49 protein-coding genes and 1 pseudogene (1 of these 50 running past the window's edge) are annotated in these 57,671 nt (G+C 66.0%); 24 read left to right on the top strand and 26 right to left on the bottom strand.

Going from position 1 to position 57,671, the window contains the following annotated elements; translation table 11 throughout:
* The 8 genes from AC1DO7_RS03205 to AC1DO7_RS03170 all read right to left on the bottom strand — a co-directional run.
* Positions 1-666, bottom strand: partial view of an ABC transporter substrate-binding protein gene (locus AC1DO7_RS03205; protein ID WP_477115779.1) — the 5' portion only. 504 nt of this gene lie to the left of the window's left edge; only the first 666 of its 1,170 coding nucleotides appear in the window; the start codon lies at positions 664-666; its stop codon lies off the left edge, out of view.
* Between the two features lie 41 nt (positions 667-707).
* Positions 708-2,987: a 3-hydroxyacyl-CoA dehydrogenase NAD-binding domain-containing protein gene (locus tag AC1DO7_RS03200; protein WP_441615399.1), complete on the bottom strand. Its 2,280-nt coding sequence runs from the start codon at positions 2,985-2,987 to the stop codon at positions 708-710.
* Positions 2,988-3,020: 33 nt separating this feature from the next.
* Entirely contained in the window at positions 3,021-4,874 is a 1,854-nt protein-coding gene (locus AC1DO7_RS03195; RefSeq protein WP_441615397.1) for an AMP-dependent synthetase/ligase, read from the bottom strand.
* A gap of 176 nt (positions 4,875-5,050) precedes the next feature.
* A complete protein-coding gene (locus AC1DO7_RS03190) occupies positions 5,051-5,872 on the bottom strand; it encodes an ABC transporter ATP-binding protein (protein WP_441615395.1) in 822 nt (273 codons plus the stop codon).
* Positions 5,869-6,678, bottom strand: a complete 810-nt coding sequence (locus tag AC1DO7_RS03185) for an ABC transporter ATP-binding protein (RefSeq protein ID WP_441615393.1) — start codon at positions 6,676-6,678, stop codon at positions 5,869-5,871. The genes AC1DO7_RS03190 and AC1DO7_RS03185 overlap by 4 nt, the downstream gene beginning before the upstream one ends.
* A 12-nt stretch (positions 6,679-6,690) precedes the next feature.
* A complete protein-coding gene (locus AC1DO7_RS03180; protein WP_441615391.1) occupies positions 6,691-7,767 on the bottom strand; it encodes a branched-chain amino acid ABC transporter permease in 1,077 nt (358 codons plus the stop codon).
* Between the two features lie 7 nt (positions 7,768-7,774).
* A complete protein-coding gene (locus tag AC1DO7_RS03175) occupies positions 7,775-8,647 on the bottom strand; it encodes a branched-chain amino acid ABC transporter permease (protein ID WP_441615389.1) in 873 nt (290 codons plus the stop codon).
* Between the two features lie 282 nt (positions 8,648-8,929).
* A complete protein-coding gene (locus AC1DO7_RS03170) occupies positions 8,930-9,235 on the bottom strand; it encodes a DUF1484 family protein (protein WP_441615387.1) in 306 nt (101 codons plus the stop codon).
* A 794-nt stretch (positions 9,236-10,029) separates the two neighbouring features.
* Between AC1DO7_RS03170 and AC1DO7_RS03165 the strand changes: the two genes are divergently transcribed.
* Positions 10,030-11,187, top strand: coding sequence for a zinc-binding metallopeptidase family protein (locus AC1DO7_RS03165; RefSeq protein WP_441615385.1), 1,158 nt, complete (start codon positions 10,030-10,032; stop codon positions 11,185-11,187).
* Between the two features lie 19 nt (positions 11,188-11,206).
* On the top strand, positions 11,207-13,852 hold the full coding sequence (gene pepN, locus AC1DO7_RS03160) for an aminopeptidase N (RefSeq protein ID WP_477115778.1): 2,646 nt from the start codon (positions 11,207-11,209) through the stop codon (positions 13,850-13,852).
* Between the two features lie 149 nt (positions 13,853-14,001).
* On the opposite strand, the gene AC1DO7_RS03155 is transcribed toward pepN, so the two are convergent.
* Both AC1DO7_RS03155 and AC1DO7_RS03150 read right to left on the bottom strand, forming a co-directional pair.
* Positions 14,002-15,120, bottom strand: a complete 1,119-nt coding sequence (locus AC1DO7_RS03155) for an extracellular catalytic domain type 1 short-chain-length polyhydroxyalkanoate depolymerase (protein WP_441615381.1) — start codon at positions 15,118-15,120, stop codon at positions 14,002-14,004.
* 51 nt (positions 15,121-15,171) lie between these two features.
* Positions 15,172-15,600 (bottom strand): CopG family transcriptional regulator, encoded by a 429-nt coding sequence (locus tag AC1DO7_RS03150; protein ID WP_441615440.1) that lies wholly within the window; start codon positions 15,598-15,600, stop codon positions 15,172-15,174.
* A gap of 791 nt (positions 15,601-16,391) precedes the next feature.
* Between AC1DO7_RS03150 and AC1DO7_RS03145 the strand changes: the two genes are divergently transcribed.
* The 8 genes from AC1DO7_RS03145 to AC1DO7_RS03110 all read left to right on the top strand — a co-directional run bounded on the left by AC1DO7_RS03145 (position 16,392) and on the right by AC1DO7_RS03110 (position 24,862).
* Entirely contained in the window at positions 16,392-17,276 is an 885-nt protein-coding gene (locus AC1DO7_RS03145; protein ID WP_441615379.1) for a LysR family transcriptional regulator, read from the top strand.
* 276 nt (positions 17,277-17,552) lie between these two features.
* Positions 17,553-18,566 carry a PDR/VanB family oxidoreductase gene (locus AC1DO7_RS03140; protein WP_441615378.1) on the top strand — a complete coding sequence of 338 codons (1,014 nt, stop codon included), beginning with the start codon at positions 17,553-17,555 and terminating at the stop codon, positions 18,564-18,566.
* Between the two features lie 57 nt (positions 18,567-18,623).
* The gene (locus tag AC1DO7_RS03135) at positions 18,624-19,736 is read left to right on the top strand and encodes a Rieske 2Fe-2S domain-containing protein (RefSeq protein WP_441615376.1); all 1,113 of its coding nucleotides are present in this window, start codon (positions 18,624-18,626) and stop codon (positions 19,734-19,736) included.
* 64 nt (positions 19,737-19,800) lie between these two features.
* Positions 19,801-21,204: a TIGR00366 family protein gene (locus AC1DO7_RS03130; RefSeq protein ID WP_477115777.1), complete on the top strand. Its 1,404-nt coding sequence runs from the start codon at positions 19,801-19,803 to the stop codon at positions 21,202-21,204.
* A 68-nt stretch (positions 21,205-21,272) separates the two neighbouring features.
* Positions 21,273-22,454, top strand: a complete 1,182-nt coding sequence (locus AC1DO7_RS03125) for a CaiB/BaiF CoA transferase family protein (protein ID WP_441615438.1) — start codon at positions 21,273-21,275, stop codon at positions 22,452-22,454.
* Positions 22,451-23,170, top strand: coding sequence for an enoyl-CoA hydratase/isomerase family protein (locus tag AC1DO7_RS03120; protein ID WP_441615372.1), 720 nt, complete (start codon positions 22,451-22,453; stop codon positions 23,168-23,170). Before AC1DO7_RS03125 ends, AC1DO7_RS03120 begins: the two co-directional genes overlap by 4 nt.
* A 37-nt stretch (positions 23,171-23,207) precedes the next feature.
* Entirely contained in the window at positions 23,208-24,314 is a 1,107-nt protein-coding gene (locus AC1DO7_RS03115) for an S-(hydroxymethyl)glutathione dehydrogenase/class III alcohol dehydrogenase (RefSeq protein ID WP_477115776.1), read from the top strand.
* 167 nt (positions 24,315-24,481) lie between these two features.
* Positions 24,482-24,862 (top strand): VOC family protein, encoded by a 381-nt coding sequence (locus AC1DO7_RS03110; protein WP_441615368.1) that lies wholly within the window; start codon positions 24,482-24,484, stop codon positions 24,860-24,862.
* A 159-nt stretch (positions 24,863-25,021) separates the two neighbouring features.
* Here AC1DO7_RS03110 and AC1DO7_RS03105 read toward each other — a convergent pair whose 3' ends face one another.
* Positions 25,022-25,633, bottom strand: a complete 612-nt coding sequence (locus AC1DO7_RS03105) for a methyltransferase domain-containing protein (protein ID WP_441615366.1) — start codon at positions 25,631-25,633, stop codon at positions 25,022-25,024.
* Positions 25,634-25,728: 95 nt separating this feature from the next.
* The gene (panE, locus tag AC1DO7_RS03100; protein ID WP_441615364.1) at positions 25,729-26,652 is read right to left on the bottom strand and encodes a 2-dehydropantoate 2-reductase; all 924 of its coding nucleotides are present in this window, start codon (positions 26,650-26,652) and stop codon (positions 25,729-25,731) included.
* A gap of 212 nt (positions 26,653-26,864) precedes the next feature.
* Here panE and AC1DO7_RS03095 point away from each other — a divergent pair, with 212 nt between their 5' ends.
* The gene (locus AC1DO7_RS03095; RefSeq protein ID WP_441615362.1) at positions 26,865-27,287 is read left to right on the top strand and encodes an NINE protein; all 423 of its coding nucleotides are present in this window, start codon (positions 26,865-26,867) and stop codon (positions 27,285-27,287) included.
* A gap of 7 nt (positions 27,288-27,294) precedes the next feature.
* On the opposite strand, the gene AC1DO7_RS03090 is transcribed toward AC1DO7_RS03095, so the two are convergent.
* Positions 27,295-28,380: a mechanosensitive ion channel family protein gene (locus AC1DO7_RS03090; RefSeq protein WP_441615360.1), complete on the bottom strand. Its 1,086-nt coding sequence runs from the start codon at positions 28,378-28,380 to the stop codon at positions 27,295-27,297.
* On the opposite strand from AC1DO7_RS03090, the gene AC1DO7_RS03085 reads away from it, so the two are divergent.
* The 3 genes from AC1DO7_RS03085 (at position 28,373) to AC1DO7_RS03075 (ending at position 30,107) form a co-directional block, all read left to right on the top strand.
* Positions 28,373-28,555, top strand: coding sequence for a hypothetical protein (locus AC1DO7_RS03085; RefSeq protein WP_441615442.1), 183 nt, complete (start codon positions 28,373-28,375; stop codon positions 28,553-28,555). The two genes, AC1DO7_RS03090 and AC1DO7_RS03085, sit on opposite strands and share 8 nt — an antisense overlap.
* 48 nt (positions 28,556-28,603) lie before the next feature.
* Entirely contained in the window at positions 28,604-29,020 is a 417-nt protein-coding gene (locus AC1DO7_RS03080; protein WP_441615358.1) for a DUF1801 domain-containing protein, read from the top strand.
* 145 nt (positions 29,021-29,165) lie between these two features.
* Positions 29,166-30,107, top strand: coding sequence for a LysR family transcriptional regulator (locus AC1DO7_RS03075; RefSeq protein ID WP_441615357.1), 942 nt, complete (start codon positions 29,166-29,168; stop codon positions 30,105-30,107).
* Between the two features lie 44 nt (positions 30,108-30,151).
* Here AC1DO7_RS03075 and AC1DO7_RS03070 read toward each other — a convergent pair whose 3' ends face one another.
* Both AC1DO7_RS03070 and AC1DO7_RS03065 read right to left on the bottom strand, forming a co-directional pair.
* The gene (locus tag AC1DO7_RS03070) at positions 30,152-31,738 is read right to left on the bottom strand and encodes an aldehyde dehydrogenase (NADP(+)) (RefSeq protein WP_477115775.1); all 1,587 of its coding nucleotides are present in this window, start codon (positions 31,736-31,738) and stop codon (positions 30,152-30,154) included.
* A 79-nt stretch (positions 31,739-31,817) separates the two neighbouring features.
* Entirely contained in the window at positions 31,818-32,741 is a 924-nt protein-coding gene (locus tag AC1DO7_RS03065; RefSeq protein ID WP_441615354.1) for a dihydrodipicolinate synthase family protein, read from the bottom strand.
* A 215-nt stretch (positions 32,742-32,956) separates the two neighbouring features.
* Between AC1DO7_RS03065 and AC1DO7_RS03060 the strand changes: the two genes are divergently transcribed.
* The 4 genes from AC1DO7_RS03060 to AC1DO7_RS03045 all read left to right on the top strand — a co-directional run bounded on the left by AC1DO7_RS03060 (position 32,957) and on the right by AC1DO7_RS03045 (position 37,442).
* Positions 32,957-33,931, top strand: coding sequence for a LysR family transcriptional regulator (locus AC1DO7_RS03060; RefSeq protein WP_441615352.1), 975 nt, complete (start codon positions 32,957-32,959; stop codon positions 33,929-33,931).
* A 97-nt stretch (positions 33,932-34,028) separates the two neighbouring features.
* Positions 34,029-34,997, top strand: coding sequence for a Bug family tripartite tricarboxylate transporter substrate binding protein (locus AC1DO7_RS03055; RefSeq protein WP_477115774.1), 969 nt, complete (start codon positions 34,029-34,031; stop codon positions 34,995-34,997).
* Between the two features lie 31 nt (positions 34,998-35,028).
* Complete coding sequence (locus AC1DO7_RS03050; protein ID WP_441615348.1) at positions 35,029-36,051, top strand: 4-hydroxythreonine-4-phosphate dehydrogenase PdxA; 1,023 nt, start codon at positions 35,029-35,031, stop codon at positions 36,049-36,051.
* A gap of 215 nt (positions 36,052-36,266) precedes the next feature.
* Complete coding sequence (locus AC1DO7_RS03045; RefSeq protein WP_441615346.1) at positions 36,267-37,442, top strand: L-rhamnonate dehydratase; 1,176 nt, start codon at positions 36,267-36,269, stop codon at positions 37,440-37,442.
* A 49-nt stretch (positions 37,443-37,491) separates the two neighbouring features.
* Here AC1DO7_RS03045 and AC1DO7_RS03040 read toward each other — a convergent pair whose 3' ends face one another.
* Complete coding sequence (locus AC1DO7_RS03040) at positions 37,492-38,538, bottom strand: GntR family transcriptional regulator (RefSeq protein WP_441615344.1); 1,047 nt, start codon at positions 38,536-38,538, stop codon at positions 37,492-37,494.
* A gap of 315 nt (positions 38,539-38,853) precedes the next feature.
* On the opposite strand from AC1DO7_RS03040, the gene AC1DO7_RS03035 reads away from it, so the two are divergent.
* The 5 genes from AC1DO7_RS03035 to AC1DO7_RS03015 all read left to right on the top strand — a co-directional run bounded on the left by AC1DO7_RS03035 (position 38,854) and on the right by AC1DO7_RS03015 (position 43,487).
* The gene (locus tag AC1DO7_RS03035; protein ID WP_441615343.1) at positions 38,854-39,537 is read left to right on the top strand and encodes an amino acid ABC transporter permease; all 684 of its coding nucleotides are present in this window, start codon (positions 38,854-38,856) and stop codon (positions 39,535-39,537) included.
* Positions 39,538-39,600: 63 nt separating this feature from the next.
* Positions 39,601-40,245 (top strand): amino acid ABC transporter permease, encoded by a 645-nt coding sequence (locus AC1DO7_RS03030; protein WP_441615341.1) that lies wholly within the window; start codon positions 39,601-39,603, stop codon positions 40,243-40,245.
* A gap of 34 nt (positions 40,246-40,279) precedes the next feature.
* The gene (locus tag AC1DO7_RS03025; RefSeq protein WP_441615340.1) at positions 40,280-41,008 is read left to right on the top strand and encodes an amino acid ABC transporter ATP-binding protein; all 729 of its coding nucleotides are present in this window, start codon (positions 40,280-40,282) and stop codon (positions 41,006-41,008) included.
* Positions 41,009-41,061: 53 nt separating this feature from the next.
* Positions 41,062-41,859, top strand: coding sequence for a transporter substrate-binding domain-containing protein (locus AC1DO7_RS03020; RefSeq protein WP_441615338.1), 798 nt, complete (start codon positions 41,062-41,064; stop codon positions 41,857-41,859).
* 59 nt (positions 41,860-41,918) lie between these two features.
* The gene (locus AC1DO7_RS03015) at positions 41,919-43,487 is read left to right on the top strand and encodes a UxaA family hydrolase (RefSeq protein WP_477115773.1); all 1,569 of its coding nucleotides are present in this window, start codon (positions 41,919-41,921) and stop codon (positions 43,485-43,487) included.
* Between the two features lie 143 nt (positions 43,488-43,630).
* Here AC1DO7_RS03015 and AC1DO7_RS03010 read toward each other — a convergent pair whose 3' ends face one another.
* From AC1DO7_RS03010 to AC1DO7_RS02980, 7 genes are all read right to left on the bottom strand, one after another.
* The gene (locus AC1DO7_RS03010) at positions 43,631-45,241 is read right to left on the bottom strand and encodes an acyl-CoA synthetase (RefSeq protein ID WP_441615334.1); all 1,611 of its coding nucleotides are present in this window, start codon (positions 45,239-45,241) and stop codon (positions 43,631-43,633) included.
* Positions 45,242-45,286: 45 nt separating this feature from the next.
* A complete protein-coding gene (locus AC1DO7_RS03005) occupies positions 45,287-46,072 on the bottom strand; it encodes an enoyl-CoA hydratase/isomerase family protein (protein WP_441615332.1) in 786 nt (261 codons plus the stop codon).
* A gap of 26 nt (positions 46,073-46,098) precedes the next feature.
* On the bottom strand, positions 46,099-48,090 hold the full coding sequence (locus tag AC1DO7_RS03000) for an acetyl/propionyl/methylcrotonyl-CoA carboxylase subunit alpha (protein WP_477115772.1): 1,992 nt from the start codon (positions 48,088-48,090) through the stop codon (positions 46,099-46,101).
* 47 nt (positions 48,091-48,137) lie between these two features.
* Positions 48,138-49,292, bottom strand: coding sequence for an acyl-CoA dehydrogenase family protein (locus tag AC1DO7_RS02995; protein ID WP_441615329.1), 1,155 nt, complete (start codon positions 49,290-49,292; stop codon positions 48,138-48,140).
* A gap of 53 nt (positions 49,293-49,345) precedes the next feature.
* Positions 49,346-50,962, bottom strand: a complete 1,617-nt coding sequence (locus tag AC1DO7_RS02990; protein WP_441615327.1) for an acyl-CoA carboxylase subunit beta — start codon at positions 50,960-50,962, stop codon at positions 49,346-49,348.
* Between the two features lie 117 nt (positions 50,963-51,079).
* Positions 51,080-51,982, bottom strand: coding sequence for a phosphatidylglycerol lysyltransferase domain-containing protein (locus AC1DO7_RS02985; protein WP_441615325.1), 903 nt, complete (start codon positions 51,980-51,982; stop codon positions 51,080-51,082).
* A complete protein-coding gene (locus AC1DO7_RS02980; protein ID WP_441615323.1) occupies positions 51,979-52,791 on the bottom strand; it encodes a TIGR03084 family metal-binding protein in 813 nt (270 codons plus the stop codon). Before AC1DO7_RS02980 ends, AC1DO7_RS02985 begins: the two co-directional genes overlap by 4 nt.
* Before the next feature lie 269 nt (positions 52,792-53,060).
* Here AC1DO7_RS02980 and AC1DO7_RS02975 point away from each other — a divergent pair, with 269 nt between their 5' ends.
* Positions 53,061-54,644, top strand: coding sequence for a fatty acid--CoA ligase (locus AC1DO7_RS02975; RefSeq protein WP_441615322.1), 1,584 nt, complete (start codon positions 53,061-53,063; stop codon positions 54,642-54,644).
* A 151-nt stretch (positions 54,645-54,795) separates the two neighbouring features.
* On the opposite strand, the pseudogene AC1DO7_RS02970 reads toward AC1DO7_RS02975, so the two are convergent.
* The 3 genes and pseudogenes from AC1DO7_RS02970 to AC1DO7_RS02960 all read right to left on the bottom strand — a co-directional run.
* Positions 54,796-54,903: pseudogene (locus AC1DO7_RS02970) on the bottom strand (IS5/IS1182 family transposase); the annotation flags it as partial.
* 42 nt (positions 54,904-54,945) lie between these two features.
* Positions 54,946-55,554 carry an NUDIX hydrolase gene (locus AC1DO7_RS02965; protein ID WP_441615320.1) on the bottom strand — a complete coding sequence of 203 codons (609 nt, stop codon included), beginning with the start codon at positions 55,552-55,554 and terminating at the stop codon, positions 54,946-54,948.
* An 858-nt stretch (positions 55,555-56,412) separates the two neighbouring features.
* On the bottom strand, positions 56,413-57,384 hold the full coding sequence (locus AC1DO7_RS02960; protein ID WP_441615319.1) for a DNA-binding protein: 972 nt from the start codon (positions 57,382-57,384) through the stop codon (positions 56,413-56,415).
* Positions 57,385-57,671 lie beyond the last annotated feature (287 nt).

The raw sequence follows: 57,671 nt of genomic DNA, 5'->3' as shown, positions 1-57,671 counted from the left end.
GCAGTTGGCCGCCTTCAGCCGTGCCATCTGCGAAGAAAAATCCGTCGCGCCGCGCTTGTACGAGACTTTTTCCACCAGCGTCATGCCCTTGGCCTTGAGGTAGGCCGCCACGCCTTCCACCGATTCGCGCCCGTAGTCGTCGTCCTGATACAGCGCGCCGATGCGCTGGTAAGGCTTCTGCTTCATGAAGTAGTCCATGATCGTCATCGACATCAGGTAGTTCGACGGCCCCAGTGCGATCTTGTACGGGCTGGCTGGCTCGTACATATCGCGCGCCGCGCTCTGCGGCATGAAATTGAAGACCTTGCTCTGCAGCAGGAACGGCAGCGTGGCCATATTGGGCGCCGTGCCAAGATGGCCGACGACGGCGAACACGCCGTCCTGCGTGACCAGCTTCTGCGCCGCCAGCACGGCGCGCTTGGGCTCGTAGCCGTTGTCCTCCACCACCACACGGATCTTGCGGCCCTGCACGCCGCCGCGCGCATTGATTTCCTCCACGGCCATGGTCATGCCGTTGCGCGACTCCTTGCCGTAGTTGACGATCGGCCCCGACATGTCGGTGATCAGGCCGAGCACGATTTCCTTGTCGTTCACGCCGCGCGTCTCGGCGCCGGCCCCGGCGCTGAGCGCCAGCGCCACGGCGGCGATGGTGGTTTTCCAGATCATGGTGGTCTCCTTGTGTTGTCGTTGGCTTGCGCTTCTTCGCTTCAATGCACGCTCTGCGGCGGCTTGGGTCCCGGATGGATGGCGGCTGGCACGGCGAACTGCCCCACCCCGGCCGGCAAGGGCGGCGGCGCGGACGATGGCGGCAGCCAGCCCGACAGGCCCGGGCCGCCCTGCCCGCCCCCGGCCAGCCTGGCCAGCCTGGCCAGCAATGGCGAAATGTCCCAGTAGTCATAGGGGTTGCCGCGCTCCCGGGCATAGCGCTCCATCCCCGCCGCGATGCGCGCCAGGCCGATGCGGTCGGCCAGCCAGACCGGCCCGCCCAGGTAATCCGGGAAGCCGTAGCCGGCCGTCCATACCATGTCGATGTCGCCGGGCCGGCAAGCCACGCCCTCTTCCAGCAGCTTGGCCGCTTCGTTGACAAGCGGATAGATCAGGCGCTCGACGATCTCCTCGTCGGCAATCTCGGTGCGGCGCGGCGCGATGCCGTGCGCGCGGCCCAGCGCGGCGCAGATGCGCGCGGCCTCCGGGTCCGGCACGAGCGTGCCGGCCGGGTAGCGGTAGAAGCCCGCGCCGCTCTTGCAGCCAAGCCGGCCCAGCCTGTAGAGCGTGCGCACCACCGCGCGGTAAGCGGGATCGGGCGGCAGGCCGCCGGCCTTGCCATACTCCAGCACGATGCGCGCGGCCACGTCGATGCCGGCCAGGTCCAGCATGCGGCATGGCCCCATCGCCATGCCGTAGGCCTGCATCACCGCATCCAGCCGCGCCGGGCTGACGCCTTCCATCAGCAGGAACTCGCTCTCGCGCAGGTAGGCCTCGGCCATGCGGTTGCCGATAAAGCCGAAACACACGCCGGACACCACCGCAACCTTGCCCAGCCGGCGCGCCAGCTGCATGGCGGTCGCCAGCACATCGGGCGCCGTGGCCGCGGTACGTACCACCTCGATCAGCCGCCCGCCGTTGGACGGGTTGCGGAAATGCAGCCCCACGAAATCCGCCGGCCGCCCGCTGGCCTCGGCCAATACCTCCACATCCAGCGTGGAGGTATTGGTGGCGATGATGGCGCCGGGCTGGCAGATGCGCCCAAGCCCCGCATGGACCTGCTGCTTGAGCGCCATGTCCTCCACCACCGCCTCGATCACCAGCTCGCAGCCGGCCAGCGCGCCGTGGTCCAGCGTGCCGGCGATCAGGCCCATGCGGCTGGCCACCTGATCGGGCCGCAGCCGCCCGGCGGCGACAGCCACGTCATACTGCGCGCGCACCGATGCCAGGCCACGCGCCAGCGCAGCGTCGCTGGCCTCCACCAGCGTCACCGGCAGGCCGGCATCGGCCAGGCTCATGGCAATGCGGCTGCCCATGGTGCCGGCGCCCACCACGCCGGCGGTATGCAGGGCGCGCGGCGCCATGCCAGCCGGCAAGCCCGGCACGCGCGCGGCCTGCCGCTCGGCGAAGAACAGGTGGCGCAGCGCCTGCGACTGCGGCGATGCCACGCAGGCGGCCAGCAGGCGCGCCTCAACCGCCTCGCCCTCGGCAAACGGCAGGTTCACGGCGGCGTCCACCGCCTGCACGATGGCTGCGGCGGCCGGATAGCGCCCGTGCTCCTCGCGCGCCCGCCGCATGGCCTGTGCGAAGAAATCGTCCGGCAAGCCCGCCGCACTGGCGCGCCGCGCGGACAGCCGCCGGGCGGGAGCCCGCCTCTCCAGCAAGGCCTCCAGGTAGTTCAGCCCGACCGCCAGCGGCTCGCCGGCCACCACGGCATCGACGATGCCGGCGGCCATTGCCGCTTCGGCATCCAGCATGCGCCCGCTCAACATCAGGTCCAGCGCCAGCGCCGCCCCGCAGGCACGCGGCAGCCGCTGCGAACCCAGCGAGCCCGGCAGCAGGCCCAGTTTGATCTCCGGCAGCCCCACGCACGCACCCGGCAGTGCCACGCGGTAGTGGCAGGCCAGCGCCAGTTCCAGCCCGCCGCCCAGCGCGGTGCCGTGCAGCGCCGCCACTACCAGCCGCGGGCTGGCCTCGATGCGGGCCAGGATGCGGTTATACGGCCCGGCATCGAAATCCGGCGCGTCGAACTGCGCGATATCCCCGCCGGCAACGAAGGTCCGGCCGGCGCACCAGACCAGCAGGCCGTCCAGCCCGGCGTCCGCTTCAAAGGCAGCCACGCACGCATCCAGCCCCGCCACGGTGGCCACCGAGAGCGCGTTCACCGGCGGATGGCTGATGCACATCAGGCCGATGCGGCCATGCCGGACCAGGCTGACGGGGCCGTGCCTGACGGCCTGGCCCGCGATGCCGGTGTTTCCCATGCTGCCTGCCTTGCTCATCGCGCCTCCTGTGAGGGCTAGTGCTTCAGCGCTTCAAGCCACCTTGGCCGGATACATCGACTCGATCAGTTCGCTGTACTTGTCATTGACCAGCTTGCGCTTGAGCTTCATGGTCGGGGTCAGTTCCTCGTCCTCGGCACCCAGGCGCGTCTCCAGCAGGCGGAACGCCTTGATCTGCTCCACGCGCGCGAACTGCTGGTTCACGCGGTCGATCTCCTGCCCCACCAGTGCGATCACCTCCTTGCTGCGGCACAGCGAGCCGTAGTCGGAGAAATGCACGTCATGCTCCTGCGCCCACTGCTCCACGTTGTCCTGGTCGATCATCACCAGGCAGCTCAGGAAAGGCCGGCGGTCGCCGATCACCACCGCGTCCGTCACGTAGGGGCTGAACTTGAGCTGGTTCTCCCATTCGGAAGGCGTCACGTTCTTGCCGCCGGCCGTGATGATCAGGTCCTTCATGCGGTCGGTGATATAGAAATAGCCATCCGCGTCCACGCGGCCCACGTCGCCGGTGCGCAGCCAGCCGTCCACCATCGTCTCGGCCGTCTTGGCGGGCAGGTTCAGGTAGCCCATGAAGACCTGCGGCCCGCGCACCAGCAGCTCGCCCTCGTGCGAGATCTTTACCTCGGTATGCGGCAAGGCAATGCCGATGCTGCCCGGGCGCATGCGGCCCGGCGGGTTGCAGGTGGCCGCGCCGGTGATCTCGGTCATGCCCCACAGCTCATGCAGCTCGATGCCCAGCGCCATATACCAGCGGATCAGGTCCGGCGAGATCGGCGCGGCGCCGGTCACCGCCAGTTGCACGCGATTCAGGCCCATCATGCGGCGCACATTGCCCAGCACCAGCGTGTCGGCCAGCCACAGCTTGAGGCGCGCGCCTAGGGACAGCCGCCGCGCCTGCCCGGGCCCATGTACGCGTGCCCTGCCGGCCGCCAGCCCCCAGGCGTAGGCGCGGCGCTGCAGGCCGGTAGCCTCGCGCACGGCGATGGTCACGCTGGAATACAGCTTCTCCCACACGCGCGGCACCGCCAGGAAGGCATCCGGCTGGATCTCGCGGATATTGTCGAAAATCGTGTCCGGGTTCTCCACGAAGTTCGCCACCGCACCGCACAGGATCGCGTAATACTCGCCGAAGATCCGTTCCGACACATGGCACAGCGGCAGGAAGGCCATGCGCTCGCCGATGGTAGTGGCCGGCATGAACTCGCGCAGCGTCAGGCAACTGCGCAGCACATTGCGGTGCGACAGCATCGCCCCCTTGGGCCGCCCCGTGGTGCCGGACGTGTACACCAGCACCGCCAGCGCGTCGGCGCTGCCCTCGGCCCGCATGGCCGGCAGCCAGCCCGGCTGCCGCGCGCGCGCCTGCCGGCCCAGTGCCAGCAGCGCGTCAAGGCTCATCACGGCGGCATCATCGAAGCCGGACAGCCCCTCCATGTCGAACACCACCACGCGGCGCAGGCCCGGCAGGCGCTCGCGCACCTCCAGGTATTTGTCGAGCTGCTCCTCGTTCTCCACGAACAGCACCACGGAGCCCGAGTCCTGGCACAGGTATTCCACCTGCGACGGCGCATCGGTGGGGTAGATCCCGTTCACCACCGCGCCGGCCGTGAGCGCGCCCAGGTCGGTCCAGACCCATTCGCGGTTGGTGTTGGACAGCACCGAGACCACCTCGCCCCGCTGCAGGCCCAGCTCCGCCAGCCCCGCGGCCACGTCCGCCACGATCTCGCCCACCTCGCGCCAGCCATAGCTGCGCCAGATGCCAAGATCCTTCTGCCGCATCATCACGGCATCGCCGCGCACCTCCACCGCATGCCAGAACATCTGCGGCACGGTCTGGAACGCGGCTTCGGACAAGGGCTGCATGGTGTGCGCGGCTGGTTTTGCCATGGGCGGTTCTCCGAACGTCCTTAGAGGTTGTTTCAAAATGAAGCGAAGCGGTGCTGGCCAGGGCGGAGCATGAAATCCGGATCGCACTGCACACCGCCTGCCGGGCGCGGCCGCGGACAGTACAAAGCGGTACGGCAAGGCCGCGCAATGACGCCAGGATCTTGTTGAAACAACCGCTAGCGCCAGGTCTTGCGTTTCTTCCAGCGCCGCTCCCCGCGCACGCCGCTATCCTTCATGCCGAGATAGAACTCCTTGATATCGTCCTTTTCGCGCAGCGCCGCGCAGGTATCCTCGGCCACGATGCGGCCGTTCTCCAGCACATAGCCGTAGTCCGCCGCGTTCAGCGCCATATTGGCGTTCTGCTCCACCAGCAGGATGGTGGTGCCGCGCTCGCGGTTGATGCGCACCACGATCTCGAAGATATCCTTGGTCAGCTTGGGCGACAGCCCCAGGCTCGGCTCGTCCAGCAGGATCAGCTCCGGCGCGGCCATCAGCGCGCGCGAGATCGCCAGCATCTGCTGCTGCCCGCCCGACAGCAGCCCGGCATCCTGCGCCGCGCGCTCGCGCAGCACGGGGAAATAGCCGTACACCGCCTCCATGTCGCGCGCCACGCCGTCGCGGTCGCGCCGCGTGTAGGCGCCCATCAGCAGGTTGTCGCGCACGGACAGCAGCGGGAACACCTCCCTGCCCTCCGGCACATGGCTCAGGCCACGCCGCACGATCTGCGCCGGGTCCAGCCCGGCAATGCTCTCGCCCTTGAAGGCGATGCTGCCGCGCGTGGGATCCAGTACACCGGATATGGTCTTCAATATGGTGGTCTTGCCCGCCCCGTTGGCGCCCAGCACGGTGGCGATGCTGCCCGGCGCCACCGCCAGGCTCACCCCGCGGATCGCCTTGACCGGCCCGTAGGCGCTCTCCACATTGGCCAGCGCCAGCACGGGCGCCGCCAGCATGCCGCGCAGCGCGGCGGCGTCGTTGTCGGTAGCGGCCAGCTTCATGCCGCCCTCCGCAGCGAAGCCACATCGTCCACCGTGCCCAGGTAAGCCTCGATCACGCCCGGGTGCGCCTGCACCTCGGCAGGCGTGCCCTGCGCCAGCACCTGGCCCTGGTTCATCGCCAGCACGCGGTCAGACACGCGCGACACCAGGCTCATGTCGTGCTCCACCATCAGCACGGTGATGCCCAGCTCGCTGCGGATATCGCGGATCCACCAGGCCATGTCCTCGGTTTCCTCCACATTCAGCCCGGACGAAGGCTCGTCCAGCAGCAACAGGCGCGGCCCGCTGCACAGCGCGCGCGCCAGCTCCACCACCTTGCGCACGCCGTAAGGCAGCCCCGCCACCAACGCATCGCGGTGCGCCTGCAGGTCCAGCAGCTCGATCATCTCCTCGGCCTTGCGGCGCGCCGCCAGCTCCGAGCGGCGCGCCGCCGACGTGAACAGCAGGTCTGCCCAGAAGCCAGCGGCGCGGTGCGTGTGGTGGCCGATCAGCAGGTTCTGCAGCACCGTGGCGTGCTCGAACAACTCGATGTTCTGGAACGTGCGCGCAATGCCCTGCGCCGCAATCGCGTGCGGCGGCATGCGCGTGAGTGGCTGGCCCTGCCACAGGATTTCCCCGCCGGTGGGCGGATAGATGCGGCTGATCAGGTTGAACACCGTGGTCTTGCCCGCCCCGTTCGGCCCGATCAGCGTAAACACCTCGCCCGCGCGCACGTCGAAGCTCACGCCGTTGAGCGCCAGCACGCCGCCAAAGCGCACGGTCAGGTCGCGCACGCTCAGCAAGGGTTCGGAATGGCTATGCGACATGACGCACCCTCCTTATTTCAGGCGCTCGGAGCGCTGGAACGCCTTCTGCCGCCGGAACATGCCCTGGCGGTAGAACGGAAACAGCTCCAGGTAAGTGCGGATCTTGCACCAGCGCCCGTACAGCCCCATCGGCTCGAACAACACAAAACCCATCAGCACCAGCCCGTACACCAGCGCCTGCAAGCCGCTCGCCTGCGCCACCGCAGGCGGCAGCCAGTCCTTGGCCAGCACGATCAGCTGCGGCATCACGATCAGGAACGCCGCCCCCAGGAACGCGCCGTGCACCGAACCCAGCCCGCCCACCACGACCAGCAACAACAGATCGATGGACTGCCCGATGCCGAACTGCTCCGGCGAGATAAAGCGCAGCTTGTGCGCATACAACGCCCCGGCCAGCCCCACCAGCCCCGCCGACAACGCGAACGACAAGGTCTTGTAGCGCGCCAGGTGAATCCCCATGCTCTGCGCCGAGATCTCCGAATCCCGGATGGCGATGAAGGCCCGCCCGGTCGCGCCGCGCAGCAGGTTCAGCACCCCCAGCGTCGCCAGCAGGCACACCGCCAGCGACAAGTAATAGAACGCCACCGGGCTATCCAGCGTATAACCGGCCACCTCCGGCGCCGCCACCGGCAGCCCCGCGTTGCCCCCGGTCACCCCCTCCCAGCGCGCCATCACCTCCTCCATGATGAAACCGAAGGCCAGCGTGGCAATCGCCAGATAGATGCCCTTCACCCGCAGCGCCGGCAGTCCCACCACCACACCCGTCGCCGCGGACAACACAGCCGACGCCACCAGGGCCGGCACGAACGGCACGCCATGCCCGGTCAGCCACGCCTGCGCATACGCCCCCACGCCCAGGAACGCCGCATGCCCGATCGACAGCAGCCCGGTATAGCCGGCCAGCACCATCAGCCCCAGCCCCGCAATCGCATAGATCAGCACAAAGCCCAGCTGCGCAATCCAGTAACTGCCGGCCCAGGCCGGCGCCACCAGCAAACACGCCAGCAGCAGCACGTACCACAAGGCCTGCCCGGGCTTTCCGGCCAGGCGCAGGTCCTGGCGATAATCGGTCTTGAAGAGGAATCGCATCGCGTCTCTACACCTTCTTGCGCAGGTTCTCGCCAAACAACCCGTTAGGCCTGACCGCCAGCACGATCAGCACCACCACATACGCCGCCACATCCTTGAAGCCCTCCGGCAGGTAAAACCCCGCCAGCGACTCCACCACCCCGATCACCAGCCCGCCCACGATGGCCCCCGGCAGGCTGCCAAAGCCCCCCACCACCGCCGCCGGAAACGCCTTCAGCCCCAGCAAGCCCATGCTGGCATGCACAAACGTGATCGGCGCCAGCAACAACCCCGCCAGCGCCGCCACCGCCGCCGACAAGCCCCACACCAGCCCGTTCAGCCGCCGCACCGGAATGCCCATGTAATAGGCGGCAAGCTGGTTCTGCGAACTCGCCTGCATCGCCACCCCGATCCGGCTATAGCGGAACACCCCGTACAACAACACGCACAAGCCCGCCGTCGCCCCGATCACCGCCACCTGCTCCACGCTCAGCACCAGCGCGCCCGCGCGCCACACCATGCCCTGGTAAGGCACCGGCAACGTATGCGTACCCGCCCCGATGCCCGGCACCATGGTGATTACGCCGCGCATCACATACCCCATGCCAATGGTCAGCATCACCACCGTGAACTGCGGCTGCCCCAGGATCGGCCGGATCGCCAGCCGCTCCACCAGCATCCCGAACCCCGCCATGCCCGCGACCGTCAACGGCACCGCCAGCCACAGCGGCAACCCCATCATGGTCAGCACCACCCCGGCAAACGCGCCCAGCATCATGAACTCGCCCTGGGCAAAGTTCACGGTCTCGGTCGCCTTGTAGATCAGCACGAAACCCAGCGCGATCAGGGCGTAGATACAGCCCAGGGCAATGCCTGAGATGGTCAGTTGCAGGATCTCCAACGTTGTCTCCTGGCTTAGGGGGGGATGCCTCGCGGGCGAAGTGCCGCGCTTTCGCTGGCTGTGCCACCGTAACAAAACTAGTGGGGCGGCTCTTGTGCGGACTGGCTATGCGGAGGTGGGGATTACCCACGGGTGGGCGGTGCTGCGGTGCGGGGGGTGAGCGGTTTTGCTCGCCGGGGTTCGGAAATTTCGGCGGCGGACTTCTGTTGCTTCCGCAAGTTGGCTTACGCAATGGCCGGTACGAGACCCGTCGAGGCGGGTCTCGGGTGGGTTTTGCTGGCGTCAGTACAGGGCCTGTACCCGGTCCACTGCCTGGTCCAGTTGTCGCTTCAGCGGAGACAGCAGCGCATGCAGGCCGCTATTGGCGGCCTGCTCCCCGGCCTGCAACTCCAGCAGGGTCAGGACGGATTCCAGGCCGGCGCTCACGCGCAGGAGGTCGTCGCAGCTTTGCTGGATGGTTTCCTGGGGCCATTGGGCGGTGGGCGTGGGCTGGATTTCCGGCAGCAAGGGGTCGGCTACTAGCCGGGCTTCCCTGGCGGCTTTTCTGGCTTCGGCGGCGGTGCGTGGGCGGCGTTGGCGGGCGGTCATGTCGTGGCTCCATTTTCGAGTGCGCTGATGACTTGTGATGCTGGCACTGGGGAAATGATTGGTCCACGGACGGTCTTACCCATTGCTTGGTGCTTCCGCTTGAGTGGGAACACCGAACATATTGCGCAGGTGTTCTGTGAACGGGAAAGCAAGACGTCGGGGTCGGCCACGTGGCAGCCCTCGCTTGAGAAGCGGTCGTTCCAGAGACGGCCGTGGTTTCGCGGCGGCTATCGGACCGAGACGGCCATGAAGCGCCTTTGGCACTCACGCTCAATCGGTCATTCGGATGGCGGCTTCAGCCAGGCTAACGGACGTCGTCTCCAGCGGCGACGAGTAGTCTCATCGGCCTACCCGCATCCGTCTAGAATGCCCGCGAAAAGACCGTCCGCGCATCTCGGTACTCCTGTAGAAACATTTCCTCCATCCGAATCGCATCAGCGGTGTTTTTTGCTCTGGAAGCTGAACGGCTGACTCATAGGCAGTCTTTCACCTGCTGCTCTGGCTTGAGGGTCGTGAAACGCAGACCCGCCTCGTGCCGATACTCAACCCATGCCCCCGGTCATCGCGGGCAAGAAGCTCCTACGTCAGGCAGGCCGGCGACCCCTCCAAATCGGCATCCATTGGTAACCGTGGACCCAAAGGGCTCTGCATGTCGCTTGTGGCGCCCGCGCCCATGCTGTTCAGGCGTTGCCGGGCACGAACTGGATGACTCAAGTCAACGGGAATCTTAATCTTGCAGCTCCCCGCCTGTTGCCTATTCTTGTCTCACCGTGCTCCATCATTTGGGGGGAGACATGCACAATCTGCTGGCGTCGCTCAGCCAAGAGGTGGACACGCAGTGGAAGAGGCATGACGTGCGCGTCGAGCGCCACTCGCGTGCCTACAAGTGCCGTTGCGGCAACCACGTCTTCTTCCGCAACACGCTATGTCTGGCATGCAACTCGCCCCTGGGCTTCCTGCCGGACGAAGGCCGGCTTGGCGCACTTGAACCGGGCCCCGAACCCGGTACCTGGCGCGAGGAAGGCCGCAAGGAGTTGCTGAAGTTCTGCGCGAACCGTGACTCCCCTGCCGCGTGCAACTGGATGATATATGCGCACAATCCCCAGCCACACTGCATCGCCTGCCGGCTCAACCGCACCATCCCCGACCTCGACGACGCTGACAACGTACTCTACTGGACGAAAATCGAGGTCGCCAAGCGCCGGCTGGTTTCGCAATTGCTCGCGCTGGGCCTGCCAGTGCGATCCAAGGTGGAGGAAGATCCCGAGCACGGCCTGATGTTCGATTTCCTGCGCTCGCCGCCCGGAGGCCCGTGCGTCATGACCGGGCATGCCAGCGGCCTGATCACGCTCAACGTCGAGGAGGCCGATGATGCCAAGCGCGAGCACATCAGGCATGGCCTGCGGGAGCCCTACCGTACGCTGCTGGGGCACTTCCGCCACGAGGTGGGCCACTACTACTGGGACCGGCTGGTCTGGAACACCGGGTGGCTAGAGCCATTCCGGCTGCTCTTTGGCGATGAGCGCGCCAGCTATGCCGAGGCGCTCAAGCGCAACTACGAGCAAGGACCTCCCCCCGATTGGGCCAACGCTTACATCAGCTCATACGCGACGATGCACCCTTGGGAGGACTGGGCCGAAACGTGGGCTCACTACCTGCACGTGGTCGACAGCCTAGGCACGGCGCTAGGCTTCGGCCTGGATGCCGAGGATCTCGATGGAGACATCCAGCCGTTCACGCGAGATGCGCTGTACGCACCCGAAGACCCCGGTGCCGAGCGCTTTCTATCCCTCCTCAACGCGTGGCTCGAGGTAACCATGGTCCTCAACGAGATGGCGCGCAGCATGGGCGAACCGGATTTCTACCCCTTCGTGATGTCCAAGCCGGTCGTGGCCAAGCTGCAGTTCATCAGCATGATCGTCGTCGAAGCCTGCACCAAGCCCGATCTCTGACGCGATAGGGAGCCACAGCATGGACGTCCCAGCAGCCGCAACGGTCTATCTGAAGGATTACGCGCCGCCCAGTTTCCTGATCCCCGAGGTCGAGCTCGACGTAGACTTCGCCGCCGAGGACAATGCGCGTGTACTCGCCCGGATCACGGTCCGCCGCAACCCCAAGGCAGTCGAACCCGAGGCGCCGCTGCGGCTCGATCTTGACGAGCTTGTGGTGGAGTCGGTGGCCCTCGACGGCATCCCGCTCGGCCCGGACCGCTACATGCTCGACGAGCGCCACCTGACCCTGCGGAACGCCCCCGACGCCTTCAGGCTGACGACCGTCAGCCACCTCAACCCCAGCCAGAACACCAAGCTGATGGGGATCTATACCTCCAGCACCGGCTTCTTCAGTCTTTGCGAGGCGGAGGGCTTCCGGCGCATCACACCTTTTCTCGACCGGCCGGACGTGATGGCCCGCTATTCGGTCACGCTGCATGCCGACAAGGCCCGGTATCCCGTGCTGCTGGCCAACGGCAACCTCACCGGCCAAGGCGACGAGGCTGGCGGCCGTCACTGGGCCCGCTGGGAAGACCCCTTTCCCAAGCCCTCTTACCTCTTCGCCGTCGTGGCTGCACGGCTCGACGGCCGCGAGGACAGCTTCACGACCCGCTCAGGCCGCACGGTGCCGCTGCGCTTTTTCGTTGAGCCCGGCAAGCTGGATCAGTGCGAGTTCGCGCTGCAGTCGCTCAAGCACGCGATGAAGTGGGAGGAGGACACCTACGGCCTGGAGATCGATCTTGACCAGTACAACGTCRTCGCGGTGGGGGACTTCAACGCCGGCGCGATGGAGAACAAAGGCCTGAACATTTTCAACACCAAGCTGGTGCTTGCCCGGGCGGACATCTCCACCGACTGGGACTTCAGCTTCATCGATCGCACGGTTGCCCATGAGTACTTCCACAACTGGACCGGCAACCGCGTCACCTGCCGGGACTGGTTCCAGCTTGCGCTCAAGGAGGGGCTGACGGTCTTCCGCGAGCAGCAGTACGCTGGCGACCGATACTCGCGCGCAGTGTCGCGCATCCAGGCTGTGCGCAATCTGCGCGCGGGCCAGTTCCCGGAGGACGCCGGCCCGATGGCGCACCCGGTGAGACCGCGCTCCTACCAGCAGATCAGCAATTTCTATACTGCCACGGTCTACAGCAAGGGGGCAGAGCTGGTGCGCATGATGCGCACGCTGGTTGGCGCGTTAGCCTTCAGCAAAGGCATCGAACTCTACTTCGAACGTCATGATGGGCAAGCGGTCACGACCGATGATCTGGTGAGCGCGATCCAGGATGCAAGCGGTGTGGATCTCGCCCAGTTCAAGCTATGGTACGAGCAGGCCGGTACTCCGCGCCTGTCCATCCGCGACCGCCATGACGCGGCCACGCGTACCTACGAGCTGACCGTGACACAACACTGCCCGCCCACCCCGGGGCAGCCGGTCAAGCAGCCAATGCACATCCCGCTGGCAGTCGGTCTGATCGACGCCGATGGCCAGGAGATGCCACTGCGCCTCGAAGGTGAGGAGACGGCCCAATGCACGAGCCGAGTGCTGTCGCTACGCCAGGAGACGGCGGCATTCCGCTTCCTGGATGTGCCGGCCCGTCCCGTGCCGTCGCTGCTCCGCGACTTTTCCGCGCCTGTGGTTATCGACTACGACTACAGCGATGAGGCGCTACAACATCTTCTGAGCTACGACAGCGATCCGTTCAACCGCTGGGAAGCGGGGCAGCATCTCGCGATGAACTTGCTGCTCGCCGGTGTAGTCGATCATCGCGCCGGCCGGCCAGTGCAATTCCCGGACCACTTGGCCCGTGCCTTCGGCCGCGTGCTTGACGGCGCCGCGCGGAATCCGGCCTTCGCTGCCGAGGCACTCGCGCTGCCGTCCGAAGTAGTGATCGGCGAACAGCTCGATGAGATCGACCCTCAGGCCGTGCACGAGGTGCGGCTGGCGATGCGCAAGTTCCTGGCCGATCGGCTGCGCTCCGAGTTGCGCCGCTCGTACGACAGCTTCGCCACACCCGGTCCCTACAAGCCCGACGCCGCGTCGATCGGTCGCCGCGCGTTGCGCAATCTCTGCCTGGCCATGCTGGTGGACCTCGGCGACGAAGATTCGCACCGAATGTGCCTCGTGCAACTCCAGACCGCCGACAACATGACCGACACAATGGCGGCGCTCACCGCCATCGCCAACTGCGATTGGCCCGAGCGCCGCGATTCACTCGACGCCTTCTACGCCAAGTGGCAGGGCGAGCCGCTGGTGGTAGACAAGTGGCTCGGACTGGAGGCACTGTCCCGCTTACCCGGAACGGTCGCGCGGGTTCGCGAACTGACCGCGCATCCGGTCTTCACACTGAAGAATCCCAATAAGGTCTACGCGCTGCTGGGCAGCTTTGGCGCAAACCAGGCCCAATTCCACGCGGCCGACGGCTGCGGATACGAGCTGATGATCGAGCAAGCGGTGGCGCTTGATGAAATCAATCCGCAGGTGGCCTCCCGTATGGTGCGCAACTTCGAGCGCTACAGGCGCTTCGAGCCGCGGCGTCGCGCGCTGATGCGCGCCGCGCTGGAGGGAGTCGCGGCGACGCCGGGCCTTTCCAAGGAAACCGCCGAAGTCGTTTGCAAAGCACTTGCCTAGCTGGGCCGGCCAGCCGATCGTGGGCGAGTACTCGGCAATCATAGCGCCGGCTGCCAAGGGCTCGCCCCAGCGGGCGCGCGACGCGGCGACGGCTAGCCATGCCCCTCGCCCGCGTCTGATGAGATGTATCACGGCATATTTTGCTTGATTCAGGAACGCCGGGGATGGGCGAGGAAAAATCGCAGCATTTCCACGCTGGCATCCGGCCCTTTTGCGTCAGTGTACGACCCGCCGCTGCCGCCACCGGCCCAGGCATGCCCCGCGCCGTGAATCAGCCAGTATTCCGCATCCACGCCACCAGGCGGCAAGATCCGGTAGCGCGTGTAGGCATGGCCTGCACGGACGGTCTCGCGCTCAGTGTGCTTGTGATCGTGGCCTTGTTCGTACGGCTCGATCAGTCGCGCCCCGTTCGACGCATGCACGGTGTGATCCGCATCGCCGTGGAACACGATCAGTGGACGCACCGGCCGCGCCGGCGGCGCAATGCCGCGCCTGGAAGCGCCCGATCCCTTGCCACCCTTCATGGCCGCCAGCGCCGAAGGCAGGTCATGCGCGCACCCTGTCGGCAGCCCCGAGTGGACGCCAGCTGCGGCAAAAAGGTCCGGATAGCGCTGGATCAGCACCGCCGCCATCGCGCCACCGGCGGACAGCCCCGCAACATAGACTCGATCCGGATCGATGCTGTGGCTGGCCATGACCTCGCGAGTGATGCCCGCGATGATCGACGGCTCGCCCCGGTCGGCTTGCTGGTCGCCAGGGCGAAACCAGTTCCAGCATTTCGACGTGTTGGCATCGGCGGCCTGGATCGGGTACACGACCGCAAAGCCGAGTTTGTCCGCCAGCGCGTTCATGCGCGTGCCGGCGGCAAAGTCATCGGCATCCTGCGTGCAGCCGTGCAGCATGACCACCAAGGGCATCGGCTCCTGCAAATGCCCGGCGGGGATATAGACCTTGTAGGACCGTTGCCCGGCCTGGTTGGCAAAGGTGTGCCGTCTGAAGTGGCCGGGCATTGCAGTCGGTGGCGCGCGGCGCGGCGCGGCGGGTTCCACGGATGGCGCTGTATCGGCCCGGCCCTGTGACGTGTTGTCCGTCAACAAGGATTGCACCACTTGCGCCGGCATCGGTGCTCGCGCTTCGCCTGTGTTGCCGGTTGGCGACTGCCCGCGAAGTGCGCGCTGGATGACGGCAGTGGCCTCCATCGGGCCCGCCGTCTGCAGCAGGTGCATTGCCTCATGCATCGAGGCAAGAAAGGCGTCGTTCATTTTCATGTTGGGGTCTCTGCAGGCCTGGCGAACCAGGCGCGGCGAAATTGCCGCCTACTACCGTATGCGTCCAGCCAATGCCGCCTTGACGGCGGCTGGCGCGTGAAAGGCGCCTAGCACCACGATCGACTCGATCGTCGCCAACGCCAGTTCGGGACTGACATCCGATGCAATGCTCGCCAAACCGAGCACGTGAATGGCCAGTTTCTCGTTGGCCTTCAACGCCGCCTCGAGGTCTTGCTTCGAGAAATGCTGAAGGCCCAGAACCAGCGCCCGCCGTGTTGCCGTTTCCTGAATCGCTTGTGCATGCACGGCGAGCTGGTTGCGAATGGCGGTGCGGATCAGGTCGGTTCGGTTGGAATAGAAGCCTTCCTCCACCAATAGATCGATCTGGCCCAGATCAACCGGACCGAGGTTGATGGTGATTTTCTCTGTCTCGCCCCCCTTTGGTCTGAGCGTCGCGATCTGTGCTGTAGGCTTTTCCATCGTCACTTTTTCTCCTGGTTTGTCATGCGGGGAGGGTTCGGCGGGTTTTCCACGTCACATTTACCATCCTGAAACCATCCCCGTACCATCCATATGGATGGTTATAGTCGTGACGACGGGCTACGTCAAGCGGCGTGACGATCAAGGTTTTCTGGGGGAGCGAGCGATTTATGCGAGCAGCCTATGAGCACGCCCTTCGGTCAAACAACCGAGCCGCCAGGCTGATGCGGCACCCTGTCACGGCATCACTTGCAGCATGGGGCGGACCCGGAGTGCCCGCGTCAACTCATGCAGCTGGCCGTGGATTACTGAGGCATGCAGAACGTCGATTCTGCGATCCGCCTATGCGGTTATCCAGAGTGACCATGCGAGGCGTCGTTGAGCGAAACGCGCCGGGGATGCCTCGGAATGAGAGGTCGAAGAGGGGGGGGACGGTCGCTACGCTGGGGGCCGTAAGAGCCGTTGGTTCGACACCCCAAAGCGCGCAACAGTCTCAATATGCCCCAGGTGTTGCTATGAGGGCCCCAAGCAGTTCTACGTTGATTCGATAGCCGGGAGTAGTCCAATCGTTGGGCGCGGCCTGCCTCCTCTAGGGTGAGCCATGGTGAGCCATGCCTTGGGTGGGAGCGTCAAGCACAGGGGGCATCCGCATGACCCGCTCGCGCCACCTCCAACTAGCCGACGACGACCGTCAATTGCAAGGAGCCGCCATCGAACGGGCGCAGCCGTTAGGCCCCTGGCGTCCTGTATCCTTTCTCCTGCAATGCACTTACAGGAGGCGACAGAAAGCCGTGACGCTACAGCAACTCGAAACGTTCTACTGGATTGTTCAGCTCGACGGTTTTGCGGCGGCAGCCGAGCGACTTTGCGCTACGCAGTCCACCGTCTCCATGCGATTGCGCGAGCTTGAGCGTAGCCTCGGGGTTGAGCTTTTTGACAGGACGCAACGCAAGGCAAGGCTGACGCCGCATGGACGCGAGGTGCTCGACTATGCCGCACGCATCCTGAACCTTTCAGCGGAACTCTCGCATCGCGTTGCGGCGCCGAGCGCAGTGAGTGGCACCGTCCGCATGGGGGTTGCTGAAGTCGTATCCACTACGTGGCTCCCCGCACTGATCAAGGCCATAGCCAGGCAGTATCCGCAAGTGAGGCTGGAAATCGACGAGGCACTCACCAGCGACCTGATGGATGCCCTCACGCAGGGCGAGCTGGATCTGGTGCTGGCTCCCGGGCACACACGCATGCAGGACGTCTCCACAATCCCACTCGGCAAAGTCGAATTCGCCTGGATGGCGAGCCCGGGCCTGAAAATGGCACACAAGACTTATGCGCCGTCGGAGCTTGCGCAATACCCGCTGATCGGTTTGAAGCCCCAGTCTTTCCATAGCGCCGCCATTAACGCCTGGTTTCAGCGTGATCACGCCCATTGCCGCTATCTGGCGCGCTGCAAGAGCATGGGCGTCGCGGCTTCGCTCGCGATGGCCGAAATGGGAATTACCTATTTGCCGATTCCCAATTACCGCCGGCAACTCGACGGTGGGCAACTCGAGATTATCGGAGTCCGAGATCCTTTTGAGCCCGTCGAGTTTGTCGCCGCTGTTTCGCCTGAACACACTTATTCCCTCCCGAGCACGATTGCCGAACTCGCCGGACATATCAGCGATTTTCAGAAGTAAGGGTTTCCACCGTCGGCCGTGTAGAAATCCCTGGGCAAGGCACAAATACGCTTGATAAAGCGCGTTACAACCGACTTTTCCGAATCATTCACCGTTTCTCACCATAAAAACGTGAAGTCCCTCTCTCTCCAGACACATCAAATTTATTGATGTTATAGTGCCTGAAAATATCGCTTGAATTAAACAGTCGAAAATCTATGCTTGAGCAAACCACGACGACCTGACCGCCGCGATTTGCTCAAGCGACGCGGTCGGGGCACCCTCCAGGAGACCGCGATGGACCTCATCGTCGAAAGCAGACGCGATACCGTCACCGCAAATGACCGGGTCGCCGGAAAAATCCCCGTTTCGATCCGCTCTGTCAGCGAGCTCGCCGAAGATATCCGGGCGTTCGAGCTGGCAGACCTATTCGGCATGCCACTACCGGCATTCTCTGCAGGCGCCCATATTGACGTCCATTTGCCGGGCGGGTTGATTCGCCAGTATTCGATTTGCAGCAGCGCGCATGACACCAGCCGCTACGTCATCGCCGTCCTCAGGGAACCAGCGGGGCGAGGCGGTTCCGCCGCGATCCACCAGCTTGCCGCCGGCGACCGCATCACCATTTCCAGGCCGCGTAATCATTTTCCGCTGGCCGATGACGCTTCGCACCATGTATTCGTAGCGGGTGGCATCGGCATTACCCCTATCAAGTCCATGATGTCGGCGGCACTGGCACGGCGCGACACCTTCACGCTGTACTACAGCACCCGGTCCCCACGGCGGACGGCCTTCCTCGACGATCTCTCGCCGCTCGTGCACGCCGGCATCGCCCACATCCACCATGATGGCGGCGATCCCGCCAAAGGCCTCGACCTGAGCGCCGTCCTGCGGGAGCAGCCAGACGGCGCGCACCTCTATTACTGCGGCCCGTCACGCTTCATGGACGCAGTGGAAGCCAATTCTGCGCATTGGCACGCAGGCACCCGGCATTGCGAACGCTTCTCGGCGCCGGCGTCAAAGCCGGCCAGCGTACCTGCTGAGGCAGAGCAACCCTTCGACGTCACGCTTTCACGCTGCGGAAAGACCTTCACCGTGCCGCCCGGCAAGACCATCGTCCAGGTATTGCGGGAAAACGCGGTGGAAGTCGACGTGTCCTGCGAGGAAGGCTACTGCGGGACCTGCATGACGCGCTATCTCGACGGCGATCCCGTTCATCGCGATAGCGTCCTCGACGAGGAGGATCAGCAGGAGTTCGTGATGATCTGCTGCAGCCGCGCTAAGAGCCAGACCCTGACCCTCGACCTCTGAGCCGGCGTGCGCCGCGCTCGTTCGTCATTCCCCCCAAAAAACGTGGAGACAACTGAAATGAGCAAGTTCGAGTACGTGAAGAATTGTTGGTATCCCATCGGTTTCGCGCGGGAATTTCCCGTCCATGAGCTCAAGGGCTTCAAGATCGCCGGCAAGCCAGTCGTCATGTGGCGCACGGACGATGGAGAGGTGGTCGCCTTCGACGATCGCTGCTGTCACAAGCGCTTCCCTCTCTCCCAGAGCAAGCTGCTTGACGATGGCCGGCTCGAATGCGCGTATCACGGCCTCTGCTATGACGCGAGCGGGCAATGCGTGGAGATTCCGTCCCAGCCGGGCAAGATCCCGCCCCAGGCGCGCCTGCATGGGGTGCCGGTGTGCGAGCGGGACGGTGTCGTCTGGGTCTGGCCAGGCGAACAGAAGGCTGCTGCCAACATTGAGCCCCCCCGCACACCGGAGGTCACTGATCCCGGCAAGGTGGGGGTCGGCTCGCCCCAGCCGCTAGAAGTGCCGGCCAACTACCTGCTGCTGATCGAAAACCTGCTCGACATCACGCACTTCTATCCCTTGCACGACGGCAACATCGGCGACAAGGAGAATAGCCTCATTCCCGTGCAACTGCAGGAAGGCATCGACGCGGGCTATGAGTACGTCAAGACGCTCCGCCACGTGCACGGCTACAAGCAGCCACCCTACCTGCGTGAGTGGTTCCACTACGAGGAAGTCGAGCGCCTGCATACGCACTGTATGGTCAGCCCGGGCCTGACGCGTGTCGAGATGCATGTAGCACCTGAGGGCCAACTCGGCACCGAGATGGAACGCGGATACACGCTGCTGCACCTGCACTACCCGGTCGACGAGGAAAACCTCGTCTGGCGCTGGAACGTGTCGTGCACGAAGGGCCATACCACGCTGAGCGACCCAGATATCCCAACTGCGCACAAGGTTGCCGAGATGTTCCCCGCCGTGGTCGCGCAGGACCAGTGGGCACTGGAACGGCAGCAGGCGATGTTCGCCTATCCGGAGGACGATTATTCCGAGCTGTTCCTTAAGACCGACAAGGCCCTGCGCCGCGCGCGCCAGATCCTGATGACCATGCAGCGGGAGGAGCGACTGGAGGAGAAGTCCGTCATCCCGATTCATCCGCTGCCCACCACTGCGGCCGTCGCATAGCGCGCAAGAAATAGCCTACAGAGGCCTCAGACGGGCCCGCAACATTCTGGTGTGGAGACAAATCATGGAAGCACAGGAACTCGCTCTTTCCGGACCGCTGTCACAGAAGACGTGGATGCAGCGCTCGATCAGCTCATGCGTATATCTGTTCGAGCGGCTGATGCCCGACCCGTTTGTCATTGTTATTCTCCTGACAGTGATGACGGCCGCCTGTGCCTCCGCCTTTGYCCCAGGTGGCACCGTCACGAACATTTTGGCCGGCTGGTACAAGGGAATCTTCGGCATCTTCACCTTCGCCTTCCAGATGGTGCTGGTGCTGGTGACAGGCTACGCGCTGGCCAGCGCACCCATGATCAAGCGTGGCCTGCAACGCCTCACAATGCTCGCCACCGGTCCCCTCTCGGCCGTTGCACTGGTCTCGATCGTCGGTGCTTTCGCAACCTTCCTAAATTGGGGCTTCGGGTTGGTGGTCGGCGCCATGCTAGCCAAGGAGGTGGCCAAGCGCGTACGGGTCGACTTTGCCTGGCTCGTCGCTGCTGGCTATACGGCCTGGGTCCTGTGGGCGTTCACCGGCATGTCGAGCTCGATTGCCCTTTCCATTGCCACGCCAGGGAATCCGCTCAATATCGTCGAGCAGCATACGCACGCCGTGGTGCCGCTCTCGCATACGGTCTTCTCCATCTGGAATCTCGCGGCTGGCCTGATTGCGACATTGCTGTTGCCGCTGGTCTTCATGATGATGCGTCCGTCCGACAGCGACATCATCGCCGCCGACCCCAAGGCCATTGAAGCCAGCGAAGCCGCGGCGACTGAGCCGAAGCGCCGCAACGGCTTGGCCGGCCTGCTCGAGCGGTCACGCCTGTGCGCACTGGTCTTCGTCGTGGCGGGCGCTGCCTACCTTGTGCAGCAATGGAGCGCGACCGGTATCCGGCTGGACATCAACACAGTGATCTTCATCTTCCTGCTAGGCGGTCTGTGCCTGCACGGCGGCGCCGGGGCCTATGTTCATGCCGTGACGGAAGCCGCCAAGGTGACCGGCCCCATGCTGCTGCAGTACCCCTTCTACGGCGGCATCATGGGCATCATGCATGCGACCGGGCTGGCGGAAGTCGCGTCGGCATCCTTCATCCGCTTCGCGTCCGGCGACACCCTGCCGTTCTGGAGCTACCTGGGCTCCATTGTCATTACCATCTTCATTCCCAGCGGCGGCGGCCACTGGGCCGTCCAAGGCCCCTTCACTATCCCGGCCGCCCAACAGCTCGGTTCCACCCTGGCCGGCACCTCGATGGCAGTGGCCGCTGGCGAACTGGCGGGCAGCCTGCTTCAACCTTTCTGGGCCATCCCGGTGGTCGCAATCGCTGGCGTCGGAGTGCAGCGGGTGCTCGGCTTCACGCTGGTCAGCTTCATCACCGCCGGGACCTTCTTCGGTCTGCTCTACCTGCTGGTCGTGCCCCACACCGGCGCCTGACGGCAATGTCCGGCGGGCGCATCCCGTCTGCCAGCCCGCTTCCCGACCTTTCACTTCTCCTCCAGACAATGAAAACTCCTGCAAAACCGGCCCTGCCCCTCGAGGGCACCCGCGTCATCGAAATCTGCAACGTGGCTGCGGGTCCCTACTGCGGCATGCTGCTTGCCGACATGGGCGCTGACGTCATCAAGATCGAGCATCCCGAGACGGGCGACACGCTGCGGAGCTGGCCGCCGATCTCGGGGGGCTATAGCGAGAACTTCGCATCGCTGAACCGGAACAAGCGCTCTGTCACCCTGAACCTGAAGGATCCCGACGATGCCGCCCGCGCCCGCGACCTGATCGCTTCGGCCGACCTGCTGATCGAGAACAACCGGCCGGGCGTCATGGATCGCCTTGGTCTCGGCTATGACGCCCTGCGCGGCGGGAGTCCCGGCCTGGTCTACTGCTCGATTTCCGCTTACGGCCAGTCAGGCCCGCGCGCTAGCGAAGGCGGCTTCGACCTGACGCTCCAGGCGATGAGCGGCATCATGAGCGTGACCGGTGAACCCGGCGGCGCGCCGGTGAAATGCGGCGTTCCGATTGCCGACTTCTCCGCCGGACTCTATGCGGCATTCTCTGCAGTATGCGCCTTGCGGCAGGCACAGGCCATTGGCGAGGGCACGCACGTCGATATCTCCATGCTGGGCGCCACCCTTGGCATCGCTGCACTGCAGACCTCCGAGTACTTTGGCAGCCGCAAGGATCCGGTCAAGTTGGGCAGCGCCCATCCACGCAACGCGCCCTACCAGGTGTTCGCCTGCCGCGACGGCTACTTCGGTATGGCGGCCGGCAACAATACCCTGTGGCGGGCAGTGTGCGCCGTCATGGCGCACGAGGAATGGCTGTCCTACGATCGCTTCGCCAATCCGACGCTGCGCGCGCGGCACCAGCGCGAACTGCGCGAGATGCTCGAAGCGGAGTTCGTCCGGGAAGACGCTGCCACCTGGCTGAGCCGGTTCCGGCAAGCGGGCGTGCCCTGCGCACCAATCAATACATATTCCGATGTGCTCGCCGACGCGCAGGTGGAACATATGCAATGGGTGCAGCCCCTCACGCTGCCCAATGGCATCGAAACCAGCACTTTCGCCTCGCCGATCCGCCTGTCCGGGGTCAATCTGCCGATCCGCCGTGGTCCGCCCGCGCTGGGCGAGCACAATGCCGAAGTGCTGGGCTCGGCGGTCCCCTCCAGTGAGGAGATAGCGCAATGAGCGATCTGCTCATCGTCGAACGCGAGGCCGGACATGTCTCGCTCACCTTGAACCGTCCAGACAAGCTCAATGCGCTTTGCCCGGGACTGGTGGAAGCCCTGATCGCCGCGGTCCGGCAGGCACACGACGACGATGCCACGATGATCCGCTTCCAAGGCGCAGGACGGAATTTTTGCGCGGGGTTCGACCTGGGAGACCTCGACCAGCAGACCGATGCCGACTTGCTGCTGCGCCTGGTCAGGATCGAAACGCTGCTGCAGATGGTCGCGTACTCGCCCTGCCTGACCACGGCATATGCGCACGGGCGCAACTTCGGCGCTGGTGTGGACCTGTTTGCCGCATGCAAGCGCCGCTATGCGACGGTCGACTCGCACTTCCGGATGCCCGGTCTGCTGTTCGACCTGGTGCTCGGCTCGCGTCGCTTCGCGGCACTGGTCGGCGCCGAGCCGGCCCGCGAAATCCTGCAGACGGCGCGTGACATTCCTGCCGAAGAGGCAGCACGGATTGGCTTGGTCTCTCGCCTGGCGGGGCAGGCCGACTGGCCGGCCCGGCTGGTCGAGGATGGTGGTGCCTCTCGCGTGCTTTCCTCCCGCGCCCGTACCGCGCTGTACGCCGCGGTGCTGCCTTCAACCGCGGACGCGGACATGGCGGCACTGGTCAGCTCGGCCGCCGAGCCGGGCCTGCGACAGCGCATTGAACACTATCTTGGCCGATAAGGCGATTCAAACTCAGCGAGAAAAGGGAGGAGATGCAATGAAGACCAAAGCCGCAGTCGCATGGGAAGCCGGTGCGCCGCTGGCGATCGAGGAAGTTGACCTCGACGGGCCGCGCGCCGGCGAGGTACTGATCGAAGTGAAGGCGACCGGCATCTGCCATACGGACTATTACACGCTGTCCGGCGCCGACCCTGAAGGCATCTTCCCGGCGATCCTCGGCCACGAGGGCGCTGGCATTGTGGTGGATGTCGGACCCAACGTCACGAGCCTGAAAGCGGGCGACCACGTGATTCCGCTATATACGCCTGAATGCCGCCAGTGCAAGTTCTGCCTGTCACGCAAGACCAACCTGTGCCAGGCGATAAGGCAGACGCAGGGCCGCGGCCTGATGCCGGACGGCACCTCTCGCTTTTCCATCGGCGGCAAGCCTCTATTTCACTACATGGGGACCTCGACCTTCGCCAATCACATCGTTGTGCCGGAAATCGCGGTCGCCAGGGTGCGGCAGGATGCGCCGTTCGACAAGATTTGCTACATCGGCTGCGGCGTGACGACCGGCGTCGGCGCGGTCATCTTTACCGCCAGGGTCGAGGCGGGTGCCAATGTTGTCGTGTTCGGACTCGGGGGAATCGGCCTGRACGTGATCCAGGCCGCGCGCATGGTGGGCGCCGACAAGATTATCGGAGTCGACCTCAATCCCGCTCGTGCAGGCATGGCAAGGCGCTTCGGCATGACGCACTTCGTCAATCCGCGCGATACCGACAACGTCGTCGACCACATCGTGCAACTGACCGACGGCGGCGCCGACTATAGCTTCGAGTGCATCGGCAACACGCGTGTCATGCGCCAGGCGCTGGAGTGCTGTCACAAGGGCTGGGGCAAATCCATCATCATCGGCGTCGCCGAAGCCGGCGCGGAGATCTCGACGCGGCCATTCCAGCTCGTGACTGGGCGTGAATGGAAAGGTTCGGCCTTTGGGGGGGCTCGCGGCCGCACCGACGTACCGAAGATTGTCGACTGGTACATGGAAGGAAAACTCAACATTGACGAGTTGATCACCCATAGCTTCCCGCTGGAGCGCATCAACGAGGGCTTCGACCTCATGAAGCATGGCGAGTCGATCCGGTCCGTGGTGCTGTACTAGGACGCGGCCATGGAACTGATATCTGAACACTGCACCCTGGCGCTGATGCCTTCATGGATGCGAGGGGCTTCGTGAGGGCTTTACGCTCCTGGCCCCGATTCGGTCGCCGCTGGCACACAGCACGGACCCAAATTTCTTCCTACCTCCAACTATCAAGGAGATACACCGTGGCAATCTTCACACATATCGTGGTCGGCACCAATGACCTGGAGCGCTCGCGCGCATTCTACGACGCCGTCCTGAGCCGACTCGGCATCCAGCGTGTCCTAGACTTCGAAACAGCATCGCTATGGGGCACCTTCGGGCCAGAGTTCATGGTCACCAAGCCCGGCAATGGCTTGCCGTCGACCTATGCCAATGGCGGCACAGTAAGCTTTGCTGCACCTAGCCGGGATGCCGTACATGCATTCCACGAGGCCGCACTCAGCCTCGGCGCCAATGATGAAGGCGCGCCGGGCCCGCGCAGCTTTACGCCTACTGCCTATGCGGCATATGTCAGGGACCCCGATGGCAATAAGATCTGTACCTATTGCTTCGAGCCGACTTAAGCGATCAAGATGCCATCGGCCCACCGATGGCATCTGCTCACGCGGTGTGCAGTGTGTTGCATCGACCGATTAAATATGCAGTCGAGGCCGGCCGGCCGCGCTTTGATCATGGCTGTCGCTTGCCAAGCCAAGAGCCATCGCAGGTGGGAAGGCCGGACTTCACAACCTCCCCAAAACCACCCCCAACTCAACCGCCCCAATAGGATGCGAAACGGCAGCAAACGGCGGCTTAGGCCACTCCCACTTGTCCGCCGGAAACAAAGCCCGCATCCCATTGATGTCACAGTGATAAGGCGGCCCTTCGACAACGCCCTCCGCGGCACTCTCGCGCCGCATCTGCATGAACAGCGCGAACAGCTGCCCGCCAGGCCGCAGCCACGCATGAAGCTGCTCGGCGTAGCGAACCCAGTGATCCGGATGCAGCGCGCACAGGCAAGTCTGCTCGTACACCGCATCCACGGGCGCGGGCGGCTGCCACTCCAGTACATCGGCCTGTTCCAGCGTCGCCTTGAGCCCGGTCTGCGCGAGCAGCTCGCCGGTGCGCGCCAGCGCCGCCGGCGCGTAGTCGATGCCGCGCACGCGCACGCCCTGCTCCGCCAGCGCGGCTACTTCCCAGCCGCTGCCGCAGCCGGGCACGATCACGTCCTCGCCGGGACGGATGGCGCCGCTGGCCAGCCATGCCTTGAGCTGCGGGCTGGCCGCGCCGCGGTCCCACGGTGTTTGGCCGGCCTCGAAGCGCGCCTGCCAGAAATCAATCGTCGGTCCTGCCATGTTGTGTCTCCATTCGCTTTGTTATAGCGGCTTGGCTTGGAAAGCCGGCGTGCGAGGATCAGCTGCGCCAGGCCGGCTACCTGCCAGATTCCCTCTCAGCCGCCGCGTGCGCGCCGTGCCTCGTAGGCCTTCAGGCTTGTCAGTGCCATTTCCAGCGTCGGCGCAGGCGTCTGGCCGCGGCGTGCCAGCAGGTCGCCCACGATCTGGTCAGACTCGATGGCCGCGCCGCGTTCGATGTCGCGCAGCATCGAGGCCATCAGCGGCGAGCCTGCGGTAAATAGCGTGGTCTTCGCCTGTTCCAGTGCCGGGGCGCGGGCGGGGTAGCCGTTGGTGGCGGCGATGGCCGCGCATTCGTCGAACAGGGCCGTGATGGTCTCGCGTCCGCGCGGGGCGGCGAGGATGTCGCCAATGGCTGCCCGCATCAGGCAGGTGGACGATGCCAGCGTGGCCAGGAACAGCCACTTTTCCCACATGTCTTGCAGCATGGCTTCGCTGCGCTGTACATCGAAACCGGCGCCGTCGAGCGCCGCGGCCAGGGCCAGCGCGCGGTCGCTGCTGCCGGCGGGGCGCTCGCCGAAGGACAATACATGGAAGGCGGACAGGTGGAGGATCGTGCCTTGTTCGTCCAGCGTGCTGGAGATCATGCAGCGCCCGCCCATCACGCGCCCGGCGCCGAAGCGAGCATCGAGCTTGTCGAGATGCTGCATGCCGTTGAGCATGGGGATGACGACGGTGCCGGGGCCCATGGCGGGCGCGAAGCCGTCCATGGCGCTGTCCAGGTCGTAGGCTTTGCAGCTCAGCAGCACCACGTCATACGGTTGCGTGATCTGTTCGGCCTGCACCAGTGGCGGGTTGGGGAAATGCAGGTCGCCGTGCGGGCTCTTGACCCGCAGGCCATGCTCGGCCAGTTGGGCGGCGCGCCGGGGGCGCACCAGGAATGTCACGTCGCGCCCGGCCTGCAACAGCCGCGCGCCGAAATAGCCGCCAATGGCGCCCGCCCCGACTACCAGAATACGCATCTTCGACTCCCGGGTCCGGCCCGGCGGGAGGCCGGGCGATGCGCCATTGTAGTGTGGGGCCGGCGATGCTGCCGGCGGGCATGCGGTCGCGCAACCCGGAGGGCGGGATTCCTTGTGGCAGGTAGACAGCCGCCCCCTGCCGGCGGCGGCCGGGTAGCTGCGGCGCCACAAGCTATGGCATCATCGCGCCAAACCACTGCACGAGGCGAACGATGAATCCATCGAGCAATCTACCGAGCATTCCACCGAGCGATACGCACAGCAAAGTCATCGGCTACCTGCTGTGGATCTTCGGCTTTACCGGCTCCCATCGCTTCTACTACGGCAAGCCCATCACCGGCACGATCTGGTTCTGCACGCTGGGCCTGCTCGGCATCGGCTGGCTGATCGACGTGTTCCTGATCCCGGGCATGGACCGCGAGGCGGACTACCGCTTCGCCGCCGGCAGGACCGACTACAACGTGGCGTGGATCCTGCTGACCTTCCTCGGCTTCTTCGGCGTGCATCGCATGTATATCGGCAAATGGATCACCGGCCTGATCTACCTGCTCACCGGCGGCCTGTTCCTGATCGGCGTGCTGTATGACTTCTGGACGCTGAACGAGCAGGTTTCGCTGAGGAACAGGACGCCCTGATACGCGCTCAGGGCGGCGACGGTGTGTTTCGCTTCGGCGCGCCTTCGTCGCCTTGGTCGCCCTCGATGCGCAGCCGTGGCAGGAACTGCGGGAATTCGCGCTGCATGAAGTCGATCAGCCCTTCGCGCACGACGCAGCGCAGGTCCCACGCCAGCCCGGAGGAAGCCGCGGTACACAGCACGCGTAGTTGCATCGTCCGCTCCGTGGCATCGGTCACTACCAGATTGAAGAAGCGCTGGTCCCACTCCGGCGCCGCGCGCACGATGCGTTCCAGCTCCTCGCGTAGCGGCGCCAGCGGCATGCCGTAGTCGACGTGGAAGAACACCGACCCCATGATCTCGGCATTGTTGCGGGTCCAGTTCTGGAAGGGCTTCTCGATGAAATACTGCAGCGGGATGATGAGACGGCGGTCGTCCCATATCCGGAGCACGACGTACGTGCCGGTAATCTCCTCCACGCGGCCCCACTCGCCTTCGACGATGAGCACGTCGTCGAGCCGGATAGGCTGCGTCAGGGCGAGCTGCAGACCGGCGATCAGGTTGCTGAACACGGGCTTGGCGGCAAAGCCGGCGATCAGGCCCAGCACGCCTGCCGAGGCCAACAGGCTGGCGCCCACCTGCCGCGCCCCGGGAAAGGTCATGAGCACCATCGCCGCACCCATCACCACCACCAGCGTCATCGCGGTGCGCGAGAGCACGCGTGTCTGCGTGTGAATGCGGCGCGCATTCATGTTGTCCTGCACGTCCACCGGGTGTGTGTCCAGGATACCCTGCGCAATGCCGGCAATGATGCGCGCCACGAGCCAGGTGGCCGCGGCGATCATCAACAGGCCATTGAAATGGCGCACGCTGCCGATCCAGGGCAGATCATCCGACGCGGCCTGCCAGACCGCCTGCAAGGCCAGCAAGGGCAAGACCACTGTCGACGGCGCGCGCGCCTTCTTCACGATCGCATGCAGCACCGGGGCCGGCCGGGTAATGCGCAAGAGCAGCAGCCCGCCGAGGCGATGCGCCAGCAGCGCGACGGCGACGGCGATCAGGGCCGCCGCCCATGTGCCGAACCAGGGGTGGGCGAGGAGGATTGCCATGTTCATCGGTCGGTCGTCCTATGTCATCGCGGCTTGCGCGATTATGCAAGGAACGACACGCAGACGGGACGGAAGTTTCACCGCCCGCGGGCGAGGCGCCGCGGCCACATGGAGCCGCGCGCTGGGATTTCCGGCAAGCCCTTGCCATGTCATCATCCTGTTCGGCGAATTCATGGGCTGATAGCGTCTGGAAGAGTCAGGAAGTTTCAGGAAGTTTCAGGAGGAGAACATGAAAAAATCGGGTTCGACCGAGGGGCTGCCGGCATCCGGGCTGATCGACAACAGAATCGCCGAGCTCGCGGACTGGCGCGGGGCGACGCTGAGCAGGATGCGCAAGCTCATCAAAGAGGCTGATCCGGACGTCGTGGAGGAGTGGAAGTGGATGGGCACTCCCGTATGGTCGCACGACGGGATCATCTGCACCGGCGAGTCTTACAAGGCAAAGGTGAAGCTGACTTTCGCCAAGGGCGCTGCGCTGGAGGACCCGGCCAGGCTCTTCAACTCAAGCCTCGACGGGAACGTCAGGCGCGCGATTGACATCCTCGAGGCAGACGAGATCGACGCGGACGCGTTCAGGGCGCTTGTCCGTGCCGCGGTCGCGCTCAATACGTCCGCTCGAAAGGCAGGCCCAAGGCGCGCGAAGTAGGCTACGGGATCGGCGTCCGCCCTGGAGCAGGACTCGCAGCCTGAGCCGCACGCGGCGGCCCTCCGGCCACATCCACCCATTGACGCCTTCTCCAAGAACCGATAAACACCATCGGTCACCGTCTGCCTGGCCCGAGCCCCCGCGCATGCCCCGCCCTTCGCTAATCCCGCCCATCAGCACCCTCTACAGCCGCATCAAGATGCAGCATCTGCGCCTGCTGCTGGCGATCGAGGAGCGCGGTTCGCTGCGGCAGGCGGCGGAGGCGGTGATGCTGACCCAGCCGGCGGTCAGCAAGATGCTGCAGGACATGGAATCGATGCTGGGCGTGTCGTTGTTCGAGCGCCATGCGCGCGGTTTGCGGCCGACGCGGTTTGGCCTGGCGGCGACGCAGTTCGCGCGGCTGGTGTTCGCGGATATGGCAGGCCTGCGTGATGAGCTGGCGGCRCTGGAATCGGGAAAGGTGGGCCGGGTGCGCGTGGGTGCGGTGATGGCGCCGACGCCGGTGCTGCTGGCCAACGTGATCCGCAGCCTGAACCGCGAGCATCCCAGGCTGGAGGTGGTGGTGCAGGTGGAAACCAGCGATCTGCTGGTGCCGCTGCTGGAGCGCGACCAGCTCGACATCGTGCTGGGCCGGGTGCCGGAGGGCTGGGACAGTAGCGGCCTGGAGTTCGAGCAACTGGGCGAGGAGAGCCTGGCGATCGTCGTCGGGCCCTTGCATCCGCTGCTCGGGCGCCGCAAGCCGGGTTTCGAGGAGCTGGCGACGTTTCCGTGGATCATGCAGCCGCGCCCGAGCCCCATGCGGGCGCTGATCGACCGTTCGTTCGAGGACGCGGGCGTGGCGCCGCCGCCCTCGACCATCGAGACGGCGGCGGTGCTAATGACGACTTCCCTGCTCGCGGACAGCGAGCTGATTGCCGTGCTGCCGGCCTCGGTGGCGGCGTTCTACGCGGGGCTGGGCGCGCTGGCCGTGCTGCCGTTGCCGCTGCCGCGCAAGCTGGGGCCCTACGGCATCGTGACGCGGCGGGGCCGGCCGCCTACCGCGTCGATGAGCCTGCTGATCGACGCGCTGCGCGCCAGGCCGGCCTAGCGCGGGCTTCGCAAGGCCCGGCTCGCGGGCCTTGCGGGCTGCGCTTAGGCGGGCCGGGGCGCCGGCCGGCCGTCCACCAGCCGGCTCAGTTGCAGCGGATTGTCCTCGCGCAAGGCGGCGGGCAGCAGCCCCGCGGGCATGTCCTGGTAGCACACCGGGCGCAGGAAGCGCGCGATGGCCAGGCTGCCCACCGAGGTGGAGCGGCCGCCATCGGAGGTGGCCGGATACGGACCGCCGTGCACCATGGCATGCCCGACTTCCACCCCGGTGCCGAAACCGTTGACGAGGATGCGCCCCACCCTGCGTTCCAGCGCGGGCAGGATGGCGCGGGCCGCATCGTGGTCGGCGTCGTCGATATGCAGCGCGGCGGTCAGCTGGCCTTCGATGACTTCCACGACATGGCGCATGGCGTCCAGGTCGGGGCAGCGCACGATTAGCCCGGCCGCGCCGAAGATCTCCGCGCGCAAGGCCTCATCGGCAAGGAACGCCTCGGCGGTGGTGGAGAACAGCGCCGCCGAGCCCTGCTGTGCGTCGCCGGCGCGGCCGCGCGCCTGCGCGCTGACCTGCGGGTGCGCGGCCAGCTTGTCCACGCCGGTGCAGTAGGCGCGCTGGATGCCTGGTGTCAGCATGGTCGCCGGCGCGGTCTGCTCGATGCTCTGCGCCGCCGCAGCGATGAAGCGCCCCAGGTCCGGGCCGTCGACAGCCAGCACCAGGCCGGGATTGGTGCAGAACTGGCCGGCGCCCAGCGTGAGCGATGCCGCGAACGCGGTACCGATGGCCTCGGCGCGGTTGGCCAGCGCGTGCGGGAACAGCAGCACCGGGTTGATGCTGCTCATTTCCGCATAGACGGGAATGACCTCCGGGCGTGCGGCCGCCAGCGCMATCAGCGCCRYGCCGCCSGCGCGCGAGCCGGTGAAGCCSACSGCCTTGATGCGGTGATCGCTGACCAGGCCCTGCCCGACCTGCAGGCCGCTATCGAACTGCAGCGAGAAGGTGCCTTCGGGCAGCCCCAGGTCGCGCACGGCTTTCTGGATGGCGCGGCCGACCAGCTCCGAGGTGCCGGGATGCGCGGGGTGGGCCTTGGCGATCACCGGGCAACCGGCCGCCAGTGCCGAGGCGGTGTCGCCACCCGCCACGGAAAACGCCAGCGGGAAATTGCTGGCGCCAAACACCGCCACCGGCCCCAGCGCGACCTGGCGCATGCGCAGGTCCGCGCGCGGCAGTGGCTTGCGTTCGGGCAGGGCCGGGTCCACGCGCACGCCGAGGAAGTCTCCTTGCCGCACCAGGTCCGCGAACAGCCGCAGCTGGCCCACGGTGCGCCCGCGTTCGCCTTCGATGCGCGCGCGCGGCAGGCCGCTTTCGCTCGCGCAGCGGTCGACCAGCGCATCGCCCAGCTCAAGGATGTTGGCAGCGATCGCTTCGAGAAAGGCCGCGCGCTTGTCGAGACTGGTTTCGCGGTAGGCGTCGAAGGCCTGCTCGGCCAGCGCGCAGGCCTGGGCCAGCTGGGCAGCGCTGGCGCCGCCGAAGGCCGGCGCCAGCTTGGCGCCGGAGGCCGCGTCGATCGCAACGATTTCGCCGTCGGTGCCGCGCACCGACTGGCTGCCGATCAATAGTTCGCCTTGGATTTGCATGTCTATTCCTGTTGACTGAGGTCTGGCCCCGCCGGGGCCAGTGGTTCCGTTCCGGTCCGGCCTGGTGCGCCGCTGGCGCTCAACGGCCCCAGCGCAGCACCATCGGATCCAGCCGGCGCGCAATCTGCAGCAGGCCCGCGCGGGTCGCCGGGTGCATCGGCTGGAGCGGATGGCGCACCGCGTCCGAGGCGATCACCCCGCCCTCTTTCATCAGCACCTTGCTGGTTGCCAGCCAGCCCTGGCGGTTCTCGTAATTGATGAGTGGCAGCCATTGCTGGTAGTGGCGCGCGGCGCCCTCGGTGTCGCCGGCCTGGTAGGCATCGACGATCAGGCGGATGCCATCGGGGAAGCCCGCGCCCGTCATCGCGCCGGTGGCGCCGGCGTCGAGATCGGCCATCAGCGTGATGGCTTCCTCGCCGTCCCACGGGCCGACGATGGCAGCGCCGCCCAGTTCGATCAGCTCGCGCAGCTTGGCCGCGGCCTGCGGCACTTCGATCTTGAAATACGACACATTGGCGAGTTCCCTGGCCATGCGCGCGAGGAAGGGCGCGGACAGCGTGGTGCCGCTGACCGGAGCGTCCTGGATCATGATCGGGATCTCGATGGCGTCGGACACCGTGGCGAAGAACTCGTAGATGGCGCGTTCGGGCATGCGGATGGTGGCGCCGTGATACGGCGGCATCACCATCACCATGGCGGCGCCCGCATCCTGCGCGGCACGGCTGCGTTCGGCGCAGATGCGCGAGCTGAAGTGCGTGGTGGTGACGATCACCGGCACGCGGCCCTCCACGTGGTCGAGCACCGCCGTCATCAGCGTGTTGCGCTCGTCGTCGGTCAGCACGAACTGCTCCGAGAAGTTGGCCAGGATGCAGATGCCGTTGGAGCCGGCATCGATCATGAAATCGATGCAACGGCGCTGGCCGTCCAGGTCAAGGCCGCCCTGCTCGTCGAAGATGGTCGGCGCTACCGGGAATACGCCGCGGTAGATGGCGGGCTTGATCATGTCTGTCTCCTTGTTGTGCGGGGGTCGCCGGCGGGGGGAATGCCGGCCGGTCGCTGCACGCAATATAAGAGCGTCCGGCACACCATGTATATTGAAACCTTTCCATCTGGTGATCGCTTTTACGACTCACCCCGCCGGCCAGACCGAACCCGACCCGGGCCCAGGCGGGGCGTCTTCCTTGAGGAGGCCCCGTTTGCGCCCGCCTGCGCACACCCATGAGAGCCACCCTCGACGTACTGATGTCGCGCCTGCGCATGAAACAGCTGCAACTGCTGATCGCGCTGGACGACCATAAATCGCTGCACCAGGCCGCATCGGCCATGGCCATGACGCAGTCGGCCGCCAGCAAGGCCCTGCAGGAGCTGGAAAACATGCTGGATGCACCGCTTTTCGAGCGGACCCACACCGGCATGCAGCCCAACCCGTTCGGCTATTGCGTGATCCGCTATGCGCGGCTGCTTGCCACCGACCTGACCGCGCTCTGCCAGGACATGGCGGAAATCCGTTCCGGCACGGCGGGGCGGCTTGCCGTCGGGGTCATCATGGGCGCGGTGACCGGCGTCCTGGTGCCGGCGCTGGCGACCTTGCAGGCAGACCAGCCCAACCTGTCGATCGAAATCGTGGAGGACACCAGCCTGCGCATGCTGAGCCTGCTGGACGATGGCCGGCTGGACCTGGTCATCGGCCGCGCGCTGGTGAGCGACCAGCCCGCCCGGTATCACTACGAGCCGCTGGACGACGAGCCGATGTCGGTGGTGGTCGGCCATGCCCATGCGGCCCCGCGCGCCAGCGAACTCGCCTTTGCGGATCTGGCCGCCTACCGCTGGATTGTCTATCCGTCCCAGATGCCGATGCATGCCCTGCTCCTGCGCGAGCTGGACCTTGCCGGCATTGGCATGCCGCCCAATGCCATCACCACCGCCTCCACGCTGGTCACCGTGGCCTTGCTCCAGGGCAGCGCCAGGCTGGTGTCGCTGCTCCCGACCAGCGTGGCGCAGCCATATGCGCGCCAGAAGATGCTGCGGATCCTGCCGGTGAAGATGCAGTCCCGGCACGAAACCTTCGGCATCGTCACGCGGCGCGGCGGCACGCTCTCGGCGGCTGCCAGGCGGTTGATCGTGGCGCTGCGCGCCGGCAAGCCCGGGGCGGCCGGGCCGGGCCAAGGTGAGCCGACGTATTCCTCCAGGTAATCGCCCATTAATAAAACATCAGTAGTGGCGAATCACTGACGGCCCTATAGTGGCCTCACCGGCACCGAGACCGGCAGACAACAGGACGGAGACAAGCATGAACAAATGGATCGCCGGCACCTTTGCCGGCCTGGCGACGCTTGCCGCCGCGACAGCGGCCGGCGCCTATGCACAGGACTCCCGGCCCGTGCGGCTGATGGTCGGCGCGGCGCCGGGCGGCGGCACCGACGTCATGGCCCGCATCGTCTCCGAAAAACTGGCCGCCATCATCAGGCAGCCCGTGGTGGTCGACAACCGGCCCGGCGCCTCCAACACCATCGCCGCGGACATCACCGCCAAGGCCGCGCCCGACGGCAACACGCTGCTGATGGGCGTGGTGACCTCGCAGGCTATCGCGCCGCACCTGCTCAAGCTGCAGTTCAATCCGCTCAAGGATCTGGTGCCGGTGGCCATGGTGTCGTCCGTGCCCAATGTGCTGGTGGTCAACAACCAGGTGCCGGCGCGCGACGTCAGGTCGCTGGTGGCGGCGATCCAGGCCAGCCCGGACAAGTACCGCTACAGCTCCTCCGGCGTCGGCAGTACCCAGCACCTCGCCGGCGCCGCCTTCGCGCGGCAGATCAACGGCAAGTTGCTGCACGTGCCGTACAAGAGCAGCAGCAGCGCGCTGGTGGACCTGATGGGCGGCCAGGTCGACATGAGTTTCGAGACCATGCCCTCCGTCATCAACCACATCAAGGCCGGCAAGCTGCGCGCCCTGGCGGTGACGGCCGAGCAGCGCTCGGCGCTGTTGCYGGGCGTGCCCACGCTGGCCGAAGCCGGTGTGCCGAACATCCAGATGAATGCCTGGTACGGCATCTATGCGCCGGCCGGCACCCCGCCCGCCACCTTGCAGAAGCTGGGCGCGGCACTGGCCACCATACTCAAGGATCCCGACACCGTCCGGCGCCTCAACGATGTCGGGGCCCAGCCCGGCACGCTGGATGCGGCGCAGTTCGATGCATTCTCGCGTGCCGAGTACGCGCGCTACGGCAAGCTGATTTCCGAACTCGGTGTCAAGCTCGACTAAACCCTCTTGCATCTTCCTGCATCCATACGACATGACTCCACGCCCAAGAATCGCCATGGTGCTCGGCGACCCCGCCGGCATCGGCCCCGAGCTGATCGCGAAGCTGCTTGCCGACCCCGCCGCCAGGCAGGCCGACATCCTGTTGATTGCCGACCGCGATGAATGGCGCCACGGCATGCAGGTAGCCGGCATCAATCCCGATGTGCGCGAAACCGATGCGCCCGCCTTTGCTGGCAACGATGCCGACGGCGCCCCGCGCCTTTACCACTGGCAGCCCGAAGGCAAGCCGGCCTACCCGCGTGGCGCCGCCAGCGCCGAGGGCGGCCGCTACAGCCTCGGCACGCTGGCTATCGCGCTGGCACTGGCGCAGTCCGGCCAGGCCGACGCGATCCTGTTCGGGCCGCTCAACAAGAGCTCGCTGCATGCCGCGGGCATGGGCCACAACGATGAATTGCACTGGTTCGCGGAGAAGCTCGGCTACCACGGCGCCTTCTGCGAGTTCAATGTGCTCGACGGGCTGTGGACATCGCGCGTGACATCGCACGTGGCCCTCAAGGATGTGCCCGCGATGATCACCCGCGACAGCGTGGGCGCCGCCATCGGCCTGATCGACAAGGCCTTGCGCGACGCCGGCATTGCGCGGCCGCGCATCGGCGTCTGCGGCCTCAATCCGCATAACGGCGACAACGGCGCCTTTGGCCGCGAGGAGATCGATTTCATCGCCCCGGCCATCGCCGCCGCGCAGGCCAGCGGCATGGCGGTGGACGGCCCCTTCCCGGCCGACACCATCTTCCTCAAGGTGCAAGGCGGCGCGGCCGAGCGGCAGTTCGACGCCATCGTCACCATGTATCACGACCAGGGCCAGATCGGCATCAAGCTGATGGGCTTCTCGCGCGGCGTCACCGTGCAGGGCGGCCTGCCGGTGCCGATCACCACGCCGGCCCACGGCACCGCCTTCGATATCACGCAGCAGGGCCGCGCGAACCTGGGCGCCACGCTGCAGGCATTCCACCTGGCCTGCCAGATGGGGGCGCAGCGCCGTGCCGCTGGCTAGGCGCGGCGGGCACGCTCCTTAGCGGGCGGGCGCCGCGCCGGCGCCGCATCGACGCAAGACATGACAAAGACGGCCCTCGATCCGGCCGGGGATGCGTGCGCGTGTACCTGTCAGGAGCGGACCCCGCGCATCCGGATCCGCGGCCGGAGCCTGAACCTGAAGCCTGAACCTGAACCTGAACCCGAACCCATCAGCACCAAAGAAGGAGCCACATCATGAAGATCACCAATGTCCGCGCCCGCGTCTTCGAATGGAAGGGCAAGACCGTGCCGCCGCAGGCGCACTTCTGCACCAATGCCACCGACATCCTGTTCGAGCGCGGCGATGCGATGGGCTCGTTCCGCTTCCACGGCTGGCTGGTGGTGGAGGTGGAGACCGATACCGGACTGGTTGGCATCGGCAACTGCGCACTCGCGCCGCGCGTGGCCAAGCAGATCGTGGACCAGTACCTGGCGCCCATCGTGATTGGCCAGGATCCGTTCGACAACGAATACCTGTGGCAGAAGATGTACCGGCGCACGCACGCGTGGGGCCGCAAGGGTATCGGCATGGCGGCGATCTCGGCGGTGGACATCGCGCTGTGGGACCTGATGGGCAAGGCGGTCGGCAAGCCTGTGTTCAAGCTGCTGGGCGGGCGCACCAAGGAAGCCATCTGGTGCTACGCCTCCAAGCTCTACAACAACGATGACCGCGACGCCTTCCTCGGCGAGGCGCAGCGCTACCTGGACCAGGGCTTCACGGCCATGAAGATGCGCTTCGGCTACGGCCCCAAGGATGGCGCCGCCGGCATGCAGAAGAACCTGGAGCAAGTGCGCCTGCTGCGCGAACTGGTGGGCGACAAGGTTGACATCATGCTGGAGTGCTACATGGGCTGGACGCTCGAGTACGCGCGCCGCATGCTGCCGCGCCTGGCCGAGTTCAACCCGCGCTGGCTGGAGGAGCCGGTCATCGCCGACGACATCGAAGGCTACGCCGAGCTGAAGAAAATGAGCCCCTTCCCCATCTCCGGCGGCGAGCACGAGTTCACCTCGTACGGCTTCAAGGACCTGCTGGAACGCCGCGCGGTGGACGTGATCCAGTACGACACCAACCGCGTGGGCGGCATCACGGCGGCACAGAAAATCAACGCCATGGCCGAGGCGTGGTCGGTGCCGGTCATCCCGCATGCCGGGCAGATGCACAACTACCACCTGACCATGGCCTCGACCGCTTCGCCGATGGCGGAATTCTTCCCGGTGCACGACGTGGAAGTCGGCAACGAGCTGTTCTACTACATCTTCAAGGGCGAACCCGCTCCCGACAGGGGCTACCTGCAGCTCGACGACAACCTGCCGGGCCTGGGGCTGACGCTCAACGAGGCCGGCTTCGGCGAGTTCGAGATCATCGGGTAAGGCTCCGCCGCCACTCAGCAGATAGCGTGAGGCACGGCCGCTTGCTGCCTCACGCGATATACGAGACCTTGGGCAGCGGGAAGGTCTCCCGTACCAGTGCCGCGCGCCGGGTCACCTTGTCGCAGGACAGTTCCAGGTGCTCGCGCAACAGATCGGCCGCTTTCTGCGGCGCGCCGTCGGCAGCGGCCTGCAGCACGGCGATGTGCTCGGACATGAACGGGTCGGCGTCCGGCATCGGCATGGCTACGCCCAGCACGTGCTTGCTCAGCGTGAGAATGCAGCGCGTGCGCTGTAGGCTGCTCAGCAGTTCCTTGTTGGGGCACTGGGACAGTAGCTGCACGTGCAGGTCGTGCTCGAGCTTGTCCATGGCGGTGCGGTTGACCTGCGGGTAGACGCGCTGCACCTTGTTCAGCTCCGCGATCATGGCCTGGATCTCGGCATTGTCGGCATGCCCGATGGCCCCGCGCAGCGCGGCGGGCTCCACCAGCGAGCGCAGTTCGTAGAGATCGTGGATGCGCTGCGCGTCCAGCGGGGTGATGACCCAGCGCAGGCGTTCGTCCTTTTCCAGGATGCCCAGGCTTTCCAGGCGCAGCAGCACGTCGCGCACCACGGTCCGGCCGACGTTGAAATGGCGGGCCAGCTCCACTTCGTTGACGCGGTAGCGGCCAAACACCGAGAGGTGCACCAGGTCGCGCTCCACCTCGTCGTAGATCAGTTCCCAGCCCAGCGTCTTGCGCGCGACATCGGGCGCGCTCTCCACGCCCAGCATCGCCGGGTCCAGGGCGATGCGCCGGGGTGCCGTGCCGGCGGGCCCGGCCACGAAGCCGCGGCCTTCGAAACGACTGACCAGCCCGTCGGCCTCCAGCTCGCGCAGCGCCTGGCGCACCGGCGAGCGCGTGGAGCGCAGTATCTCCGCGAGGTGTCCTTCGAGCAACACGGTGCCTTGCGCCAGCGTCCCCTCCACGATRGCCTTGCGCAGCAGTTCGACCATGACGGCATAGATCGGCGCATGCCTAAACCCGTCCTCGGTGTCCTGCGTGGGCGCGAAGGGGGCGGCGCGTTTGTCTTGGCGCGTTGCCGTCGATGGACTCGGCACGTTGTCTCCGGTTCTGTAGCTGGTATGGATGGTTCGGCGCGCTCATGTCCGCAAGAACACCTGCATGAGCACCTGCAAGAACACCTGCATGAGCACTGCCTGTGCGCCAGGCATAAGTATCGGCTATCTGGCTGGCGCCCAGTATCAGGCTGCACACGGAGAGATGATACACGGGTAAGCCCGAATATTGACCATTGCCGGCAATCGTCATATATTGGGACCCATGCCGGATCGCCAACGCGGATCCGAACCCGCAAAGAACGAGAGACAGGGCGCCGGGCAAACCGGCGTCACCAACAAAAGAGCGCATCCCCGATGGACTACCAGTTCGATTTCAGCTTCCTGTCCGCCAACTGGCGCGACCTGCTCGACGGGGTCTGGCTGACCTTGCGCATGTCGGTCGCCACCATCGTGTTCGGCTTTGTGCTGGGGACGGCGCTGGCGGTGGTGCGCACCGAGGGCCCGGCCTGGGCGCGCCGCTGCGTGACGGCCTATGTGGATGTGATTCGCAATACGCCGCTGGTGATCCAGGCCTTCTGGCTGTTCTTCGGGCTGGCGGCGGTGCATGTGCGCGTGCCGGCCATGGTGGCGGCGGTCCTGGCGCTGGTGGTCAATGTGTCGGCCTACACCACGGAGATCGTGCGCGCGGGGATCGAGTCGGTACCGCGCGGGCAGCTGGAGGCGGCCTCGTGCCTGGGGCTATCGCGCTGGCAGATGATGCGCCTGGTGGTACTGCCGCAGGCGGTGGAGCGCATGTACCCGGCGCTGATCAGCCAGTTCGTGCTGATGATGCTGGCTACCTCGATCATGTCGCAGATCTCGGCCGAAGAGCTCACCGCGGCGGGCTATCGCATCCAGTCGGAGACCTTCCGCGGCTTCGAGATCTACATCGTCATCGCGGTGGTGTACCTGGCGCTGTCGTGGCTGCTGCGGCTGTCGATGGCCGGCGTGGGCGCCGTGGCCTTCACGCGCCGCCGGCGCCTGAAGACACCGCTCTGATCCTCCCCTTCCCCCTTCCCTCTTCCTTCTTCCCCTTCTACTTTCGACGCGGAGCCAAGCATCATGTCCAGCCTTTCCCTGGATCAAGTCTTGTTCATCCTGCGCGGCGCGGGCTGGACCTTGCTGCTGTCCGCCATGGGCTTTTTCGGTGGCGCGCTGGTCGGCCTGCCGCTGGCTCTCGCGCGCAGCCGCGGCGGGCGCGTGCTGCGCACCGTGACGGGTGCCTTCGTGCAGCTCGTGCAGGGCGTGCCGCTGCCGGTGATCATGTTCGTGGTGTACTTCGGCATCAGCGTGGGCGGCTTTGACCTGCCCGCGCTGGTGGCCGCCGGCATCGCCATGACGGCATATTCCAGCGCCTACCTGGCCGAGATCTGGAAGGGCTGCATCCAGGCCGTGCCACGCACCCAGTGGGAAGCCGCCGAGTGCCTGGCGCTCACGCCGCTGCAACGCGTGGTGTACGTGATCCTGCCGCAGGCCGCGCGCATCGCGGTGGCACCGACGGTGGGCTTCCTGGTGCAGATCGTGAAGAACTCTTCGTACGCGGTGGTGATCGGCTTCTTCGACCTGACCTACTCGGCACGGGTGGTGAACAACTCCACCTTCGAGCCCTTCGTGGTGTTCTCGATCGCGGCCGCCCTCTACTTCGCCATCTGCTATCCGCTGTCGTCGCTGTCGTACCGGCTGGAGCGCCGCTTCAAGCGGGTGTGAGCCTGCGAGGACCAAAGAAATCATGGAGACAAGCATGGAAGATATCGTCCGCTTCGACAAGGTGAGCAAATCCTTCGGGCAGGTGGAGATCCTCAAGGGCGTAAGTTTCTCGGTGCGCGCCGGGGAGGTGGTGGCGCTGATCGGCCGCAGCGGTTCGGGCAAGAGCACTGCCCTGCGCTGCATCAACGGGCTGGAGCGCGTGAGCGGTGGCGCGCTGCATGTATGCGGGCACGCCATGCACGACGGCGATGTGCCGCTGGGCGAGCTGCGCAAGGAAGTCGGCATCGTCTTCCAGAGCTACAACCTGTTCCCGCATCTCACCGTGGAAGAGAACGTCATGCTGGCGCCGCGCAAGGTCAAGGGCGTGGGCAAGAAAGAAGCGCGCGAACTGGCCATGCACGTGCTCAAGCAAGTGGGCATGGAAGAGCGCGCCAGCTACTACCCGGAGCAACTGTCCGGCGGACAGCAGCAGCGCGTGGCGATTGCCCGTTCGCTGGCGATGCAGCCGCGCCTGATGCTGTTCGACGAAGTCACCTCGGCGCTGGACCCTGAACTCACCGGCGAGGTGCTCAAGGTGATCGAGCGCCTGGCGCAAGACGGCATGACCATGGTGCTGGTCACGCACGAGATGGCCTTCGCACGGTCGGTGGCAGACCAGATCATGTTCATGCACCAGGGCATCGTCTGGGAAGGCGGCAGCGGCAAGCTGCTGGACCAGCCCGCCACGCCGGAACTCAAGCAGTTTGTCGGCAACGGCCTCTGATTCCCGCTTCGCAGAGCCCGAGCCTTTCAACGAAAACCACACGGAGACACCCCATGCACATCAACCGCCGCCTTCTCGGCTCGTTCGCCGCCCTGCTGCTCGCGGGCGCATCGGCCAGCGCCTGGTCCGATACGCTCGACACCATCAAGCAACGCAAGAAGATCCTGGTTGCCGTGGATATCGGCGCCCCGCCCTACGGCATGCTCGACAGCCAGGCCAAGCAAAGCGGCTCGGACGTGGACACGGCCCGCCTGCTGGCCAAGGACCTCGGCGTGGAACTGGAGATCGTGCCCGTGACCGGCCCCAACCGCGTGCCCTACCTGCTGACCAAGAAGGCCGACGTGGTGCTGGCCTCGTTCTCGGTAACGGACGAGCGCAAGAAGGTCATCGACTTCTCCGAACCCTACGGCGTGGTGCCGGTGGTGGTGGGCGGCCCGGCGCAAGCCAAGCTGAAATCGTTCCCCGAGCTGTCCGGCAAGACCATCGCGGTCACGCGCGGCACCACGGCCGACCAGGAACTGACCCGCGGCGCCAAGGAAATCAGCGGCGTGAACATCGTGCGCTACGAAGACGACGCCACCACCAACACCGCGGTATCCACCGGCCAGCAGGACTACCTTGCCGCGGCCATCAGCGTGATTCCGGTGGTCAAGAAGAGCAACCCCACGCGCGACCTGGAAATCAAGTTCGTGATGAAGGCCTATCCGTATGCCATCGGCGTGCGCAAGGGCGACACCGCGCTCAAGGGCTGGCTCGACACCTGGGTCAAGACCAACCTGAAGAACGGCAAGATCAACACGATCTACAAGCAGTATTTCGGCATCGCGCTGCCTGAAGAGATGCTCAAGTAAGAGACGCAACCACGGCGCAGGTCACCCTGGCGCGCAATCCAACCGCGAGTAGCCATTCCATGAGCACAGACACCCTTGCAGCAGCCCCCGCCGAAGTTCCGCGCACGTCGCGCACCATCCGGCTGCATGCCGATGACGATGTCGTCATCGCGCGTGACCAGATGGTCGCCGGCACCACGGTCGCGGAAGAAGGCGTGACCGTGATCGGCCTGATCCCGCCCGGCCACAAGATCGCCACGCGCGCCATCGCGAGCGGCGAGGCCGTGCGCCGCTACGGCCAGATCATCGGCTTTGCGAGCCAGGACATCCGCGCCGGCCAGCACGTGCACACGCATAACCTGGCGATGGGCGATTTCACGCGGGACTATGCCTACAGCGCCGAGGTCCGCACGGTGCAGGCCGAAGCGGTTCCCGCCACCTTCGACGGCATCGTGCGCGCCGACGGCAGCGTGGCCACGCGCAACTACATCGGCATCCTGACCTCGGTGAATTGCTCGGCCACCGTGGCACGCRCCATCGCGGATCGCTTCCGGCGCGATATCCATGCGGAGGCGCTGGCGGACTATCCCAATGTGGATGGCGTGGTCGCGCTCACGCATGGCGTGGGCTGCGCCGTGGATCCGCAGGGCGAAGGGCTGGCGGTATTGCAGCGCACGCTCGGCGGCTATGCCTGCCACCCGAACTTTGCCAGCGTACTGGTGATCGGCCTGGGCTGCGAGACCAACCAGATCTCCGCGCTGCTGGCCACGCAGGGACTCACCCACAGCGCGCGCCTGCAGACCTTCACCATCCAGGACACCGGCGGCACCACCAAGACCATTGCCCACGGGATCGAACTGATCAAGGCGATGCTGCCCGCGGCCAATGCCGTGGAACGCCAGCCGGTACCCGCGAGCCATCTGGTGGTGGGGCTGCAGTGCGGCGGCTCGGATGGCTACTCCGGCATCTCGGCCAATCCGGTGCTGGGCGCGGCGGTGGACCTGCTGGTGCGTCACGGCGGCACCGCCATCCTGTCGGAGACGCCGGAGATCTATGGCGCCGAGCACCTGTTGACGCGGCGCGCGCAAACGCCGGAGATCGGCCAGAAGCTGGTGGCGCGCATCCGCTGGTGGGAAGCCTATTGCGAGCGCCACGGCGCCAGCATGGACAACAACCCTTCCGCCGGCAACAAGGCGGGCGGCCTGACCACCGTGCTGGAAAAGTCGCTGGGCGGCATCGCCAAGGGCGGCTCCACCAATCTCGCCGAAGTGTACGAGTACGCGCAACCGGTGCGGGCACGCGGGCTGGTCTTCATGGACACGCCCGGCTACGACCCCATCTCCGCCACCGGGCAGGTGGCCGGCGGCGCCAACCTGATCTGCTTCACCACCGGCCGCGGCTCGGCCTACGGCTGCGCGCCCTCGCCGTCGGTGAAGCTCGCCACCAACACCGCCCTGTGGCAACGCCAGTCCGACGACATGGACCTCAACTGCGGCGCGGTACTGGACGGCAGCGCCACCATTGCCGGGCTGGGCGCGGAGCTGTTCCGGCTGATGCTGGATACCGCTTCGGGCAAACGCTCGCGCAGCGAGCTGCATGGGTACGGGCAGAACGAGTTCGTACCCTGGCAGCTGGGTGCGATTACCTGAGGGGCGACCCCCGGGGCGATCACCTGAGCCGGGCCAGCGCGCCACCGGGCACCGACCCCCGGCTCGGCGCCACTCCAGCACCAGCGCCACCTCGAACGCCCCGCCGGGATGCTTCCACGGCGCCGAACGGCGCCTTGTTCTGGCTAGGCAGTCTGCCCTGAGTCCTGGCCGGCGCCCTGCTCCCGCAGCCGCATCTTGAGCACCTTGCCGGTTGGATTGCGCGGCAACGCCCCCACCACGCGCAGTTCACGCGGCAGCTTGTACCGCGCCAGCCGGGGTTCGGCAAAGTCTTGTAGCGCTTCGAGCGTCAGGCTGAGCCCGGGCTTGAGCGCCACCACGGCCACCACATGCTCGCCCCAGCGCGGGTCGGGCGCGCCGATCACAGCGACTTCGGCGATGGCCGGGTGTTCGTACAGCACGCTTTCCACTTCGGCCGGGTAGACATTCTCGCCGCCGCTGATGACCATGTCCTTGAGGCGGTCGCAGATGTAGTAGAAGCCTTCCTCATCTGCGTAGCCGATGTCGCCGGTGCGGAACCAGCCGCCGTCGTAGAAGGCGCCGGCGGTGGCGTCGGGGCGGTTCCAGTAGCCTTTCATGATGTTGCCGCCGCGCGCGCAGACTTCGCCGCGCTGGTGAGGCTGCGTGACGGACCTGCCGTCGAAGTCGCGGATGCAGACTTCGGTGAGGATGGCCGGGGTGCCGCACGAGCCCAGCTTGTCGCGCGCGCGCTCGGGCGCGAGAAAGGTGGTGGCGGCAGCGGTCTCGGTCAGGCCGTAGCCCTGGTTGACGGGGATGCCGCGCGCGGAGAACAGGCGCAGCAGGGGCTCGGGCATGGGGGCGCCGCCTACCGAAATACTGCGCAGGCTGGAGAGATCGGCCCGCTCGAAGTCCGGGTGCTGGCTGACGAACAGCAGCATGGCAGGCACCGCGAAGCTGAGCGTCACGCGGTGCTCGGCCACGGCCTGCATCACGCTGCCGGGGTCGAAGCTGCGTTGCAGGACCAGGTGGCCGCCGGCCATCAGGATCGGCAAGGTCACGCAGCACATGCCGCCGACATGGAACAACGGGGCGAAGTTGAGCGCGACATCGGTGCTGGCGATGTCGCTCATCATCATGACGTTGAGGTTGTTGGACCAGAAGTTGCCGTGCGTGAGCATGGCGCCCTTGGGGTGGCCGGTGGTGCCGGATGTGTACATGATGGCGGCCACGTCGTCCGGGTGGGTGGCGGCCAGCGGGGGCGCCGCGGCGGCCCGCGCCATGAGGGCGTCCAGCCCTTCCCAGCCGGGTGCCGGGCCGCGCCGCAGGTAGCGCTGGCATTCCAGCCTGGGGCGGATTTCGTCGATCAGGCCGGCATAATCTTCGTCGGCGAACAGGGTGTGGACACCGGCATCGTTGAGGATGAAGGCCAGTTCCGGCCCGGTGAGCCGGAAATTGAGCGGCACGAAGATGGCGCCGAGCCAGCCGCAGGCGAACTGCGTGACCAGGAACAGCGGATCGTTCAGCCCCAGGTAGCCCACGCGCTGGCCCGGGCGCACGCCGCCGGCGGCCAGTACGGCGGCCATCTGCCCGGCCTTGATCACCAGCTCGCCATAGCTCCAGGTCTGGCCGGCGCCGGTGAGCGCGGGCCGCTGCGGCCCGCGGGCGGCGCGGCGGCACAGCCATTGGGCCATGCCCAGGGCCAGCAGGCCGGCGCTGTCGCCGGCCGCCGAGGATGGTTTTACCGACATGGCTTGTCCCGCTACGGCGTTTCCCATACGCGATTCCCCTGTCTCACAAGTTGCCGGCTGGCGCCGGTGTCATCATTTGCCCGTCCAGACCGGCTTGCGCTTCTCGTTGAAGGCAGCCAGCCCCTCGCGCGCGTCTTCGGTCATCGCCAGCAGCGCGATCTGGCTTTCGGTGTAGGCAATGCCTTCGCTAAAGCTCATCGACGCCATGGCCTGCATGGCGTACTTGCCGCGCCGGATGGCGGTGGGCGACTTGTCTGCCACGCGCGCCACCAGCCAGTCGGTGCGGGCGTCCAGCTCGGCGGACGCGGCGAGATGGTTGACCAGGCCGGCAGCCTTGGCCTCGGCGGCGGTGAACGGCTCGCCGCTGATACACCATTCGCGCACCAGGCGCGGCGGCGCCAGTGCCTGGAGCAGGCTGAGCACCTGCATGGGAAACACGCCGACCTTGACTTCGGGCAGGCCGAACAGCGCGTTGTCGGCCGCCACCGCCATGTCGGTCATGCACAGCAGGCCGATGCCGCCGGCCATGCAGGTGCCATTGATGCGGGCGATGCTGGGCAGCGTGGCTTGCTGGGCTTCGCGCAACATGTCGGCGTAGTCCAGGTTGGGTTGCGACAGGTCGAATGCAAAGCCCTTGCCGGGCTGCAGGTCGGCGCCGGCGCAGAAGGCCTTGTCGCCGGCGCCGGTCAGCACGATGGCGCGCACCGACGGGTCGGCATGCGCGGCGCGGTAGCCGGCGCGGATGCCGGCGATCACGTCCTTGTTGAGGGCGTTGCGCTTGTCGGGGCGGTTGATGGTGATCCAGAAGGCGGCGCCGCGTTTCTCGTGGACGACGGCCGGGTTGTCTGCTTCGCTCATGTAAGGGTTCCTGGTGATGGCGGCGTTCAGGCGGCCCGGGCCTGGACCTGGGCCTCGAACTCGATTTCGGCAATCACGCGCATRGCGGCGGCCTGGTCGCCTATCTGCACGTGCACGGCGCCGACGCGGCCGGCGGCCGGGGCGACGTGGATGTGCTCCATCTTCATGGCTTCCAGCGTGACCATGGGCTGGCCGGCTTCGACGCGGTCGCCGGTGGCCACCATGACATTGACCACGCGGCCGTTCATGGAAGCACGCAGCTTGCCGTCGCCGGCGGCATCGCCGGCACGTTCGGCCGCGGCGCGGGTGTGGTCTTCCACCCGCAGCGGCTGGCCCTGGTACTGCAGCAGCAAGGTGTTGCCGTCGCGGTGGCAGACCGCGCTTTCTACCAGGCCGTCGCAACTGAAACGCACGGTGTGCTCGCCGAGGGCGATGGTTTCGAAGGCAAAGCGGGCTTGGCCCAAGGCGACTTCGAAGCGGTTGCCGCCCCGGAACGCCAGGCTGGCCTGGTACTCCGTGCCTGCCACGCGGTAGCGCAGGCCGATGGGCAGCGCCGGGGCCAGGCTGGCCGACGGCACACCGCTTGCGCGGCCGGGCGCGGTCTCGTACAGCAGCAGCGCCGCCAGCGCGGCTGCCCGCTCGTTCTGCGCGGCATCGGGGCGCAGCAGCGCATCCTGGTGCTGGCCGATAAAGGCGGTGGTGGCCTGGGCGGCGGCAAACGCCGGATGCGCCAGGCAGCGGCCCAGGAAGGCCTGGTTGGTGGTGACGCCCAGCGCCACCAGGTCTTCCAGCCCGCGCGCCAGCCGGCGGCGGGCTTCTTCGCGGTCCGCGCCGTGGCTGACCAGCTTGGCGATCATGGAGTCGTAGTACGGTGGAATGGCCGCGCCGCCGCACAGCGCATGCTCCACGCGCAGCGCGGGCGGGGGCTGCCACAGCGCCACGGTGCCGCTCTGGGGCATGAAGCCCTGCTGCGCGTCTTCGGCACACAGCCGTACCTCGATGGCGTGGCCGGTGAAACGCACGTCTTGCTGCGCCAGCGGCAGCGGCTCGCCGGCGGCGATGCGCAGTTGCAGCGCCACCAGGTCCAGCCCGGTGATGGCTTCCGTGACCGGATGCTCCACCTGCAGCCGCGTGTTCATCTCCATGAAGTAGTAGTTGCCATCGCGGTCGAGCAGGAATTCCAGCGTGCCGGCGCCTTCGTAGCCGATGGCCTTGACGGCGGCCACGGCGGTGGCGCCCATGCGCGCGCGCAGCTCCGGGCTCACGGCGGGCGACGGGGCCTCTTCGATCAGTTTCTGGTGGCGGCGCTGCACGGAGCAATCGCGCTCGCCCAGGTGGATGGCGTTGCCGTAGCGGTCGGCCAGGACCTGGATCTCGATATGGCGCGGTTCGATCACGGCGCGCTCGAGGATGACCTCGGGGTCGCCGAAGGCGCCTTGCGCTTCCGAGCGGGCGCTGCGCAGCAGCTCGGGGAAGGACCTGGCATCCGGCACCAGCCGCATGCCCCGCCCGCCGCCGCCGGCGGTGGCCTTGATCATGACGGGGAAGCCGATGCGCCCGGCTTCGGCGCACAGCCGCGCCTCGTCCTGGTCTTCGCCCTGGTAGCCGGGAATGCATGGCACGTCCGCCGCCATCATCAGCCGCTTGGCGCCGGCCTTGTTTCCCATGGCCACGATGGATTCGGCCGACGGGCCGATAAAGACCAGCCCGGCCTCGCGGCAGGCGCGCGCGAAGGCGGCGTTCTCGGCCAGGAAGCCGTAGCCGGGGTGCACGGCGTCGGCGCCGGTGCGTCGCGCGGCGTCGATGATGGCTTCGATGCGCAGGTAGGATTGCGCCGGCGCGGCCTCGCCGATGTGCACGGCCTGGTCGGCCTCGGCCACGTGGCGGGCGCCGGCGTCGGCGCTGGAGTAGACCGCCACCGTGCGGTAGCCGAGCGCGGCCGCGCTGCGCATCACGCGCAAGGCGATCTCGCCGCGGTTGGCGATCAGGATCTTGTGGAATGGCGTGGACTGCTTCATGTTGCCCCGGTGTGGAGGTTGTTCTGTTCGGTCTGCCCTGCCAGCGATCACTTCCCTTGCGGGAAGGTGCCCATGAACTTGCACAGGATCTGCAGCATGACTTCGTCCGCGCCGCCGCCGATGGAGGTCAGCCGCCCGTCCCGGAAAATCCGCGAGACCGGGCTTTCCAGCACATAGCCCATGCCGCCCCAGAACTGCAGGCTGCGGTCGGATACCTCGCGCACCAGACGGCCGGCCTTGAGCTTGGCCATGGTGGCCAGGCGCGTGGCATCCTCGCCGCGCACCATCATTGCCACGGCGCGCCAGCACAGCGCGTGCAATGCTTCCACCTCGGTCTGCAGCTCGGCCAGCGTGTAGTGCACCCACTGGTTGTCGAGGATCGAGCGGCCGAAGGCCTTGCGCTCGCGGGTGTATTCGATGGTGAGGTTGATGGCCTTCTGGCACACGCCGCAGGTGTTCAGCGCGCCCCAAAGGCGCTCCACCTGGAACTGCTCCATCTGGTAGGTGAAGCCCATGCCTTCCTCGCCGATGCGCCAGCGCTGCGGCACGCGCACGTCGTCGAAGTAGAGCTGCGCGGTGTCGGAGGAGTCCATGCCGATCTTGCGGATCTTCTTGGCCACCGACACGCCGCGCGTCTTCATGGGCACCACGATGAGGGTCTTGTTGCGGTGGGGCGCGCCTTCCGAGGTGTTGGCCAGCACGCAGCAGAAGTCTGCCTGGGTGCCGTTGGTGGTCCACATCTTGCCGCCGTTGATGATGTAGTCGCCGCCGTCGCGGCGGGCGGTGGTCTTGATGGAGGCCACGTCGGAGCCGCTGCCGACCTCGGACACGCCCAGGCAGGCCACGTACTCGCCGCTGATGGCGGGCGCGAGGAATTCGCGCCGCAGTTCCTCGTTGCCGTGGTGGGCCAGCGCGGGGGTGGCCATGTCGGTCTGCACGCCGATGGCCATCGGCACGCCGCCGCAGTTGATGTCGGCCAGGGTCTCGGCCAGCACGGCGCTGTAGGAATAGTCCAGGCCGGCACCGCCGTCGGCTTCCGGCTTGGACAAGCCGAGCAGGCCCAGCGCGCCCATCTTGCGGAAGACTTCATGCGCAGGGAAAGTCTCGGCCTCTTCCCAGGCGTCCACGTGCGGGTTGACCTGCTCGGCGATAAAGCGCTTGATGGTGGCGCGCAGCGCCTCGTGTTCGGGAGTCAGTTGCATATCGCTGGTCTCGCTGGTGTCGGTTGTTCCGGATTGATCTGCTGGCGCGCGGCTCAGGGGCGCGCCACGGCAAACTGCATCGGCTGCGGCGTGCGGGCGTCGCCCTCGCGGCAGATGGCCAGCACGTTGGCCAGCACGGCGCGCGTATTGCGTGGGTCGATCACGCCGTCGTCCAGCACGTGGGCGCTGGTGACGAACACGCTCATCTGGCGGTCGAAGCGTTCGACGATGCCTTTTTGCAGCGCTTCGAGCTGTGCTGTGTCTATCTCCCCGCCTTTGCGCTTCATGGCGGCCTCGGTGACGATGGCCATGGTGCGCGCGGCTTGCTCGCCGCCCATCACGGCGGTCTTGGCGTTGGGCCAGGAGAAACAGAAGCGCGGGTGGAAGCCGCGCCCGCACATGCCGTAGTTGCCGGCGCCGAAGGACGCACCGCAGTAGATGGTGATCTGCGGCACGGTGGCGTTGCTGACCGCCTGGATCATCTTGGAGCCGTGCTTGATGATGCCGTCTTCCTCGTAGCTGCGGCCCACAATGAAGCCGGTGGTGTTGTTCAGGTAGAGGATGGGCGTGCGCGACTGGCAGCAGGCCTGGATGAAGTGGGTCGCCTTGGTGGCGCCGGCCGGGTCGATGGGGCCGTTGTTGGTGATGATGCCGAGCGGCCAGCCCTCGATCCGCACGTGGCCGCACACGGTGGCGCCACCATAGTTCTCGCCGAACTCGAGGAAGTCGGAGTCATCGGCAATGCGCGCGATGACCTCTTTCATGTCCACGGGCCGCTTGTGGTCCATCGGCATCAGGCCCAGCAGTTCCTCGGCGTCGTAGCGCGGCGGCTTGAAGGCGCGCGCGGCGCTCTGTCCGTGCTGCCAGTCGATCTTGCCGAGGATCTCGCGGGCGATGCGCAGCGCGTCGCGGTCGTCCTCGGCCAGGTAGTCGCCCAGGCCGGACACGGTGGTGTGCATGACCGCGCCGCCCAGTTCTTCCTCGGTGGCCACCTCGCCGGTGGCCGCCATCAGCAACGGCGGGCCGGCCAGGAAGGCGCGCGAGCGGCCGCGCACCATGATGATGTAGTCCGACAGGCCGGTCTGGTAGGCGCCGCCCGCCGTGGACGAGCCGTGCGTCACAGTGACCACCGGCAGCCCGGCCGCGGACAGGCGCGCCAGGTTGCGGAACAGGTTGCCGCCGCGGATGAAGTCTTCGACCTTGTAGGTCATCAGGTTGGCACCGGCGCTTTCCACCAGTTGCACGTAGGGCAGCTTGTTTTCCAGCGCGATTTCCTGCACGCGCAGTTGCTTGTCCAGCCCCTTGGGCTGCAAGGCGCCGGCGTTGATGCCCGAGTCCGAAGCGCTGATCACGCAGCGGATGCCCGAGACAAAGCCGATGCCGGCGATCAGCCCGCCGCCCGGCACGCTCTTGTCGAGGTCCGGATTATCCAGGCCGAGACCGGCCAGCGAGCATAGTTCGATGAACGGCGCGCCCGGGTCGAGCAGCAGCGCCAGCCGCTCGCGCGGCAGCAGCTGGCCGCGCTTCTCGAAGCGCTCGCGCGAAGCGGCGGAGGTGTCGGCGGCACGGCGCTCGAAGGCACGGATGCGTTCCAGCAGCGCCAGCATGCCGCTGCGGTTGGCCTGGAATGCTTCGCTGCCGCCTGAAATTCTGGATTCGATATGGGCCATGGACTTGTGAAATTGACTGTCCGGGGCTGGTGCGCGCCGGCTTGAAACCATGGTAGGGGCGGCGCTGGCCGGGGTCTTGCGAGAACTGGCTGTGCTGAGCGCGCCGCGGGCGCGTGCTCAGTCCGCCCGCAATGTGACCCGGCACTTGGGCAGCAAGGCGCCGGGCGCGTAGGACAGCTTGGTCTGGCGGAAGTTGTCCAGCCCCATGTCCTGCTCGAAGTTCAGCCACGCCACCGGCCGCGCGAAGGCCGCGCAGAAGTGGTGGAACATGTACTGGTAGATGCCCTTGTAAGCACCGAGCCCCTTGGCGAAGCGCATGGCGAACACGGCCGGACGGATTTCCTGCGCCAGCACGAAGCCGACCGGCAGGCCATCCACTTCGTAGAGGAAACCTTCCAGCCCGAGCACGCCGGCATGGCGCAGGGCTTCCAGGCATGGCGTGTCGTCGGCCTCGCCTTCGGCCTTGTGCCTGGCCTGCATCCAGCGCCGGTGGACGGACATGGCCTGCTCGGCCAGCCCCGCGTGATACGGGCGCGCGGTGACCGCGTGCGCGGCCAGCAACTGCTTCATCAGGTTGCGCTTCTTGGCCAGCGTGGTGCCGCGGTAGGCGGTGAAATTCGCTGCCGGGTAGAGATAGTCGGCGTCGGCGCGCTCGTCCGTCCAGCGGAACACGGCCGGATCGAGCCGTGCCACCTGCGCCGTGGATAGCGGATAGAAGCAATCGTGCCCGCGCAGCAGCGCGCGCAGCACGGCGTGCGGTGTGCCTTCGAGCGCAAACAGCGGCAGGACATGACGCACGCCGTCATAGGTCACGCCGCTGATATGCGGGTAGTCGCCCGCCACGAAGCGGTAGTCGTGCGCCTGCCGGAACAGGTAGAGATTGGCGAAGGCATGCTCGGACAGGCAGGTCTCGCCGGGATCGACGCTGAGCGCGCGCAGGGCCGCGTCGATGCCGGCGCCCTGCCCGATGGCCAGCGGCGCCCCGGCCGGCGTGGCCAGCGCTACGGCGGGGCCGTTCACCCGGCCTGCGCCGCGCGCACCACGCGCGTGCCGGCGGCCGGGCCGTTGGCCGGCGGGCCGGCGAAGCACTGGGCCTGGGCCAGCCACATCTGCGCCGGGCCGGGGCTGTAGGCCAGCGTGGTGTCGTCCAGGTGGCGCCGCTGCGTGACCAGCAGGCAGAAATCCTCGGCGCTGCCGCGCACGAAGTTGTCCGGCTGCGGCTCGTTCCAGGTCCAGGTGGCGCCGTCCGGCGAGGTCAGCGCGACGTAAGGCGCCGGCCCCGGCACCGGCTCGCCACGGTTGACGAAGGTCCAGCCGTAGGTGGTGGCGCCGATATGCGCGATATGGCGCAACCGCCCGCTGGGCTGGCGTATGCGGCCCACGGTATCCCACACATCCTGTCCGTGGGCCCAGGTTTCCATCAGCCGCGCCGTGGCGAAGCTGCGCGCGCTCATCGGCGGGCCGTACCAGGGCAGGCGCGCCTTGGGGTCGAGGGCGGCCAGCGTGCCGACCAGCTGTTCGTAGACCGGTTGCCAATACGCCAGCAGCGCCGGGCCGTCCAGGTGACCGTACTGCTCGCGCGCCACCGCGCTGATATGGCCACCGGCGGCCATCAGGGCATTGAGCACTTCGGCGCCGCGCAGGAAGGCTGCTGGGTCGGTGGCGGACTGCAGCGCGGTCTGGTCGAAATAGCACAGGTGGGCGATCTCGTCCCAGGCGCTCCAGCCGTAGAAGGCGCCGGGCTGGCGCCACTGCGCCGGGGTCAGGGTGGCGGCCAGGGCATGCAGCTCGCGGTATTCGGCGAGCAGGTCCTCGCAGGTGTCTTTCATGGGCAGGTCTGGTCTGGTTGGGGTCGGTCGCGTGTGGGCTGCGCAGGCTGCGCGGAGGCGGCAATCGCTTCGATTCTGTGCCCCCGGCGCGCCGGCAGTCTTGCGCTAAGTGGTCGCGGCGGCGGTGGCGCTTTACCCCGCCCGCCGCATATATGCACAAGCTAATTCATTATTTCCCAAAATACAGCCCCGCACTTATATTCGAAGGTTTTCGCCGGCCGGCGCCGAGCCGCCGCGGCCTCTCCCATCTTCGCCGTCGGAGCATTGCCTTGAGTCACGTCCTTACGCTGGGCGACACCCTTTCCTGGCCCGCGCGCTACCTGCCGCGCAAGACCGCGCTGATCGCCGGCACGGGCGACAGCCGCCGCGCCTGGACCTATGCGGAACTGGACGCCGAGGTCAACCGCCACGCCCACGCGCTGCTGTCCATCGGCATCGGCCACGGCGACGTGGTGGCGGCCTTCCTCTACAACACGCCGGCCTTCGTCTTCACCATGCTGGCGGCGGCCCGGGTGGGCGCGATCTTCAATCCCGTCAACTACCGGCTGGCGGCGCAGGAACTGGCCTTCATCCTGGAAGATGGCAAGGCGCGTGCCCTGCTGTTCGAGGCCGAAGGCGCGGCCGTGGCGCAGAAGGCGGCCGAACTGACGCCGGGCACCGCGCACTGGATCTATGCGGACCCCGATGCCGCGCCGGCCTTCGCCACGCACCGGCTGGACTCGCTGGCCGCCGCGCAGCCGGCCCATGCGCCGGGCATCGCGGTGGACGAGAACGATCCCTGCATCCTGATGTACACCAGCGGCACCACGGGCCGCCCCAAGGGCGTGCTGCACACCCACCGCAGCAAGCTGGCGCACAACGCGATGATGCACCAGGTGATGACGCTCTCACGCGAGGACGTAGGCTTGTCGGTCGCGCCGCTCAACCACACGGCCGAGCTGCACACCAGCTTCCTGCCGCGCCTGCACCTGGGCGCCACGCAGGTGCTGCTGCGGCGCTTCGACGCCGGCGAAGCGTGGGAGCTGGTGGAGCGGGAAAAGGTCACGCACTTCTTCGCCGCGCCGACCATGATCACCATGATGCTGCACCACCCCGACATCGGCACCCGCGATGTGTCCTCGCTGCGGCTGGTCGAGTACGGCGGCGCATCGATGGCGCCCCACCTGATCCGCGAATGGGACCGCACTGTGGGCGCCGGGCTGGTGCAGGTCTACGGCACCACCGAGATGGGGCCGTGCATGTCGGTGCTCTACCCGCATGAACAGCTCAGCCACGCCGGCTCGGCCGGCCTGCCGTCGCTCAACCACGACCTGGTGGTGGCGGCCCTGCGCGACGACGGCGCGCCCACCGATCCGTCCCAGCCGTGCGCACCCGGCGAAGTCGGCGAGATCCTGGTGCGCGGCCCCTGCATGATGGCCGGCTACCTGAACCGCCCCGACGCCAACGCGCGCGCCCTCGCCCACGGCTGGTACCACACCGGCGACCTGGGCAGCCTGGACGAAGACGGCTACCTGTGGGTGCGCGACCGGATCGACTACATGATCAACTCGGGCGCCGAGAACGTGTATCCGCGCGAAGTCGAGGATGCGCTGATCGAGCACCCCGCCGTGCTGGAAGTCGCCGTGATCGGCGAGCCCGACGAGACCTGGGGCCACATTGTCACGGCCCACGTGGTGGCCAAGCCGGGCGCCGAACTCAGCGCCGGCGTGCTTGACGACTTCCTGGTGCACGGCGACCGCCTGGCCGCCTACAAGCGTCCGCGCCGCTACTACCTGGTGGAGGCGCTGCCCAAGACGACGAGCGGCAAGATTCAGAAGCACTTGTTGCGCAAAGAGAGGTCGGCGTCACAATGACAGGCGCGACGACACCACGGAAACTGTTTCCATGACAGGATCCGACAGAAACCAAACCACGACTGCTGTCGGCCACAAACTCATCGCCTAGCGAAAATCGGAAAGGGAGACCCGATTTATCGATCGTTTTTGGCGCTTGCGATAAGAAGGCCTAACAAAATGACTTCCTGAGGTGACGCCAACAAATGATACAACAGGCGATTTTCAGGAAGGCTTCGTGAATGGTGGCGAGGCGCTCGGAGCGCACCCTCAATCTCTTCCCCTCCAGAAGTTCGTGCGCAAAAAATTAAGAATATTTAAATTAAAAAATATTTAGTGCATTACCCATTGATATACCTGAAAAATACACATTTGATTCTTCATTTTTTTGAACAAAAAAAATGCCCCTCAGAATCGAGGCTACATCGTAACCGGACAACATCAAAGACCCGTCCAATACCGCTCGGAATAAATCAATAAGGTCCATTTCAAACAGTTCTATGTCCGGCTCAAAAATTGAGGCGGATGTTGCCATGGCGTCATCGACAATTGCAACGAAGCTATATCCCACATTAGTGTGAGTGGACGGATTAACGATCATTTTTCCGGTTGAAAGTGGTGGCGCCAAGGGAAAGAGGCCAGTCTCCTCTCGTAACTCCCGGACTGCCGCGGCATCCGGGGTTTCGCCCTTGTCAATTAGTCCACCTGGAAGTCCGATCAAGACATCCCCATACCCGTGTCGATATTCACGAATGAGCAATACTCGCCCTTTCTTTGTGAGTGGCATAATATTTACCCAGTCTGCGCCACTTATTACATAGTACGGGTCAATTATCGATCCATCATGACGCTGACATCGATGTTGCGATAGATGCAACCACTGATCTCTAACCAACTCTTTTTTTTCAAGAATGCGCCACTTATTTATCATCCTTACCTCCGATTAAGTTATTAATTAAATCGCCATAAAGCCCCATCATTCCAGCAAATTTAATTCCGTAAATTCTGGCGTTACAATATTTTTAACCCACCCATCGATCTGGTTTTTTGAATTACGAATTTCTCAACCCGTAATTTTTCTACTGCTTTTTGTATATTTATTTTTAATATGGAGATAAAAACTTAATAATTGTCGACGTGCATTTTCAAAACGGGATGTACTTAAATATCAACCGTAGAGGCACGTACGTGGCTACTCAAGCGGAAATTTCCTAACATTGGTAGCGATATTTCACCGATTACTAGATGACACGGCCTCGATCAGGCAAAATATGATGAGCGCTATGTTTCTGTGGATATGGATGAGCGCCTGCTGATGGCGAACTTGACGTCTGCAAACATCACCCACAGGAGTGGCGGTTGGAGCCAATGCCCTGGCGACGCGTTGACCGGGATTGGGATCTGTTTGCAGATGGCCCGTCCGACTGCCGCACGTTAGCGGACAGCCGCGACACTCGACCTCGTCGTGCAAGTGGGGCGACGTCACGAGATCAGATCGGCTTCGCAGTGCTACACCGGGCTGGCGGAACGCATCGGCCACGTCAAAATGCTGCCCGTAGTCCCCGACCAGACGGCGCAGCCAATCACATCCAATCGAAGGTACGCATCGAACAAGATCTGAGCAGACTCCTTAATCCACAAGAGCTAAGTGTTGCAACGACGTTCTACAGGTGAGGCTACAGAGCTAGTGACGCTGCGGCGAGCACTGCCGACCGAATGGCTCCGCTTGGCATTGAGCCATCGTGCTTTGCCTTCGTTTGCTTGCCGGGGTACGGTAGGTGTCCGATTGTCAGACCTTGAACCGCGGCGGCCTCGCCGCCCGCAACTGACGGCCTCTCGCCGGCCCGGGCCGCGCCGACCGCAACGTCTCCGTCTCCCCTGCGGCGCGACTTTCCAGCCGCTGCCGGTATTCGGCCAGCATCCCCTCCTGCTGCCGCAGGCGCTCCTCCAGCACTGCCATCGCATTGCCCAGCCGCGTAGCCTCCCCGGCCTGACGCGCGGCTGCTTCCGCCGCTTCGGCCAGTTTCTGCTGCGCCGCGCGGCGCTCGTTCTCCTGCTGCCGCTGCCCTTCCTTGAGCGCCACGCGCGCAGCGTCCAGTTCCAGCGCCATGCGGCGCTCGTTGGCGCTGGCGCGTTCGGCCATGGTCTCGCGCTCCTTGTCCCAGGCGGCGCGCTGGCCGGCGGCTTCGGCCAGCAAGGCGTCTTTCTGCTGCTGGGCTTGCAGCAGGCGGCCGCGCAGCGTGTCGTTGTCCGCTTGCTGCGCCACTAGTTGCGCTTCGGCGCGTGCCGCCCGCTCAGTGGCTTCGTCGCGGGCGCGGGCCAGTTCGGCGAGCGCGCTGTCCGCGGCGTCGAGCCGGGCTTCGAGCACCGCGCGTTCCTGCGCCAATTCCTCCTGTTTCTCCCCCAACGCTTCCTGTGCGGCCCGCAGCGCGGCTTCGCGTTCCGCGAAGCCGGCGGCGGCGGCGGCCCGCGCTTCGGCCTGCGCCGCTTCCCACAGATAGCGCGCGGCCTGGTTCACCGGGTCCGGCAGGCTGGCCGGCGCCGCGAATGCCTGCGGGTCCTGCAGCCGTGCGCCGAGTCCCGCGAACCACGCATCCAGGTGCGGGCTGACCGTATTGGGCGAACCGCGGCCCAGATGCAGCCGGATGCGTTCGATGGTCGGGCGCTGCCCCGCCAGTAGCAAGGCATCGGCGGCCTGCCAGACGTCTTCGCGGGTAATGGCCCGGGAACGGGAGGAAGCGGGGAAATCGGCGTTTTGCATGGTTCGGGCAATCGGATTAACGGCTTTGGCAACACACATCAAATAAGGCTCGATAAGGAATAGTTATCGCGCCTTATCTTGTCTTCATGTATAATTTAATACAGCAGACATCATATTTATTATGATACATCGAGAAACGCCGCCTCGCCTTGGCGGAACCCCTGAAAACCCGCCAGATATCGCCCCTGAAAACCTGCCCGACGGTGGGCGAGGCCGCGTCGACCCTTCTTTCAGCCCGAAAACCTGCCCGACGGTGGGCGAGGCCGCGTCGACCCTTCTTTCAGCCC

Source organism: Cupriavidus sp. 05N40 (assembly GCF_056397305.1).
The sequence above is the reverse complement of the archived record's forward strand: the minus strand, read 5'-3'. Positions and strand labels throughout refer to the sequence as shown.

Excerpts from the sequence above, each read along its gene's own strand:
- AC1DO7_RS03120 (WP_441615372.1), top strand. The coding sequence starts at position 22,451 with ATGAGCGATCTGCTCATCGTCGAACGCGAGGCCGGACATGTCTCGCTC.
- AC1DO7_RS03170 (WP_441615387.1), bottom strand. The coding sequence starts at position 9,235 with ATGACCGCCCGCCAACGCCGCCCACGCACCGCCGCCGAAGCCAGAAAA.
- AC1DO7_RS03155 (WP_441615381.1), bottom strand. The coding sequence starts at position 15,120 with ATGAAAATGAACGACGCCTTTCTTGCCTCGATGCATGAGGCAATGCAC.
- AC1DO7_RS03020 (WP_441615338.1), top strand. The coding sequence starts at position 41,062 with ATGCACATCAACCGCCGCCTTCTCGGCTCGTTCGCCGCCCTGCTGCTC.
- AC1DO7_RS03030 (WP_441615341.1), top strand. The coding sequence starts at position 39,601 with ATGTCCAGCCTTTCCCTGGATCAAGTCTTGTTCATCCTGCGCGGCGCG.
- AC1DO7_RS03080 (WP_441615358.1), top strand. The coding sequence starts at position 28,604 with ATGAAAAAATCGGGTTCGACCGAGGGGCTGCCGGCATCCGGGCTGATC.
- AC1DO7_RS03125 (WP_441615438.1), top strand. The coding sequence starts at position 21,273 with ATGAAAACTCCTGCAAAACCGGCCCTGCCCCTCGAGGGCACCCGCGTC.
- AC1DO7_RS03005 (WP_441615332.1), bottom strand. The coding sequence starts at position 46,072 with ATGAGCGAAGCAGACAACCCGGCCGTCGTCCACGAGAAACGCGGCGCC.
- AC1DO7_RS03165 (WP_441615385.1), top strand. The coding sequence starts at position 10,030 with ATGCACAATCTGCTGGCGTCGCTCAGCCAAGAGGTGGACACGCAGTGG.
- AC1DO7_RS03195 (WP_441615397.1), bottom strand. The coding sequence starts at position 4,874 with ATGGCAAAACCAGCCGCGCACACCATGCAGCCCTTGTCCGAAGCCGCG.
- AC1DO7_RS03095 (WP_441615362.1), top strand. The coding sequence starts at position 26,865 with ATGAATCCATCGAGCAATCTACCGAGCATTCCACCGAGCGATACGCAC.
- AC1DO7_RS02995 (WP_441615329.1), bottom strand. The coding sequence starts at position 49,292 with ATGCAACTGACTCCCGAACACGAGGCGCTGCGCGCCACCATCAAGCGC.
- AC1DO7_RS03045 (WP_441615346.1), top strand. The coding sequence starts at position 36,267 with ATGAAGATCACCAATGTCCGCGCCCGCGTCTTCGAATGGAAGGGCAAG.
- AC1DO7_RS03180 (WP_441615391.1), bottom strand. The coding sequence starts at position 7,767 with ATGCGATTCCTCTTCAAGACCGATTATCGCCAGGACCTGCGCCTGGCC.
- AC1DO7_RS03150 (WP_441615440.1), bottom strand. The coding sequence starts at position 15,600 with ATGGAAAAGCCTACAGCACAGATCGCGACGCTCAGACCAAAGGGGGGC.
- AC1DO7_RS03190 (WP_441615395.1), bottom strand. The coding sequence starts at position 5,872 with ATGAAGCTGGCCGCTACCGACAACGACGCCGCCGCGCTGCGCGGCATG.
- AC1DO7_RS02960 (WP_441615319.1), bottom strand. The coding sequence starts at position 57,384 with ATGCAAAACGCCGATTTCCCCGCTTCCTCCCGTTCCCGGGCCATTACC.
- panE (WP_441615364.1), bottom strand. The coding sequence starts at position 26,652 with ATGCGTATTCTGGTAGTCGGGGCGGGCGCCATTGGCGGCTATTTCGGC.
- AC1DO7_RS03090 (WP_441615360.1), bottom strand. The coding sequence starts at position 28,380 with ATGAACATGGCAATCCTCCTCGCCCACCCCTGGTTCGGCACATGGGCG.
- AC1DO7_RS03085 (WP_441615442.1), top strand. The coding sequence starts at position 28,373 with ATGTTCATCGGTCGGTCGTCCTATGTCATCGCGGCTTGCGCGATTATG.
- AC1DO7_RS02980 (WP_441615323.1), bottom strand. The coding sequence starts at position 52,791 with ATGAAAGACACCTGCGAGGACCTGCTCGCCGAATACCGCGAGCTGCAT.
- AC1DO7_RS03185 (WP_441615393.1), bottom strand. The coding sequence starts at position 6,678 with ATGTCGCATAGCCATTCCGAACCCTTGCTGAGCGTGCGCGACCTGACC.
- AC1DO7_RS03025 (WP_441615340.1), top strand. The coding sequence starts at position 40,280 with ATGGAAGATATCGTCCGCTTCGACAAGGTGAGCAAATCCTTCGGGCAG.
- AC1DO7_RS03140 (WP_441615378.1), top strand. The coding sequence starts at position 17,553 with ATGGACCTCATCGTCGAAAGCAGACGCGATACCGTCACCGCAAATGAC.
- AC1DO7_RS03200 (WP_441615399.1), bottom strand. The coding sequence starts at position 2,987 with ATGAGCAAGGCAGGCAGCATGGGAAACACCGGCATCGCGGGCCAGGCC.
- AC1DO7_RS03105 (WP_441615366.1), bottom strand. The coding sequence starts at position 25,633 with ATGGCAGGACCGACGATTGATTTCTGGCAGGCGCGCTTCGAGGCCGGC.
- AC1DO7_RS03035 (WP_441615343.1), top strand. The coding sequence starts at position 38,854 with ATGGACTACCAGTTCGATTTCAGCTTCCTGTCCGCCAACTGGCGCGAC.
- AC1DO7_RS03060 (WP_441615352.1), top strand. The coding sequence starts at position 32,957 with ATGAGAGCCACCCTCGACGTACTGATGTCGCGCCTGCGCATGAAACAG.
- AC1DO7_RS03010 (WP_441615334.1), bottom strand. The coding sequence starts at position 45,241 with ATGGGAAACGCCGTAGCGGGACAAGCCATGTCGGTAAAACCATCCTCG.
- AC1DO7_RS03135 (WP_441615376.1), top strand. The coding sequence starts at position 18,624 with ATGAGCAAGTTCGAGTACGTGAAGAATTGTTGGTATCCCATCGGTTTC.
- AC1DO7_RS02965 (WP_441615320.1), bottom strand. The coding sequence starts at position 55,554 with ATGATAAATAAGTGGCGCATTCTTGAAAAAAAAGAGTTGGTTAGAGAT.
- AC1DO7_RS03050 (WP_441615348.1), top strand. The coding sequence starts at position 35,029 with ATGACTCCACGCCCAAGAATCGCCATGGTGCTCGGCGACCCCGCCGGC.
- AC1DO7_RS03065 (WP_441615354.1), bottom strand. The coding sequence starts at position 32,741 with ATGATCAAGCCCGCCATCTACCGCGGCGTATTCCCGGTAGCGCCGACC.
- AC1DO7_RS02990 (WP_441615327.1), bottom strand. The coding sequence starts at position 50,962 with ATGGCCCATATCGAATCCAGAATTTCAGGCGGCAGCGAAGCATTCCAG.